Here is a 55,377-nt window from a genome sequence, read left to right as displayed (position 1 = left end):
GAAGGCTCGCCACCAAAAATTGCGGACTGTCCGACGTTACCCCCTACCCGTCACAGCGACGAGGGACACCGCTGAACCAGCAACAGCAGCATCCGGCATCTACGCTCGCCCGCGTGCCCTAATCGGCGAAGCCGACGAACCGCACGAATTCGTCGATGTGCTCGCGGTCGGAGCGCACGGCATTCGCGGCAAACGAATCGTCGGGATAGCCCATCGCGACGCAGGTCATGATGACCTCGTCCTCGGGAATCGCCGCGACCTCGCGCACGATGTCGCTGCGCATGATGCCTTGCCCGTTGATGACGGAGCCGAGCCCGCGGTCCCAGGCCGCCAGCACGATGCCGTAGCAGAGCGCGCCGAGATCGAAATGGCAGACCGCGCCGGGATCGAGCACGCGGTCATAGGTCAGCACCAGCGAGACCGGCGCGTCGAACTGACGAAAGCCGCGCAGCACCCAGTCCTGCCGCATCGGCTTGTCGTCGCGCGCGATACCCATCGCGCCGAACAGCTTCTTGGCGATGTCGACCTGACGGGTGCGGTGCACGCCCTGGTATTCGCCGTGGCTGACGATGTCGCGCTTGACCTTGGCGCCGCCGACCATCTCCTCCATGTTGCGGCGGCGCACCTCCTCGAGGGGCCTGCCGGTGAGCACGTGCACATGCCAGGGTTGGGTGTTCATCGACGACGGCGCGCGCTTGGCGCTCTCGATGATCGCCTCGATCACCGCGCGCGGCACCGGCTCGTTCTTGAAACCGCGCACGCTGCGGCGCGACTGGACCAGCGTTTCGAATTCCACCTCAAGGCCTCCCTGCCCGTTCATTCGCCGGCATGGCAATCGTGGTGCGGGCCGGTTGCCGATGCTATCAGCCAAATCTATGCTAACGGCCAACCAAGACCAAGAACCCCCTTGAGGATCCGCCAATGCCCGCACCGCTCGATCCCGTCGTCGCCCAGATCATTCCGCTGCTGCCGCTGCGCGATCCCGCGACGATGACGCCACAGAGCGCCCGCGAATCCTTGCGCGCACTTGCTGCCGCGCGCGCCGCCGTGCCTCCGCCATCGGTCGATGCCGTGCGGGATATCAAGGTGAAGGGCGGCGCCGGGCCGCTCGATGCCCGCGTCTATTGCATCGGCAGCGACCCCGCGCCCACCGTGGTGTTCTTCCACGGCGGCGGCTGGGTTGCAGGCGATCTCGAGACCCACGACAGGCAGGCGCGGAATCTCGCGATCGAGACCGGCGCCGTCGTCGTCTCCGTTGACTATCGCCGCCCGCCGGAGACGCGCTTTCCCGGCGCCTTCGAGGACGCGTTTGCTGCCGCAAGCGACATCTTCAACCGCGTCACGGAATTTGGCGGCGATCCCAAACGCCTCGGCGTTGCCGGCGATAGCGCCGGAGGCAATCTTGCGGCCACGACCGCGATCGCCTCTCGCGATGCCGGCATCAAGCTCGCCGCGCAATTGCTGGTCTATCCCGTCACCGATGCCGTCGGCCTCTATGCGGACGCGCGCGAGAACGCACGCTTCCCCTCACGCACGGAAAATGCCGACGGCTATTTCCTCACGCGCGCCACCATGGAGTGGTTTTGCGGTCATTATTTCGCGGATCCCGCGGATGCCTCCGACTGGCGGGTGTCGCCGCTGCGGGCGGCATCGCTCAAAGGCCTCGCGCCCGCGATCGTGACCACCGCCTGGTTCGATCCGCTGCGCGACGAAGGCGCTGCCTATGCGAAAGCGCTGGAGGCCGCCGGCGTGCACGTGAGGCATCATGAGGGCGCCGGCCTGATCCACGGCTATTTCGGCATGGGCGACGCCTCCGAGGTCGCCCGCGCCGAGGCGGAGCGTGCGCGCGCCGATTTCAAGGCGTTGCTGGCGCGCGGAGTTTGATCGCATTGCAACCGCGGCGAGCTCGATCGTCGGAAAAATTGTGCCGCACGCAGATGCCCTGCTTGATTGCGCCATGATTCCGGGCTCCAATCCGCACGCCATTTTGGTTTAGGGAGACACCCAATGATGAAACGGATTTTCCTGGCTGCGATCGTCGCCACCTTTGCAGCGGGCTCGGCCCTTGCGGACGACACCTGCGAGAGCAAGGCGGTCGGCAAGGACGGCAAGGCTCTCGCCGGTGCGGCCAAGGCCTCATTCATGAAGAAGTGCAAGCAAGAGGCCTGCGCGCCCAAGGCCGTCGGCTCCGACGGCAAGCCGCTGGCCGGCGCCGCCAAGAACAGCTTTATGAAGAAGTGCGAGATGGGCGCGTAGGCGCTCCCGTAGTCCTGCCTCTTTCGCGAGCAATCAGCGAACGAACTCCGTCATGGCCAGGCAAGAGCGCGAAGTGCGTCTTCGCGCTAGATGTCCCGGCCATGACGAAATTGCCGTCCCCCGCACGCGCCGAACGCGCAATTCAAATACATCGCCACCCTAGACAGAACGCCTCGGCTGACGGATCATGCAGCGCTGAGCGAAACCGGGGCGCATCGACGAGGCTTCTAGAAAAAGGGTGGTCGAGATGTGGCAGTTTCGAGTGCGTGAACACATGATGGCAACCATGGGCGTGCTCTTTGCATTGCTCATCAGTCTTGACGTCGCGAATGCGAGGGGCCCCGGTCTGCCCAACGTCATGGTTCTCGCAACCGGCGGCACGATCGCCGGCAGCGGAGCGAGCAGCACCACCGTGGTCGGCTATACCGCAGCCACCGTGGGCATCGAGACCCTGCTGAACGCCGTCCCCGAGCTCAAGACGGTGGCCAATGTCAAAGGCGAGCAGGTTTTTCAGATCGCCAGCGAGAACATGAACAATGACTACTGGCTGAAGCTCGCAAAGCGCGTCAACACGCTCCTCGCGCAGGACGACGTGGACGGAATCGTGATCACGCACGGAACCGACACGATCGAGGAAACCAGCTATTTCCTCGATCTGGTGGTCAAGAGCAGGAAACCCGTCGTGGTCGTCGGCGCGATGCGGCCGTCGACGGCGATCAGCGCGGATGGTCCGATCAACCTCTTCAATGCAGTGATCCTCGCAGGCAGCGAGGAAGCCGTCGGCAAGGGCGTGCTCGTTGCGCTCAACGATCAGATCAACGCGGCGCGCGACGTTACCAAGAACAACACTTCGACGGCCGACACCTTCCGCACACCTGAGCTCGGCTTTCTCGGCTACATGCAGGGCAACAAGCCGTACTTCTATCGTCAATCGACCCGCCGGCACACTGCGGACTCCGAATTTGACGTCTCAAACCTCGATACCCTGCCGCAAGTCGATATCGTCTACGGCTATGCCAACATGAACCGCGTCGCGATCGACGCGTTTGTCGCCGCCGGGGCCAAGGGGATCGTGCATGCCGGCGTGGGCGACGGCAGCCTGGCCCGACCCGCGGTCGAGCCGGCGCTCGATGAGGCGCGGAAGAAGGGCGTCGTGATCGTCAGGAGCAGCCGCGTCGGCAACGGCATCGTCGCGCGCAACGGCGAGGCCAAGGACGACGAGCACGATTTCGTCGTCTCCGATACGCTCAATCCGCAGAAGGCGCGCATCCTGCTGATGCTGGCGCTGACCAAGACGTCAGACACCAAGGAGATCCAGCGGATGTTCTATACGTATTAGAGCATCTGAAGGGCCATCCGCCCTACTCCCGCTTGAAGCGATAATCGAACGCAGCGCCGAACGGCTTGATCAATCCAACCGTCGGCGCCGGAAAATGGATCGGCAGGATCAGCGTGTCGGTGTCGGCGACGGACGCGAAGAACTTCCGCCGTGACACCGCCGATTGCTTGGCATCCCAATCGGGCTTCGACGACCACTCCGGCTCGCGGCACTGGATCTGGTGATGCATGAGATCGCCGGCGACCACCGCGCGCTGGCCTTTCGAGAAAATGTTGACGCAACAGTGACAGGGCGAATGCCCCGGCGTCGGCATCAGCGTGACGGTATCATCCAGTGCATAGTCGTCATCGACCAGCAGCGCCTGCCCCGCCTCAACGATCGGCAGGCAATTGTCGCGAAACACGGTCCCTGGCGGATTGCTTCCCTTTGCATTCTCGGCTTCCCAGGCCGCGTACTCCCCTTTGTGAAAGACGTATTTCGCGTTCGGAAACGTCGGCACCCAGCGGCCGTCGCGCAAGCTCGTGTTCCAGCCGGTGTGATCGATATGCAGATGCGTGCAGAACACGTAGTCGATCCGCTCGAAGCCGATGCCGATCGCGAACAATTCGTTGCGCCAGCGCTGCTTGCCGGGAAAGTCGAACGGCGGCGGATGGCCCTTGTCCTCGCCGGTGCAGGTGTCGACCAGAATGGTGTAGCGCGGCGTGCGAACCACAAAGGTCTGATAGGTGATGACCATCATGCCGCGCGCTGCGTCGAACACCTCGGGCTCCATCGTCGGCAGATGGCGCTTGAACACGGCGTCGTCATATCCAGGGAAAAAATCCTGCGGCCGCCGCCACGGCCCTTCCCGCTCGATCACCGCGTCGATGGTGATGTCGCCGATCCTCAGCTGCTTCACGCGCCCTCCCGAATTTTTCTCGAGCGTAACGAACGGGTTCGCAGCCTTCAAGAGCCGTGAGCGCAAGGCCGGCATTGTCAAGTTCCCTTCCTGCGCGCGGCAGCGGCGTTGGACTCTGGCGAGCCCCCCTGAGCGACGCACATGCGTCGCTCAAGCGTCACACGCGCGTCGTCGGCAGCACTCGATACTCCACGTGTCATTGCAGGTGAAACGCGCACGGATTGCGCGACAAAACACGGGGCAGCACGTGGACAACAAGAAGCTTCTTTCCCTGATCTCATTGCTTTCGCTCGCGGCATCGCTGGCTTGCACGGCTCTGCCTGTACACGCCGAGGAGGACGGCAACGGCCGCGACCGCAGCTCGGAGGCCTCGCGTGATCACGATCACGGCCATCACCGACATCGCTCGCCGCCAGTGGTCCTCATCTCGCTCGACGGCGCCAAGCCCGATTTCATTCAGCAATTCATCGCGGAAGGCGTGCTGCCGCGCGACGGCGGGCTGGCGCGGCTCAGCCGCCATGGTGCGATCGCTTCGCAGAACATCACCGCCTCGCCCTCGCTCACCGCCGTCTCGCATATCGAAATCGCCACCGGCTCGACCGCCGTCCACAACGACATCCCCTCCAACACCTTCCAGGCCATCGTCGGAGCCAGCACGTCGAGCCTCAGCGGCTTCGCCGCACCGATCGGCGGCTATCGCGAGAGCCCGCTCGGCCCCACGTCACGGCCGACCGCTTCGCCGCTGTGGGTCCAACTGCGCCAGCAGGGCAAGAAGGTCGTGACCGCGACCTGGCCCGGCGGCGACGGGGCCGATATCTCGATCAACGGCAGCGTCGTGCAGCCGGCGCAGCCGACCCACGTCACGGACTACACCGTGCCGTTCGGGACCTTCGGCGGCCTCGGCGCCCAGGGTTTTTCGCTGACCCGGACAGATTTCGCGCCTGATGCGGCGGTGGCTGCGGCACTGCAGGCAGCCGGCCGCTTCTCGTTCAGCCCGGTGCTGGCGACATCGAACCCGATCGAGACGTTCTCCTGCGCGTCGGTCTCGACCGCGACCTGCTCCAGCAATGCGGCGACGCTCGACCTCAAATACGCCATCCGCATTGCCGCGCTCGACACCACCAACGACAACGTCGTGAACTACGACACGCTGGTGTTCTTCGACGCAACGCGCGGCATCACGGCGGGCCCGTTCGCGCCGCCCGCGACGGGTCCGGCCTACGTCAAGTTCGGCGGCGAGAACGCGCCGTTCTTCTTCGACGGCAGCGGCGCCAAGGTGGGCGCGGCCTATTTCGTTTCGCAGCTCGCGCCTGATCTCTCGGTGGTGCGCTTGGCCCGTTACAGCGCCAACTACATTCCGCGCAACGCGCCTGTTCTCGCCGATGTCGACGACATCAACAACAGTATCGGCTTCTGGCGCCCGCAGGCCGACTTCCGTATCACCGAGCGGCTGAGCCCCGGCTTCACCAATTTCCCCGACGTCGAGATCGAGGCGATGTTCGAGGACATGGTGAAGACGTTCGTGCGCTACCAGGCCGAGATCGGCGAACGTGCGATCCAGAACCATCCCGACGCCGACCTCGTGATGATCTATATCGAGCAGCCCGACGGCTCCGAGCACCAGTTCCTGCTCACCGATCCCCGCCAGGGCACCAACCCCAGGGATCCGAACTCGATCGGCGCTGGCCAGGATCCCGCCAAGGTCGCCCGCTACGCCTCCTATATCCGCTTCGCCTATCAGACCGCGGACAAGGCGGTGAAACGGATCATGGAAGCGGCCGGCCCCGACAGCAACGTCATCGTCGTCTCGGACCACGGTTTTGCGCCGTTTCATACCTCGGTCAGCATGACCAACATTTTGAAGAACGCCGGCATCGACACCAGCAAGGTGGCGATCCGCACCTCAGGCCCTGCCGCCAACATCTACGTCAATCTCCAGCAGCGCGAACAAGGCGGCACTGTCGATCCCGCGACCTATCAGGCGCTACTGGCGCAGATCACCGCGGCCGTGCAGAACGCCGTCGATCCGAACCCGAAGTTCAACGGCTCGCTGGACAACGGGAAGATCTTCACCGTGGTCGAGACGCGTCCGGCGCAATGCGAAGCCGGGCTCGGACAATGCACCAGCAAGACCATCGGCCAGGACTTTGGCGATGTGTTCGCGCTGATGGCGCCGGGCTACAATTTCGACGGCGTCCAAAGCCCCGGCGTCGCCCGCCTCGGCGATGCGCCGTTCAACGCGGCCACATCAGCGCTGTCGATGCCGAATTTCTACGGCGCCCACGGCCACGATCCCAGGCTGCCGGTGATGAGCGCCACCTTCATCGCCGCCGGCCCGCAGATCCGCGACAATACGACGATCCGGCGCATGCACAATCTCGACGTCGCCCCGACCATCATGCAGATCCTCGGCGTCAGGCCGCATGGGGTCGATGGCGAGGTGCTGCGCGAGATTTTGAAGTAACGATTGAACGCAACACCGACGGGCGCCGATCGGCGCCCGTCCGTTCAGCGCGTGCATTAGTTGCAAGTCTATCGATGCGCGGACGATATCCATTTCAATCCGGTCAAGCGCGGCCTTGTCGCATCACCGGCTGACTGGGCATATTCGTCACTGCATCGTTACGTTCGAGAGGGCTTCTGCCGCGCGATTGGGGCGGTGTCGGCGACATCGCCGGTCAGTCCGGCGAACGCAGAGGCTGACCCGGACTGCGCTGCGCTCCATCCGGGCTACGAACTCCATAGGATCTCTCTTGTCGCGGATGGAGCGTGGCGCAAGCTAAGGCCGGCTCAGCACTACGACCGCAGCCCCGGCGCCTCCTGCCCGGTGCGCGCGACGTATTCCGTGTAGCCGCCGCCATATTGGTGGATGCCGTCCGGCGTCAGTTCCAGCACGCGGTTCGACAGCGTAGCGAGGAAATGGCGGTCATGCGAGACGAACAGCATGGTGCCTTCGAAATCCGACAGCGCGTTGATCAGCATTTCCTTGGTGGCGAGATCGAGATGGTTGGTCGGCTCGTCCAGCACCAGGAAATTCGGCGGATCGAACAGCATCTTGGCCATCACGAGGCGCGCCTTCTCGCCGCCTGACAGCACGCGGCAGCGCTTCTCGACGTCGTCGCCGGAGAAGCCGAAGCAGCCGGCAAGCGCCCGCAAGGAGCCCTGTCCCGCGGTCGGAAACTGGTCTTCCAGCGACTGGAACACGGTGCGCTCGCCGTCGAGCAGATCCATCGCGTGCTGGGCGAAATAGCCCATCTTGACGCTGCCGCCCAACGCCACGGTGCCGTCATCAGGCTCGCTGGCGCCCGCGACGAGCTTGAGCAGCGTTGACTTGCCGGCGCCGTTGACGCCCATCACGCACCAGCGCTCCTTGCGGCGGATCATGAAATCCAGGCCGTCATAGATGCGCTTGTTGCCATAGCCCTTGTGCACGTTCTTGAGCGCGACGACGTCTTCGCCCGAACGCGGCGCCGTCGGGAAGTCGAAGGCGATACTCTGGCGGCGGCGCGGCGGTTCGACCCGCTCGATCTTGTCGAGCTTCTTCACCCGGCTCTGCACCTGGGCGGCATGCGAGGCACGCGCCTTGAAGCGCTCGATGAACTTGATCTCCTTGGCAAGCATCGCCTGCTGGCGCTCGAATTGCGCCTGCTGCTGCTTCTCGGCCATCGCGCGCTGCTGCTCGTAGAACTCGTAATCACCGGTATAAGTGGTGAGCGCCCCGGAATCGATTTCGATCACCTTCGAGATCACGCGATTGATGAACTCGCGGTCGTGCGAGGTCATCAGCAGCGTGCCCTCGTAGTCGTGCAGGAACTTCTCCAGCCAGATCAGGCTTTCGAGGTCGAGATGGTTGCTCGGCTCGTCGAGCAGCATGACGTCGGGGCGCATCAGCAGGATGCGCGCCAGTGCCACGCGCATCTTCCAGCCACCCGAGAGCTTGCCGACGTCGCCGTCCATCATCTCCTGGCTGAAGCCGAGCCCGGACAGCGCCTCGCGCGCGCGGCCGTCGAGCGCGTAGCCGTCGAGCTCCTCGAAGGCGTGCTGCACTTCGCCATAGCGCGCGATGATCTCGTCCATCTGGTCGGCTTTGTCGGGGTCGGCCATGTCGGCCTCGAGCTGGCGCAGCTCGGCCGCGACCTCGCTGACGGGGCCTGCGCCATTCATCACCTCGGCCACGGCGCTGCGGCCACTCATCTCGCCGACGTCCTGGTTGAAATAGCCGATCGTGATGCCGCGATCGGTCGAGACCTGCCCTTCGTCGGGCAGCTCCTCGCCGGCAATCATCCGGAACAAAGTGGTCTTGCCGGCACCATTCGGGCCGACGAGGCCGATCTTCTCGCCCTTGTTGAGGGCGGCGGAGGCTTCAATGAAGAGGATCTGGTGGCCGGCTTGCTTGCTGACGTTGTCGAGGCGGATCATGGGTCTTTTGGGGGAATTTTGCGTTGCAGCGTAATAGGCCATGCCGGCCCCCAGGGGAAGCCCGGCGGGGTACGGGTTTCGCCCCTTCCTGACAAATCCTTAGCGATTTTCCGTCACAACCGCTGATAGCGCCGGCCAGCGACTGCGATGGCCGGCCGTCGACCCGACGTTTGGAATGCTCCTGGGGGAATACCGATGAAAGTTCGTTTTGGCCTGGCCATGGCCACAGCACTGATGCTCGGCGGCGGTGCCGCAACTGCGCAGACCCTGCCCGACTACATGGCGCCGATATCCGGCAAGCCGAATGCCGCCTCCGGCGATGTCGCCACCAGGGATGTGCTCGCGCTGAACACGGCGATGTTCGAGCTCTATGGCGACTCTGCAAAGGTGTTCCAGAAGAACATCCTCGACAAGCACCCCGTGATCCTCGGCCTGTTCTCCGGAGCCGGCGGACGGTTGATCCTCTACCGGCCGGGCCGGCCGCCGCTCGACGCGCCGCAGGTGCCGGTCGTCTACCAGTTGCTGAAATCGATCGGCCACAGCACCATGGCACTGGCCGCAATCGTCGGCCCTTATGTCGACAATCCGGACAACAAATCCTGGCGCGGCGCGATGCTGGCCTTCCGCAGCCGGATGCAATCGGCGCTGGACAGCCTCGACGCCACGCCGATGCAGGCCGACTGGCGCGACAACAACCGCACCATCCTGAAGAACAACATCGCCTTCATGGACGAATGCCTCGCGAGCGGCGCCATTCCGTTCGCAAAGCTGGAGGCCTTCGGCAAGCAGCAGGCCCCATTCCTCGCCAGGAACGTGGCGTGGGCGGCCCAGACCCAGGTCGCGCACTGGATGGGCGTGCTGGCCGATTGGAAGGCGCAGCTCGGTCCCGATTGGGAGAAGACCTATGCCGCCAGCAACACCATCTACGTCACGCGGCAGAACAACGTGATCTTCAGCGTGCTCGCGCAGTTCTTCGGCCCCGAGGCCATCAACACGCGTTTGCTCCTGATCGAAACGGTTTCATTCACGACGACGCCGGCTGACATGCTGGAATCGCTGACGCGGATCATCGCCGACCGCTCGGTCGGCGCGCTGTTCTTCGGCAATTATCACCTGATGGATTATGAACTCATGGGAGGCGATGCGCGCGCGGCAATCATCGCCGAGACCGAGAAGCGCGGCATGAAGCCGTTCCTGCCGCTGCTGGTTCCGTTCGGCTCGAAGCAATGGCCGACCTTGGTCACCCCGGGCCCCGGCCCCGCGACGATCGCCGATCTCAAGTGACGCCTTGAGCTGAATCGTGCGCTGGATGAGAGGCGGCTGCGTTCGCAGCGGCCGCCTTCACCTCTCGTAAACGGCCCTACTGTTTTACTCCAGCTGCGCCGAATCATGGCAGCTTGACGCCAGCGTAGGTGCGTATCCATGGAAGCGATCGCGTCCGCGATTCAGTCAGCATCGCGAGCCGGTAACGACCTTGAACAAGGGTGAGATCATGCGGCCCTCGCGACGCGAGTTCGTGAAGTTGATGTCCGCGGGCGGCATTTCGGTCAGCCTGTCGCATCTTGCGGCGGCTGCGAACGCGCCCTTCGCCGCGCACGAGACGCTGCCTGGACGCGGCAATTTCAATCCCGCGACCAAGGGCGCCGGCCGGGTCGATGGCGTCGCCAAGGTCACCGGCGCAAAACTCTACGCCTCCGACTTCCGCGCCAGCGACATGCCGGGCTGGCCGCAGACCACCTCGCACGCGATCCTGGTGCGCGCCAACGACGCCACGCATGTCTACACCGGTCTCGACCTCGCCCGCCTCAGCGGCGCGCTCAAGCCCTCCGCCATCGTCACAGCGGCAGATCTCGACCGCATCGGCATTGAGGTGCCGGAATTCTATGCCGGCGATTTGTTCTGCCCGCCCGGCAAGACGCCGCTTTATCTCGGCCAACCCGTCGCGCTCCTGATCTTCGAAAAGTTCGACGCCTTCGACCAGGCGCGGCTCGCGCTCCGCGACGGCACCTTCGTCAAATCAGGCGAAGAGACGGGGCCGGTGATCGCAGCCGATTACGGCGCCTATCGCTTCACCCGTGTCGCGGGCCCCTCGCCCGACGAGCCCGACATCTATTCGCCGATCCAGGCCGGCTGGGTCTCGCCCAAGAAAGTTCAGAACGCCGCGCTGCCGGTGTGGTCGCCGCTCGCCAAGGAGATGCCGGCCGACTACGTCAAGGCCGCGAAGCTTGGCGACCAGATCCGCGCCGAGCTTGCCTCCGAGGATGCCTCGCTGCTGGTGCTCGACCGCGAGTTCGAGACGCAGTCGGTCGATCCGATGTTCCTGGAGCCGGAATGCGGCCTGGCCTGGTACAGCGGCAAAGGCGGCAATCTCGAGCTGGTGCTCGGCGTGCAGTCTCCTTACGAGGCCGCGGAGTCGCTGGCGCATCTGCTGGCCAAGGCACATGCGCCCTACAAGCCCTCGCACATCAACGCGCAATTCGCCCATGTCGGCGGCGGCTTTGGTGGCCGCGATCACACGCCGTTCATCCTCTATGTCGCGCTCGCGGCAATCTGCTTTCCCGGCAAACCGGCGCGGCTCGCGCATGACCGCTACCAGCAATTCCAGGGCGGCATCAAACGCCACCCGATCAAGATGCGCTCGCGCATCGGCATCGACCGCAAGACCGGCCTGATCAAGGCTTTCGCCGCCGATCACGTCCTCGACGGCGGCGGGCTCGCCAACTTCTCCGCCAACGTCGCCGTCGTCGCCGCAACAGGCGCGATCGGCATCTACGACATCCCCAAGGTCGACGTCACCACGGTAGCGATGCACTCGCGCGGCGTCACCGCAGGCTCGATGCGCGGCTACGGCACGCTCCAAACCATGACCGCGCTCGAAGCGCTGATCGACGAAGCCGCCGGCGAGCTCCAGCTCGACCCGATTGAATTCCGCCGCCGCAACGCCTTGAAGCAGAACGGCCGGACCATGACCGGCAATCCCTACATCGTCTCGGTGCGTACGCCCGAGATCCTCGATCGTCTGGAAAAGCATCCGATCTGGCAGCAGCGCGCGCAGCTCAGGCACACTTCGGGCGACCGCCTGGTCGGCACGGGTGTGGCCTGCGTGACCAAGGACTACGGCTCCGGCGCGGACTGCTCGCTCGGCCGCGTCGAGCTCGGCGCCGACGGCAAGATCGCGATCTTCTGCGACCATGTCGAGATGGGCAACGGGATCGGCACGGCGCTGGCGAACCGCGTTGCCGCCGATCTCGGCGCCATCGCCGATGAGGTCTCGGTCGCGCGGGTCGACAGCTACGACGTGCTCGGCCTCGTCACCTCGGGCGATCCCTACACGATGGACCAGAAGACCCAGGACGCGGCGGCAAGGAATCCGCGCTGGGTCCCTTCGATCTCCTCGGCGACGTCGGCTTCGATCGGCGCCCATGTCGGCACGCACTCCGCAACCGAAGCCGCCCGCGTGATCTTCCGCTTCGGCCTGTGGCCCGCCGCACTGGAGCTGTGGCGCATCCCCAAGACGGATCCGCGAGCCAAGCAATCGGCGAATGCGAACTGGCAGAACGGCCAACTCACCATGCCCGGCCTGGAGCCATTGCCATTGGCGAGGCTTGCCGCAACCGCGCATGCGCGCGGCTTCGTCACCGGTGCAGTCGCACACAGTTTCTCGCGCTGGGCCTGGTCGCGGGCACGCTTTCCCCTGTTTGGCGAGCAATACCTCGCTGAGATCGACGCGCTCGCGATCCGCCGTGGCAACAACAAATTCGAGCGGATCAATCGCGCCAGCGTCAAGTTTCCACCGACCGATAACAACCGCATCGGCACCGCCTACACCTCGATGTGCGGCACGCTCGTCCGCGTCGAGATCGAGAGGGCGACGGGCAATTTGCGCATCGCCAAGGCCTACAGCGTATTCGAATGCGGCACCGCGCTGGTCCCTGAAGTGGTGATGGGCCAGTCCCATGGCGGCTTCGCCATGGGCGTCGGCTACGCGCTCTTGGAAACGCTGCCGCCGTTCGAGGGCGGTCCAGGCAATGGCGAATGGAATCTCGGCCGCTATCTGATCGCGCGGGGCTCCGACCTGCCCTTGCGCGATCTCGAGATCGAGATGCTGAAGCCTCTGACAGGGAACGAAGCGCCCAAGGGCATGGCGGAGGTCGTGATGATCCCGATCGTGCCGGCGCTGATCAATGCCATCCACGACGCCACCGGCCACCGCTTCCGCGCCTTGCCGGTCACGGCCAATCTCCTGAAGGGAGTGCTTGCGTGACGACCCTCAGCCTCACCATCAACGGCCGGAAGCATGGCCCGATGGACGTCCGCGACGATCTCTCGATGAACGATTTCCTGCGCGAGATGCTCGGCATGACCGGCACCAAGTTCGGCTGCGGCGCCGCGCAATGCCTGAGCTGCGCCATCATCGTCGACGAGCCCGATGGCACCAGCTACACCAGCCCGACCTGCATCGCGCCGGCCGTCAATTTCGACGGCAAGTCGATCCGCACCGTCGAAGGCCACGCCAAGGAAAATCAGCTCTCGGCCCTGCAGCAGGCCTTCATCGATCACTTCGCCTTCCAGTGCGGCTATTGCACCGCCGGCTTCCTCAATGAGGGCCAGGTGCTGCTCGAACGTCTGTCGCGCTCGCCGGTTGCCCGCGAGGCGCTGGAGCAGACCATTGCGGACGCCCTCGACGGGCATCTCTGCCGCTGCACCGGCTACATCAAATATCACGAGGCGGTGCGCGACGTGATCCTCGCCGATTCCAGCCGCTATCTCATCGCCAGCAAATGAGTGCGCCAGTGATGATGACCGCGCGCGTCAAGATCATGGTCGTGATGGCGGCGCTGACGAGCAGCCTGTGCGCCGGTTACGCCGCCTCCGATACGACCAGCCACGGCCTCGCCTCGCCGGAGAGCTTTGCCGGCATCACCGACACCGAGAAGCGCTCGGCCGCGATCTTCACCGAGCTCGGCAAGGTGCTGACGCATCCGCGCTGCACCAACTGCCACCCGGCCGGCGACAGCCCGCGCCAGGGCGACAATCCGCGCCTCCATCAGCCGCCGGTGACGCGCGGCGCCGATGGCCATGGCGTTGAAGCGATGCGATGCCACACCTGCCACCAGAAGGCCAATTTCGAGCCCGGCCGCATTCCCGGTCATCCCGAATGGCACCTCGCCCCGCGCGAGATGGCCTGGGAGGGCAAGACGATCGGCGAGATCTGCGAGCAGATCCGGGATCCCGCGCGCAATGGCGGCCGCAAGGTGGAAGATCTCATCGACCACATCGGCAAGGACACGCTGGTCGGCTGGGCCTGGAAACCCGGCTTCGGCCGCTCGCCCGTCCCGGGCACCCAAGCCCAGGCCGGCGCATTGGTCAAAGCCTGGGTGGAGACCGGAGCGGCCTGCCCTGCGCCGTGACGGGCGCCGGGACGAATTGTCATCGACGACGTGCGACCGAGGGCGGGCTATTGATCCGCGCACCACTGTAGCCAATCCGATCGCAACCGGAGAGAATGACGGTCCTGGCGCATGACGAACGAGACGGTGATGGACTCACCACAAGTCGGACCCTTGAGCTCATGCCGACTGTTCCTGAATTGCTCCCTGCTCCGCTCATCGCTTCAAACACGGACATCCCGTGCGGACCAATTGTCATGAGCACCGGATTGCCGTCGCTCGATATGGCCTGCACGACGAACGAACGGGCGACCACCTTCACATCGGTGAAGCCCGCCTTCTCCAGATCGTGGCGGATTTTCTCGATTGCGTCTGCATCATGTGTTTGGCCGCCGTTCGGGGAAGTGTCCGCCGGACTGCCTTGGTCGTTCTTGCTCGATGCTGCGTCCATCTGCGAGCCGTTGACGGGAGCGGACGTTTACGCAAGCACGGGCGAGCCGAGGAATGCCAGCAATGTTGCCATGGCAAGAGTTGGTTTCACGAGCGTTCTCCTTGGTTGACGCGTAATCGTCGTGCAGCGCCGATCGTTCCTAGGGATTTTGTGGCACGATCTGCTCGGCTCCGCATGGGGCGTGTGCGTGCAAATGCGCCGGTCCGTGTGCCGACCAGAAGGCCGGCTGCGAAAGCGCCGAGTGCGCCGACCGCTAGCGGCACAATACGTGCCATGGGTCCATCGACGACCAGCGCATGATCGTCCGCCTCCGCGCCGAAACGCCCGCGCGTGCGGTGCAGAGACCTCACTGAGCTCATCAGATTGTCGGCGCGGTCTTGCCCCACCGGCTCCGCCGTCTCCTGCGCCGAGAACGCTGCTTTGGCCAGATAGTGATCGAGCCAAGCCGGAAGCACGGCATTGCCCAGGATGACCTTGAGCGTGCTCAGTCCGATCCAGGATTCGCGGCGAGGACGGCGGACAGCTTGATAGACGGCATTCGCGATCACCTCGGGCTGCACCACCGGCGCGACCGGACGCGGCTGCCGCGGCATGTGGGTCCGGGCCCAATCGAATTGCGGCGTGTTGACCGCCGGCAGCTCCATCATGGTGAGCTGGATGCGGCTCCGGTCGTGGATCAGCTCGGTGCGCAGGGAATCGGTGAAGCCGCGGATGGCATGCTTGGCGCCGCAATAAGCCGATTGCAGCGGGATGCCGCGATAGGCAAGCGCCGACCCGATCTGGATGACGTGGCCGCAATCGGCCGGACGCATGTGACGCAGCGCCGCCATCGTGCCGTGCACGAAGCCGAGATAGGTCACCTCGGTGACGCGGCGAAACTCCTCGGCACTCATTTTCCACACCGGCGAGAACACGGTGACCATGGCATCGTTGATCCAGACATCGATCGTTCCGAAGTCCCTGACGACGCGGTCCGCCGCTGCGAACATCGCCTCCGCATCGGCAACATCGGCCGGCAAGGCCAGCCCCGATCCACCCATCTGGTCGACCTCGCGCCGGGTCGCCTCCAGCGCCTCGGCGTCGCGCGCGATCAGCCCGATGCGCCAGCCGCCGCGGGCGAAGCGATGCGCAATGGCGCGCCCCACCCCGGCCGAAGCTCCGGTGATGACGACGACCCCGCCTGAATGAAACGGAACCACGCTCATAATCTCTGCACCTCGATTGAACACCGATGAATGGATGGCCGTGCTGAACCGGCCTCGAGCTCCCCTCGCCGTGCCAGAGCGCGAATGCGGTCCGCGGTCCGGCAGGCGATCGCCTGGATCGTCAGCGACGGATTGGCGCCGCCGACCGTCGGGAACACCGAGCCGTCGCAGATCCACAGATTCGGAATGTCCCAGCTGCGACAATCCGCATCGACGACGCTGGAGCGGGCATCGCTGCCCATCCGCGCCGTTCCGTTGAGATGGCAGGTGTCGTCGTCCTGGATCCAGATATCGGTTGCATTCACCGCCTCCAGCGCGCGCCTCATGAACTTGAGGGAGTGATCGATCAGACGCTTGTCGTTGTCGCACCAGGAATAGGTGATGCGGGGAATGCGCAGCCCGTACTGATCGACCTCTTCGGACAGGGTCACCCGATTGGATTCCTGCGGCAGCATCTCGCCGACGATCTTGAGACCGACCACGTGATTATAGTCTTTCATGGCCTCGACCAGGCTGTTCCCCCACAGACCGCGCGCGTTGAACAGCGTGTTGGCCCAGAGCTGCGGTAACGGGCCCTGGCTCATGTAGGAATAGCCGCCGAAGAAATCCTTGCCCCTGTCTTCGTAGTTCCAGTGCTCGGTGATGGCGAGCGAGGGCGGCCCCTTGTAGGAACGAACTTCCTGCTCCAGCCGTCCCCACACCGCCTGATTGGACTGCGTCATCAGGTTCTTTCCGACCAGACCCGAGCTGTTGGCAAGGCCGTTGGGAAAGCGAGCCGTCGCGGAGTTGAGCAGAAGCCGTGGCGTCTCGATCGCGTAGCCTGCGACGACCACGTTGCGCGCACGCTGGAAACGCCACCTGCCGTCCCGATGATAATGAACGCCGGACACGAGGCCGGAGGACTCGACCTCGACGCGACCGACCATCGCAAGGTCGCGGATTTCCGCACCCGCGGCGATCGCGCGCGGAATCCATGTGACCAGCGCGCTCTGCTTGGCATTGGTCGAACAGCCCGTGACGCAGAAACCGCGATAGACGCAGGGACGGGCAAGTCCGCGCGGCGCCGACAGCGTCGCGAGCGGCGTCTCGGTCCATTTGATTCCCAGCGCCTCGCAGCCTTTCGCCAACGCCCGCGCCGCGCCGTTCAACGGGTGCGCACGATACGGATATCGCGGGCGCGGCGGGCCCCAGGGATAGGTCACGGGACCCGCTATTTTCAGGGCCTGCTCGATCTCGGCGTAGTAGCTCCACATCTCGTGCCAATCGAGCGGCCAGTCGGCGCCATAGCCGAGCATGCTGCGTGACTTGAACCATTCGGGCCGAAAGCGCAGCGAGACCATCGCGAAGTGCACCGTCGAGCCGCCCACAGCTTTGCCACTGTTGTTGCTGCCGAGCTGGAGCGGATTGTCGCCGTCGACGATGCGGTCATCGGTCCAATAGAGTTTGGTCTGCTCGGATTCGTCGGACGCAAAATCCTCCAATGGCCTGAAATAGGGACCCGCGTCGAACGCGACGACGGAGAAGCCGTATTCGGCGAGCTTGCAGGCGAGCGTGCCGCCGCCCGCCCCCGTTCCGACGATGGCGAAATCGACCGGCTCGCTCTCGCGATATTGCCGCATCGGGACCCAGCCGCCCGGACGGAAGACGTCCGGTGCCCGACCATCGCACGCCCGCGGCGCATGGAGGGGATCATCGGACACCGCGGTTGCTCCGGCGTGCAGTTGCATCATTGCCGTCCTTTGCCTCGGCAGCTTCCCAGGGATCGCGCTCGTCGAGATCGAGGCGCACATAGCCCCGTGGGCTTGCAGGGCCGCCCCAGCCGATCTCGCTCCAGGCGGTCGGGTGAGCGTAATAGGCAAGCACGATGTCGCGCCCCAGGCGATGTTTGAAGAATACCTCGCAGCGCAAGCCGCCCCATTCCGCCGCTTTCAATTCACCGGATTGGGCGGCGCGCAGCAGCTTGTCCTGCAACGCCTCCGGCAACTCGGCAAAGCGCTTGTCGTACGCTGCGGCGGACTCGGCGTTCAGCGCCTTCAGGCCGCGACGCCACGCCTCACCGTCTCTGGGCACACCGGGCCTGCGAAACCCGTCCATGATCTGCTCGGCCAGCTTGCGATCGACCAGTGCGGCGATCGGCACCGGCGGACGAACTGCCGGCTGGGGGACGATGCGGTCCGCGATCGCCACGACGGTCTCGTATTCGTCACGCGTAAAGAAGCGCGGCTCGGGCGCAATCGACAGCCGCCGTGTGATGACGTCGCGCGTCTTGTCGTTCCAGGATGGTCCCGACCATTTGGCAAGAACGTCATATCCGGGATAGCGGTCGCGGCGTTCATGCATCGGGATGCGCCTTCATGAGACCAAGGGCCGCCAGACCCGCAAGCGCGAGGCCGGCGAAGCTCGGCGGCGCGGGAAGCGGCGGTCCGTTCAAGATGTTCTGGCTCCAGTTGCGCCAGCCCCCCATGTTTCGCGACACGCCGTAGGCATGGAAGCCGACACCGGCGAAGCCCATGCCGGTCAGCAGCCGCATCCACCAGCGGGTGAACCGATGCGTCCTGCCCGGTCCGCCGCCGGCCGCGGACATCAGCAGCGCCGCGCCAATCGGCGGCAGCGTGACCGGCAGAAGCATGAATGGGTTGTGGTAGGCGCCCCGGAAATGCAGCAGGCCGGCCTCGCCGGTGGTGCCGAGCAGGCCCGCACCGGTGACTGCGGCGATCGCGCGTCCTGCCGGTAGCCTGAAAATGCGCGGGCGCGTTCGATGTGCTTCACGCACGCGTTCCGAACAGAAGCCGAGCAGGCCGGACAACAGGATCGCCATGGGGGCGCCGATCGGCGCGCCATAAAACACATTCTGCCAGCTGAAGCCGCCCACGCGCTTGCCGACGTTGTAGAGATGGAATCCCGAGCCGACCAGTCCGGTCGCGGCCGCAAGCAGGTAGGTCGCATCGCGCGCCTTGTGCGCCAGCGGACGCATGTCGGCGGTGCCGTGCAGGCTCGTTGCCAGCGTGAGCGCCGAAACCAGGAGCGGCGTGTACATGGCCTTGTTCTTGAACGAGCCACGGTAGTGCTCGACGCTGGAATCGGCCAGCACCGAGGCCGCAAGCGTTCCCGCGGCCCGGTTGAGCCTTCGCGCGGCTTTCACCGTTTCCGGGTTGCTGGAGCGATTGCGCCCCGGCGCGGCGAGGCGCCATCGCGGGGGGCGCACGCGTGCCGAACTGCTCGACAGCAGTGAAGCCAGTGCCAGGCCCGATGCAGCGATCCCGGCCATTGCAATCAGATCGCGTTCGGCGGGCCGGTTCATGCGGCCTCCGACACAGCATAGGCGGCGGCATCGGTCCGCCTGAAGACCAACCCATGTCCCGGCGCCGTCAGATCGGGCGCAATCCGGCCCTCGCGCGGCCGCGGCGCGCCGTCAAAGAACATGTGCTCGATGCGGACATGATCGTGAAACCATTCGAGATGGCGCATGCGGGGTGCCGCGCAGGCGACTGCCAGATGCAGTGCCGGCGCACAATGACCGGAGAGATCGACGTGAAAGGCCTCGCATAGTGCCGCGATTTCCAGAAAGCCGGTGTAGCCGCCGCACCGCGTCGCGTCGGCCTGCTGCACATCGGTGGCGCAGCTCTCGAGCATGCCGTGCACGTAATCGAGCGTGTAAGCGTATTCACCCGCGGCCACGTCCATCCCGAGGGGTGCATGCTGCCTCACCATGGCAAGTCCAGGCAGGTCGTCGGACGACACGGGCTCTTCAAACCACCTGACGTCCTGCTCGGCGAAGTCGTGCGCGAGTCGGATCGCTTGCCTTGGATTGTAGGCGCCGTTGGCATCGACGAACAGGGCTGCACCGCCGATCGCGCGCTTGGCCACCGCGACGCGATGCGGGTCTCGGTCGGGCTCGGAGCCGACCTTCATCTTGACGTAGGCGCAGCCCTCCCTCGCAACCCAGCCGCCAAGCTGTTCTTCCAGTTCGGCATCGGAATAGGTCGTAAACCCGCCGCTGCCATAGATTGGAATGGAGGTACGCCGCACACCGAGAAGGACGACGAGCGGCAGGTCGAGCAGACGCGCCTTGAGGTCATACAGGGCTGCATCGACGGCGGAAATGGCCGTCGCCGCGAGGCCCTCACGTCCGAGATTGCGGACCGCCCGCTGCATGGCCTCGAAACAGGCCTGGGGCGCCATGGCGTCCCTGCCCGTGATCACAGCGGCCAGCTTATCCCGGATCAGCCCGACGAGGCAGGCGCTCGCATAGGTGTATCCCAGCCCGACCCGACCGCCACCCTCGACCTCGACGAGCACCATCGTCGTCGAATTCCAGGCGATGGTGCCGTCTGCCTCGGGACGATCGGTCGGCACGGTGTATGCCTTCGCTCGCACGCTCCGGATCGGGACCTCGCACTGCATCAGTCTTTCCCGGGTAGAACGCTCGTCAACAGCTCCTTCGCGCTGTTCTTCAACACGCTTCCGAGCTCGGGCTCGCTGGGGATCATGCTGACGAAGTTCTTGGCGTCCTTCAGCGTGATGTGCGGCGGCAGCGGCGGCACGTTGGGATCCGTATAGGCCTCGAGGATCACCGGGCGGTCCGCCGCGAGCGCCTCGTCCCATGCCGCGCCGACCCGGTCGGGATTGTCGACGAAGATACCTTTCAGTCCGAGCAGCTCGGCATAACGGTGATAAGGGAAATCAGGAATGCTTTGGGTCGACTCGGTCTTGCCCGCGCCGAGCTGGATGCGCTCCTCCCATGTCACCTGATTGAGATCGCGATTGTTGAGCACCAGCACGATCAGCCGCGGATTCGACCACCGCGTCCAATACTTGGAAATGGTGATCATGACGTTGAGCCCGTTCATCTGCATCGCACCGTCGCCCATGCAGGCGATCACGGTGCGATCGGGATAGGCCATCTTTCCCGCCAGCGCGTAAGGCGTGCCGGCGCCGAGCGAGGCAAGCCCACCGGACAGCGACGCCTTCATGCCGCGCCTCATTTTGAGGTCCCGCGCATACCAGTTCGCCACCGAGCCGGAATCGGCGGTGATGATGGCGTTGTCAGGCAGCCGCGGCGACAACTCCCAGAACACCCGCTGCGGATTGAGCGGTTTCGCGGAATTCATCGCCCGCTCCTTCAGCGTGTCCCACCAATCGGCCATGCCCTTCTCGATGTCACGCCGCCAGGATGACTCCTTCTTTTGCGTGAGCAGCGGCAACAGCGCGCGCAACGTGGTTGCACTGTCGCCGACCATGTTCACTTCCATCGGATAGCGCAGGCTGAGGCGGCTGCCGTCGATGTCGATCTGCACGCCGCGCGCCGCCCCCGGCTTTGGCAGGAACTCGCTGTACGGAAAAGCGGAGCCCACCATCAGGAACGTGTCGCAGTTCTTCATCAGGTCCCAGCTCGGCCGCGTTCCCAGCAGGCCGATCGAGCCGGTGACGAACGGCAGGTCGTCAGGCACGGCCGCTTTGCCGAGCAGCGCCTTGGCCACCCCGGCCTGGAGGCGCTGAGCCACTCCGATCACCTCGTCGGTTGCATCGAGCGAGCCGGCGCCGACGAGCATGGCAACCTTGCTCCCTGCATTGAGGACATCGGCGGCGGCTCGAAGCGCGGCCTGGTCCGGCAGCTTCGCCGGTCCGGCATAGCCGATGCCGGTATGGGTGGCGCCGTGCGCCAGCGGCGGATCCTTGTAGTCCAGCTCCTGCAGATCGTTGGGCAGAATCACGCAGGTGACGGCACGCTTGGTGTGGGCGATGCGGACCGCCCGGTCGATCAGATGGCGGACCTGCTCGGGAACGCTCGCCATTGCGACATATTCGGTCACGCCCTGAAACAAGGTCTGGAGATCGACCTCCTGCTGATAGCTCGCCCCAATCGCGCTTCGTGCCTGCTGACCGACAAGAGCGACCACCGGAACGTGGTCCATCTTGGCGTCATAGAGCCCGTTGAGGAGGTGAATCGCGCCGGGACCCGAGGTGGCATAGCAAAGGCCGACTTCGCCGGTGAACTTGGCATGCGCCGAGGCCATGAAGGCTGCCATCTCCTCATGGCGAACCTGCACGTATTCCACCCTGTCTTTGGCCCTTTCCAGAGCGACATCGAGGCCGCCGACACCGTCACCGGGATAACCATAGACGCGCTTCAAACCCCATTCGGACAGGCGATGCCAAACATATTCGCTAACATTCATCGGAAACGTCCCGTGTGTCGTTCATGACGATGGGCGGCTGGACATGGAATCCAAACAGGACAGAACGCCGAACGTTGCAGGATTAATGAATGTTTAGGTCGAGCGGGCCCGATTGCCGGCCGAAGATGCGGACCAGCGAACCCCGCTCCCTGCGCGGCGCGACGGGATCGATTGGAAACCTGGGCGAAGCGGAACATCGTTTGCTTCACCCCACGCCTACCGCCGAAGCGTGCGAATGTTCCTATGAAGCGGATTGGAGAAAGGTCGAATTTGCGAGAAGCGCTCTGCAAACTTCACCGCGGTGCAAGCACCGCATGATCGACCGCCTGAGCAGCACTCGACGGCGCGGACGAACGAGACCAGCGCTCCCGAACTCCGATATGCTGCTAGCGGGAATCAGGGAAGCAGGGGCGCAATTTTCCAATGAGGCAGATCATCTTCTCAATGATCGCTGTTTTCTCGTTCGCATCTGCACATGCCGAGATAGTCAAGATACCTTGGCATGCCTCGGCGCAATCTTCTCCTTGGATTCCCGGCAACGACTACATCGACGGCTGGTCGAAGAATTTTATGGATGGCACCGTCGAGGAAAAGCGCAAGGTAAAGGCCGAGGGCGAGCTGCAGGCCGACATGATGCGCCCGCAAGGAGCCAAGGGTTCGATCCCGTTCGTGATCATGCTGCACGGCTGCGACGGGTTCGGCCGGGTCGAGAAGGCGTGGGGACGCGACTACGGCGGCAGATTGGTCGGAGCGGGCTATGGAGTCCTGCTGCTTGACAGCTTCGGCAGCCGGGGCTTGGGACCCGACGGTGTCTGCGCCGATCCCAGCCAGCTGACCTGGGCGCGGCGCAGAGCCGACGATGCGTATGCCGCTCTGGATTGGCTCATCGGGCAGAAGATCGCCGACCCCAAGCAGGTTTACGTCCTCGGCCGGAGCAACGGTGCGACCACGACCTTGATCATCATGAATCGTGCGATCGGCGATCTCCACGAGCACATGTTCGCGGGCGGCTTCGCGATGCAGCCATCCTGCTATTTGATGAAGAACATCGAGTTCTACGCGCCGGTTCACCTCTTCCTGGCAGAGAAGGACGAGGCCACCAGTCCCGTCCTCTGCGGCCAGATGGCCGAAAGCAAGCGTTCGATCCCCGTGACGTCGGTGCTGTGGAAGGGAGCCAACCACAGCTTCGAAGACCACGAGCCGATCCACGTCTTCCATGGCTACCACATCGGATACAATGCCGCGGCTGCGGAAGGCACCATCAAGGCGATCGTCAGTATCTTGAACGAGGCCGGGAAGGCGAAGAACTGAGCACACAGAAGTGTACGATCTGGCCGTGTCCACCTTGCCGTCGCGCCATCGACACGCCACGCAGCTGGATCCAAAATCGATACTTGCAAGCGTCTCGGTTCGGGATTGAAATCACGCCGCCGCAAGGCGAGTGAGTCATTTCAGATTGGAGATTGCCATGAAGTACATCTCAAGCTGGAAGTTGCCGCCGAACTTGATCGATTCCGCCATCGAAAAATTCTTGAAGACAGGGGGCGCGCCACCCGACGGCGTGAAGATGCTGGGCCGCTGGCACGGAATGAACGGGACAGGCTTTGCAATTTCGGAAAGCAATGACCCGAAGGCCATGTACCAATGGTATGCCCAATGGGCCAATGTGATGGAAATCACTGTTACCCCTTGCGTCGAAGATGCCGAAGCCGGTCCCATCCTGGCTGCCCTGGCAAAGCAGTGACGAGCTCGGAGCGAGCCGACATACAACCGGCCGCTCCGTTCAAGCCCGCGGCTTCGTAGCGACGCACGATGCGTGTCAGTTGAGCTGTCGGATTGGACAGTATCGCTTCCGCTTCGCGCAGGAGCGGCCTTCGCCCCATAGGCGACTCTGGCATTGAGCCGATTTGCTCCGGACGCTATCTTTCGATGACATCGGTCCGTTCGGGCTGATGGGCGGGTGGATTATCAGGCTTACGGACTGCCGCCTGCCATTTGGAAATTGGAATACTTTAGCCATAGGCCCCGCCTCCGGACGCATTTCAAAGTCGGCCGGGCGAATGTTCGTTGGACGTCATTTTCCCTCCGTTCTTCCCATTGACTCGGAGGCGGGTCTTTTCTGTCAAACACTTTAGAAAAAGCCATTCGTCATGTCTTTTTTCAGAAGCCGGGCCTGGTGCGCGGCAGGTGACGACCATTCAAGCGCAAGGCGAGTCTGCCGCAACATTTTGGTTGCCGCACTCTTGGTCGCCAGCGTCATCGCCTTCGCAAGCACCGCGTCCGCCCAATGCGCAGCCCGCGATGTCCTGCAGAACCAGCTAAAGCTCAAGACGCGCTCGGCTCCAGCATCCCAACAGCCCGTCATGTCCGCTCGCGACGTTGCGACATGGAAGACGATTACAATAGGCACGTTCACCGACTCTCTTGCGCTGCGCAACGAGCTCGATAGCAGGGGCTGCAGCGTCGGCGGTCAGGCCGCCGAAATCCTTGCTCGGCCGACGTTCACGATTAGCTCTCGCAAGACAAATGTGGAGCTCGTCGATCTATCCCCAGCCCAGCTCGGGTTCTCGTCCGACACCGTGACCTTGGCCGATGTTTACGCTCGCGCCCAGCAGCTCGGTTTTGAACTTGCCGCGGCCGAAGTCGGCCCGCAATTGCGTCTCCAATATTTCGACCAGCCTGTCGGCGAATTTCTCGTCATCGGCATGGAGCCGATCAAGACGTGGAGCGGCGAACCTATCATCCTGAATGTGGCAAATGGCGGCGCCGGATTGATCCTGATCGGCCAGGACGGTCGAGCCGAAGCGGATGTGTCCGTGACATCGCGTTTCATTTTCGTTCGATCCCATCAGCCGGCAGCTAGCCGCGAACCCATTGGATCAGTCGCAGCATTTCTGCCGCCGTGAACGAGCTCGAGCCTCAGAATGTCATCCGTTTGCGTGACAAGTGAGCCCACCCTGCACGCCCTGCCCTAAGGCCGACGGCGGACAGGTGGTGCCGGAGGCAAGTCCCGCTGCCAGATCGTCCCATTGTCAAACTGGATCAGAATTCCATCCGGTGAATAGACCGCACTTAGATTGAGCGCATCGACCCAAATCCGGTTAGCCGGCGAATACCAATCGGGCCAAGCCCGGGATGGCATGCCGGCTTCGGTCAACAGATTCAGTTCGGTCCCATTCTGGGTGACATAGGCCGGAAGGTCGCCCCGGCACATCTGAATACACTTGTAGACGCCCGTGAGGTTGATGGTCTGGGCCGAGGCCCCCGAGCCCATGATCGCTGCTGCCAAAGCAGCAACGAGCGAAAGACGGTTGATGATCATGATCTTGCCCCTGGACATACTCTATTGTTTCTTGTTTCTGTTTTTGCTGGCGCCTCTCAGTGGCGACGCCGATGCCAGCGTACTCGCCGTGTCGGTCATCTGAATGCAGGTGAGCAGATCGACGTAGCTTTGGATTCCGCCTGAGGTGGCTTCACCTTCGCAACCGTCGCGGACGGCAGGCTTCGTCGACGACCAGACCGTGGCTAGTTGTTGTTGCGCCGTGGTCTCATCCCGCATGCAATCGGCAAAGCTCTGCGCCAGCGCCAATCCCATGGCCTTGTCCGTCTCGGATGTTGCCTTGCAAAGAGCTTCGACCTTTAGCTCCGGGATGCGATCGGATACTTCTGTCAACGAAGAGCTCGCAAGCAGCGCAAGCGAAAATAGAGCGGTGTTCATGTCTGTCTCCGTTCCTAATACTGCCCCGGCTGCGCCGGCGGGCTCGGCCAGTCGGATTTGAGATTGTTCGGATCGGCACGATCGAAAAGGTCTTGCCGCAACACGCCCCCGCGCACAGGGGCAGCGGCCGGACGTGCCGGTCCGGTCATGCGTCCCTTGATGCCGATCGTCCGAACGTCCTTGCCAGCTGCAGCAGCAGGCGAGACGAGACTGATCTGCACAATCGCGAACAAGGTGAGGCAGCGAACAAGTCGCGTGGCTCGCCTCAGGTGCGGCGCTAGGGCCATTGCTCCCTCCATCAGTAGCAGGGGGGATAGGGATAGTATCCGCAGCGGGGCGCATAGGAGCCGTACGCGCCATAAGCTGCCGCTGCGCCCACGGTTGCAGCCGCTCCCGCATAGTAGGCGCCACGCCATGCGGTGCGGCGCCCAACGCCTGCGAAAGACATCGGAGTGAAGGGACGTCCGATAATGTCAATGAAGACCGACGCGGCCCCATCGGCCCCCTTGATGTCGCCTTCAAGAATATCGACGTCGAACGCCAGGTTTTCACCTTCGAGCTTGGGGTTCTTTAAAACAACCACCGCATCGCGCACTCCGTTGCCGTCCTTTTGAAACGCCGACACGGTCGCGTTCGGCGGATCCTTCTGAAAGTTGTCCGTACCGGATGCCCAGTCCTCGACGATGCGGCCGGTGAGGTCATGACCGGCGGCACGCACCGGTCGATCCGCGAAAACGATCGCATTCGGCGAGACTCCGACAAGCATGAGCTTACCGTTTTGCAGCGTCGCGCCTTTCGCATTGAGCACGAACAACGACGGCACAACTTCAGGCTTGACGGCGCCAATAGTCTTCTGCAGCGGCACGTGTGGCGGGGCTGCCGTTTGGGCGGTCGCAGTAACCGCCGTGGCGAGCGCAAGGACAGTCAGGACGAAGACGTGCGATGCAATGCGATACATTTCATATCTCCGGCATGGTCGATAAACGTCTTGTTGCAAGAAGGCCACGCGCCTCCAGAGCCGGCCTTGATTCAGGTCAACACCAGCCAGCGGCCGGAGATCGCCGCACTACACTCGTCTCGGCTATCTGATTGTTTTGAGGTGCCGCCTTGTTCGAACGGACTCTCAATAGCTTACGGACTTCCCCTGCCCCCGCGACAATGGCTCACACGTGTCACCACGGCGCGCGCCAGCTCAAAGATGTTGTTCAAGAGAATAGCTGCAGCAGCCATGGCCGCCGCTGTCTCTTCTTGGGCGAATGTCTACTTCCTTGTCGCTCCTCAGCAGGAAGTTGCCAGCGGCATCCATAGGGCCACATGTCCTGCAGGCATCCGGTCTCAGCGTCGGTCTTCTGCCGGCTGCTATCCTCCAAACGATCGCTCCCAGGAGCAGCCCCATGGTCCGCCGAGTGTTCTTGCCTAGCGACGAACAAAAATGTCGCAACGACGGCGAGGGCAAGGACCGCGGCAGCAACGGGATGATTCAATCTGTGAACGAGCATGATATCTCGCGCCGATCACACAAATGACCTTCAAGAAAGCTTGCCTGCTTTTCGTTTTCTCCGGTTGATCTGACTCAATGTTCAAAGGCTTACAGCAGACCCCACGAAGGCCTCCCAATCGCCAGACTGAGAGATGCACGCAAGCAGCGGCACGCGGGAGATCTATCCTGTGAACTCGTGCAAATGAAATATATTTCTTCCTTCGGCTGCGGTCGGTGGTATCATGGGAAAGTGCTTCAGCGAGGAGTGGCGCCATGCACCGTTATGTCGCTCGTGCCAATGTTGACCACTACATCGGGCTATTGAATGGAAGTGAGTTCACGCCTCACAACCGAAGCGCGATCATCAAGATGCTCGTTGCTGAGGAGGACCAACTCAGTCACGATTTGGAGCACCTTGAGTTTGCGGAGAGCCGAGCAGCAAACGGACGCGACCGGGTGAACCATGTCAGGAACTTGCGCGAGCGCTTTTCCTTCGGCACAGCAGAGCGCGAACAAGCAGACCGGCTCCTCGCAAACGTCGAGAACCTCCAAACCCTGCTGGAGGATTTTTGCCATCGCTTGCGCGAGAGGATCAACTCGCGCGGGATTTAGCAGCCCAAACTGCTGTCGGCCCGGCTTCAGCTAAAACCGCCCTACTTGGTAATCATCCGCTTCAGCGGCGACGTCGGCATCGGAGGAGCCGGAGAGACGACGAACGTCACCCAGGCATTCCAACCCTCGGGACGATTTTCGGCAGCGAATTCCTTGTAAGCTTTCAGGTTGAGGTAGCCTTGCATCTCGCCGACCGGGAAAATGAACCCGACCTGCGGACCTGCGGCCGCGACCTGCGACCGGAAGCAGCCGACGCGATCGCCAGATCCAGTGTCGCAACCGAGCTGCTTGTAGACATAGCCGACCAGACCGACCTGGACCTGCTTGCTGAGGAATTGCGAGGCACCCCAGTCGAAGTGCATGTCGACGCCGCTTTGGTACTGCGTGTCGGGGTTCTTGAAATTGTAGGTGAAGCCGAGGACGCCGGACAGTTCATGTCCGGTCTGCGGATTGAAATAGGTATAGCCGCCGCCCGCGTCGATCGCCCCATGTCCGATCCCGATATTGGCGAGCCGGGTCGACTGGTAAGTCCCGACCGGAATATCGCCCGTGATGTAAGTCATGTAGTTGTTGACGCCGGCATTCCAGCGCAGCGCGAATTGCGGGATCACGTCACCGAAGCCGGTGATGGAGTCGCTGATGGAATCAGCACGCGCGAAAGGAATCGATCCGCCACCCGGCAGAGCGAGTGTGCCCGTCACCGATCCATTGAGCGAAGTCGTGTTGGCTCCATAGATTCCGATCAGGCTGGCGGAAGCCTGACCGCCCAGAACGGGCGTTGCAAAGACGTAGGTCGCATTCAGCAGGCCAAGATCTACGTTCGCATTGACGTTTGCGCTCACCGTGGCCGTCAAATTCGCGGGGATGCGGCCGATTTGAATCTCGCGTGCACGTGCCACCTCGGCGCCGGCTGATACCGAGGTGTGATAGTAGATCGCTGCGGCGGTCCAGCCAGGTTGCTGCGGTGTGGCAGCAAGGCTGCCGAATGTACCCGGTATCCAGAAGCTGATGCCGGACTCGTCAGCCCGTGCATTCTGCGCCTCGCCGAATGTGCCGAGCAGCAGGATCAGCGCCGCCATGACGCTGGTGACTCTCACGCGTCGCGCACCGGACATCGTCTCTTGCTTCCCTGCGTGCAACATGATGCCCCCAAAAATTGTTCGATTGAAAAGCTGCATTTGCTTGGGTCGAGAACATTTCCGCAGGCTAGCATCGCAGCTTTGATTTGAATCAACCAGTCGTCCACCCATGAGGATTGTACGCTGCGACGCGCGCGGTGCCGTCCACCAAGCGTGACGTGCAAGGAAGCAATCGCACTCGTTTCAATCGGTTACCACCTCGCGTAGGCATGCCGCGCGATTTGGCGCGCCGCTGTGTTCCTCCCGCAACGTCGAGATTTTTTTAGAACGAGCAGCGGCGGCGCGGTGCCATTGCACCAAGATCGGCATCGCCAAAAGATCGCTGCCGAATTCCGATAGTCCTTGCTCGTCGTTCATTTCGTTCCAGCCTTTGACGTGGGTCAAGGCTCTGCCCGGCTCTCGAAACGAAGCTGACGCTTTCAAACCCGCATCATCGGGAGGGCTTCGTAATGCGCATTTTAAGAGCCATGGCTGCACTGCTCGCGGCAACGACGATTGCAGCGCCCACAATCGCCCAGCAAGCCGCACCGCCGCCGGGTTCGCCGGCCGCCACCATCACGATTCCCGGCAACCAGTTGCCTCCGCCACCGCAGAAGTTCGGCGGCAAGATCGAGCGCGACGCGCGGAACTCGACGCCATTTTGGCCATCTCGCGTGGTCCCGCCCAAGGGGGCACCGAATGTTCTGCTCATCATCACGGATGACGCCGGCTACGGGGTGCCGAGCACGTTCGGCGGCGTAATTCCGACTCCGGCGCTCGATCGCATCGCACAGAATGGCTTGCGCTACACCAACTTCCACTCGACCGCACTATGTTCGCCGACGCGCGCGGCGCTGATCACCGGACGCAATCATCACTCCGTCGGTTACGGCGTGATCGCCGAGCAGGCCACCGGCTATCCGGGCTACGACAGTATCATCACCAAGGACAAGGCCACGATCGGTCGCATCCTGACCGACAACGGCTATCACACCGCCTGGTTCGGCAAGAACCACAACACGCCCGAGTATCAGGCGAGCCAGGCCGGTCCGTTCGACCAATGGCCGACCGGCATGGGGTTTGAGTACTTCTACGGCTTCATGGGCGGCGACACCAATCAATGGGAGCCCGGCAACCTCGTCCGCAACACCACGCCGATCCATCCCTATGTCGGTAAGCCCGGCTGGAATCTGATGACCGCCATGGCAGACGAGGCGATCGACTACGTCAACCGCATGAACGCGCTGTCGCCGGATGCGCCATTCTTCATCAAATTTGCGCCCGGTGCGACGCATGCCCCGCACCATCCGACACCGGAGTGGGTGAAGAAGATTAGCGACATGCACCTGTTCGACCAAGGCTGGAACAAGCTGCGGGACACCATCTTCGAGAATCAGAAGAAGCTCGGCGTCATCCCACAGAATGCGAAGATGACGCCGTGGCCCAAGGACTTGATCAAGGAATGGGACCAGCTTTCGGCTGATGAGAAGAAGCTGTTCATCCGCCAGGCGGACGTGTTTGCCGCCTTCGTCGCCTATGCTGACAGCGAGATCGGCCGGGTGATCCAGTCGATCGACGACCTCGGCAAGCTCGACAACACGTTGATCATCTATATCGAGGGTGACAACGGCACCAGCGCCGAAGGGCAACCGAACGGCACGCCTAACGAAGTGGCGATGTTCAATCAGGTCAATCCCGGCGTCGAGGATCAGCTCAAGTATTTCTACGACGTCTGGGGCACCGATCGCACCTACAACCACATGTCGATCGGCTGGGCCTGGGCCTTCGACACGCCGTTCTCCTGGACCAAGCAGATCGTGTCGCATTTCGGCGGCACGCGCCAGGGCATGGCGGTCTCTTGGCCGGCCGTGATCAAGGACAAGGGCAGCATCCGAACGCAGTTCCATCACGTCATCGACGTCGTGCCGACTATTCTCGAGGCGGCGCAGATCAAGCAGCCGGACATCGTGGACGGCATCAAGCAGAGCCCGATCGAGGGCGTCAGCATGATGTATACGTTTGACGCGAAGAACGCGAACGCTCCGTCGACGCATAAGACGCAGTATTTCGAGATGTTCGCCGACCGTGCGATCTACAATGACGGCTGGATCGCTTCTACTAAGGTGCTACGGCCGCCGTGGGTTTCAGTGGCCAAGCTACCGGGTCCGTTCGACTACCCCTGGGAGCTTTTTGACCTTCGTAACGACTGGACCCAGGCCGAGGACGTCGCCGCCAAGTATCCCGACAAGCTGAAGGAGATGCAGGCTCTGTTCATGAAGGAGGCCGAGAAATATCAGGTGCTGCCGCTGGATTCGTCGGTGGTCACGCGCATGATCACGCCGCGTCCCAGCCTGAGCGCCGGCCGCACCTCGTTCACGTGGACGCGGCCGCTGACCGGCACACCGAACGGCGACGCGCCGAGCCTGCTCAATACCTCCTACAACTTCAAGGTCGATGTCGATATTCCCCAAGGTGGCGCCGAGGGCATGCTGATCACCCAAGGCGGCCGCTTTGGCGGCTACGGCTTCTACGTCCTGAAGAACAAGCCCGTCTTTCTCTGGAATCTGGTCGATCTGAAGCGCGTGCGCTGGGAGGGCCCCGAACTCACGCCTGGCAAACACGTGATCGAGTTTGACTTCAAATACGACGGGCTCGGCGCAGGGACGATCGCCTTCGGCGAATTCAGCGGCGTCGGTGCCGGAGGGACTGGCGTCCTGAAGGTTGACGACAATGTGGCGGCAACGGAGAAGTTGGAGCATACGCTGCCGATCGCGCTTCAATGGGATGAGAGTCTGGACATCGGCTCGGACACCGGCACGCCGGTCGACGACAATGACTACAGTACGCCGTTCAGCTTCACCGGCAAGCTCAACAGAATCACGCTGAACATCGACCGGCCGAAACTGAGCCCGGAGGACATCAAGCGGCTGCAGGAGGCCACCCGTGCGGCCGGTGATGGTCCGTCGGCCGAGGCCGGAAATGCGGCTTCGGACGAACCACAAGTCGGCACTGTCGGCTTGAGCCTCGTCGACAAGATCCGGTTGCGAATCGACAAGCGCGAGGGCTGCCGCAAGCAGGCCGAGGCAAAGGATCTCGGCGTCGTGGACCGGATCAAGTTCATCCGGGAATGCGTCCAGCAATAGTCCCGACGCAGGCTCGCCGGGAAGCCAATCGGCTTTCCGGCGGTCGCATACATGATGTCGCGATCGGAGAACCCTCATGAAGTACGTTGTATCCATTCTCTTTTCGGTGCTTGCACCGATTGCCGCTCTGGCTTCCGGCAGCGCTTTTGCGCAGGATGCGGCAGAGACGGTGCAAGCAGTGCTCGCCGCACAGATCCGCTCGCAGGGGTTTGTGTGCGACAAGGCGCTCGGTGCAACGCAAGACACGAAGCGCTCCAGGCCGGACCATGCGGTTTGGGTGCTCAAATGCAGCAATGCAAACTACCGGGTGAGCCGCGCGCCAGACATGGCCGCCAAGATTGAACCACTGCGGTGAGGATGCGCGACGACTCCAATTGGCGGTGACATGCAGAGCGCCACGGATCTGATTCCCATCACACCCTCGATCGACCAACTTAGCCGCATCATAGCCAATGTTGCCGCGCCCGCATTCCTGCTCGGCGCGGTCGCCGCTTTCATCTCCGTCTTGATCTCCAGGATCAACCGAGTGATTGACCGATCCCAATTCGTTCATGGCATTCCCGCAAACGACTCGGCAAGGGCATTCCTGAAATCCGATCTACCGCGACTCCGGACAAGGGCGAGGCTTCTCAACAGATCGTTGTTCTGTTCCGTGGTTGCGGCGATCCTGACCGCCCTCATTATTATCGTTGCATTCGTCAGCGCACTCCTGCAGGTCGCACACGAATACGGCGTGGCGATCCTGTTCATGGCGGCCATGCTGATGTTCAGCGCCGCCCTCGTCGATCTGGCGCGCGAAACCAGAATCGCGCTTCACGACAACGACCTTCACGTATAAGCCTAGCGGCGGAGCGGCTGAACCGGTGAGCGGATGTCAAGAGGCTCGCGAAAGAACAGCAAGCGTAACAAGGTCCATGAGGCGCGAGCGACCGAAGTGGTGCAGTCCGCGCCACCGTCACGACCCGCCTCAAATAGCGTCATGGCGCGCCTGGCCATCGGCGCGGCTGTGTTTGTTGCCGCGATCGCAATTGGGCTCCTCTGGTTCGAGGCGACAAAAGACCCGGTGCGACCCACCATGCCCGTCGACTTGGGCTTCGTCGGGAGCGAATCCTGCGCCGGCTGCCATCAAGCCGAGACGAGGATGTGGCAAACGTCGCAGCATCGCCATGCAATGGATCATGCCACCGAGCAGTCCGTGCGCGGCGATTTCAATGATGCGACGTTCGACTATGCCGGTACGCGTTCGCGCTTCTTCCGAAGAGACAACAAATACCTGGTCGAGACCGACGGACCCGACGGCAAGCTTGCCGTTTTCGAGGTCAAATACACGTTTGGCGTCGAGCCGCTGCAGCAATACCTGATCGAATTTCCGGACGGACGTGTTCAAGCACTCTCAATGGCGTGGGACACGCGACCAAAAGACCGGGGCGGCCAGCGCTGGTTCCACCTTTATCCCGATGCAGTCATCACTAACAGCGATCCTTTGCACTGGACCAAGCTGAATCAAAACTGGAATTTCATGTGCGCCGAGTGTCATTCGACCGGCGTGTACAAGAACTACGATGCCATCAACAACCACTTCGCGACGACCTTTGCGGAGATCAGCGTCGGCTGCGAGGGGTGTCACGGACAAGGTTCGCGCCATCTTGCCTGGGCACATCGGAAGCCCTCCTCGCGCGGTCCCGACAATGGTTTGCTCGTCAGATTCGATGAACGATCGGGCATCACGTGGTCAAGCGAGGCCGGCACGTTGATGCCGAAGCGCAGCGCGCCTCCCGCAAGCCTGCGCAAGGAGGTCGAGACCTGCGGGCGCTGCCATGCCCGCCGCGGCCAGCTTTCGGAAGACTGGACGCCGGGACGGCCGCTCTCGGAGACCCATCGCGTGTCCCTGCTCGATCGACAGCTCTTTCATGCCGATGGCCAGATGCGGGACGACGAAGAGATTTACAACTACGCTCCGTTCAAGCAGAGCAAGATGTTCGCGATGGGCGTGACCTGCAGCGACTGTCACGATCCGCACAGCGCCAACCTGAAGGCGCCCGGCGACGGCGTCTGCGCGCAGTGCCATACGCCCGCCAAGTATGAAGCCGATGCGCACCGCCACCACGCGGGTGTACCCCCACCACCGGCCTGTGTATCCTGCCACATGCCCGAACGCCGCTACATGGTGGTCGACCGGCGTCACGACCATGGTTTCCGCATCCCTCGTCCCGATCTCTCCGTGGAAACAGGCGCACCGAATGCATGCAACGACTGCCATCGCGACAAGCCCGCAGCTTGGGCGGCCCGCCAGGTCGAGACGTGGTTCGGACCGGAGCGGCATGGCTATCAGACCTATGCCCGTGCTTTTCATGCCGCCTGGAACGAGGCCGTCGACACGCAAACCCTGTTGGCCGCCGTCGCCGCGTCAGGCGATATCCCCGGCCTCGTCCGCGCCAGTGCGCTCGCTGAATTGCCCGCTCCCGATCTCAATCTGATCCGCCGCGCGCTCTCAGATCCCGATCCGCTCGTCAGGCTGGGAGCGCTCGACGGACTGGAAGGGGTACCAACCGAACAACTCTGGGCGCTTGCCTCCTCACAATTGAGCGATCCGCTACGAGGTGTCCGAATTCGCGCCGCCGAGCTTCTTGCGGCCGTACCCTTATCTCAACGGGGTGCCGTCGATCGCGACAGGTTCGAGCAGGCCGCCGCCGAATTCGTGGCGGTGCAGCAGCTGAACGCCGATCGGCCCGACGCGCATACCGCACTCGGCAGCTTCCTTGCGCGACAGGCCAATGCCACCGCGGCGGAGGCCGAATACCGGGCGGCCCTCCAGCTTGCCCCCTCGTTTGCGGCGGCCGCCATCAATCTGTCCGATCTATATCGGCAGTTCGGACGCGACAGCGATGGCGAGCGGGTCTTGCGGGAGGCTCTTGCCGGAGCAGCGAACGACGCTTCGCTTCATTACGCGCTCGGCCTGACCCTCGTTCGCGAGAAACGCAATGAGGCGGCACTCCAGGAATTCGGCCAGGCGGCCTCCCTCGACCCCAGTCAGGCGCGCTACGCATACGTATATGCCATCGGACTGCATTCGGCCGGCCAACGCGACGAAGCACTTGCGGTTCTGAGGAACAGCTTGGAAATGCATCCTAATGACCGAGACGCGCTTTCTGCAGCCATCACCCTGAGTCGGGACAAGGGAGATGCCGCAGCCGCGTTGGGCTATGCCGAACGACTTTCGCGCTTGATGCCCGGCAATCGCGAAATCGATGCCCTGATAAAGCAGCTCCGGCAGTAGCGGCGATTAGGGGCTCATGAAGTGGCACGACCCGATCCCCACCACAGTGCCATCATGCTCCTGTTTTGCCCGACGAGTCAAATTCTCTTCGTAAAATCCGCAACGACGGCATCAGAGCCCTTGCCGCCTTGAATTTCAACCACTTGGCTACTGTGCATGGGGTTGTTTTCGGCATTTGGCTTGGCCGACATGCGTCACGCATCAGTGCCGCTTGAAATACTGCACCTCGCGCTCGTGCTTCTCGGCCGCCGCGCGGCTCTTGAATGTGCCGAGATTGCGGCGCTTGCCGGTCTTGGGATTCACCTTGCGCGAATAGAGCCGGTATTCGCCGGATGCGAGCTTGCGGATCATGGTTGCGCCTCCTGTCGGGTTTTGCAGGTCAACCCGCTTCGTGCGCGGAGCGTTCCGTCACGGCTTGTCGGTCAAGGCTTTGGCCTGCGGCGCGAACTGCTGGTTGGCGAAAGGCTGCGGATCAGAGGGAACCTTCATGACGACGAAGCTGCGTCCCATCGAGCGGTGGCATGAATTGCAGCCCTCGGTCAGATCACCCACGGCTTTTGAGAATTTGCGGCCGTCCTTCGTTGCGATCGCGTCCGACGTCGCCTGCAGCGACGGCTCCAGCGTCGTGACGTTGCTGATGGGAATGCCGGAATAGAGCAAGGCGGCTTCGACCAGGCTCGCCTTGAGCTGGCGCAGCTCGTAGGCGGCAAGGTCCCAGTTCTGTGCCTTGCCGGCCAGAGAGAGCTTCTGATGGTGCGTCTGCGCGGCGCTCATGATGTCGCCGAGCCGCGGCACGTATTGGTCCGCCGAGGGTGATTTGAGATCCTGCGCCGCCACTGTCGTGGCCGCTCCCAGGCCGGCCAACACGAATATCCAATGCCGCAGTTTCATCGCACGTCTCCATTCCAATGGAGACGCAATCTAGGCCCGTCCGGCCGGGCCACCTTGCGCTCGATCAAGACCGGCGTCGCAGCCCCGCTAGACTAGAAGCACAGCGTGGTGACGAGCTTGCCCTGCTTGTCCTTGATCGCGTAGGGGCAGCGCAGCCGCTCCAGTGCCTTCTTGGCGTCCTCGTCGCCGAGCGCGGCGGCGCGCTCGTAATAGGCCTTGGCGGCGTCCTTGTCCTTCGGGCCGCCGCGGCCTTCCTGGGCAAAGGCGCCCATTCGCTCCAGCGCGCCCGGATGGTTTTGCGCCGCTGCCTTCTCGAACAGCGCGCGCGCTGCGATGTCGTCTTTCTCGCCACCGCTGCCGTTGGAAAGCATCAGGCCGAGCTGGTACTGCGCCTCCGCATTGGTTTCCGCGGCCTTGCCGAGCAGCATGCGCGCCTGCGCAGGACGGGCCGGCGCGCCGCCGCCGGCGCTGCCAAGAGCGGCGAGGTTGGCGACCGCACGGGGATTGCCCGCCTGCGCCGCCTTCTCGAATAATTTGCGCGCCCGGGCTTCGTCCCTGGCGCCGCCCGAGCCGGTGCCGTAGGCGACGCCGAGCTCGACCATCGCCGCACTGGAGCCCTTGTCGGCCGCCTTGCGCCAGGCGGCGATCGCTTCCGCCGTCTGCCGGTTGGCCGCATAGGCTCGTCCGAGCGCGAACATCGCCCGCCGCGACGAGGCCGCCGCCGGCCTGCAGAACTTGATCGCGGTTGCGATATCAGCGGCTGCGATCTCAGGCACGCCCTTCACGTCGGCCGGCTTGTCCGGATCGCTTGGATCGGCGGCGACGCACAGCACGAGGTCGGCCGATTGCGCATGCGCTGCAACAGGCGAGGTGAGTGCGAGGAAAATGGCACAGAGGTAAGTCCGCATGAACATCACGTTGCGTCCGCGTCCCGGCGATTTCAAGGCTCGAGTCCCGACTGCCGCAGCACCGGCACGACTTCCGGAGATGCCAGATAGCGCAGCAGCCGGTCGGCAGCTTCGGCCTGCTTCGCGTTCACCATGCGGCCGGCGGAGAACACCGCCGGGGTCTGCAAGTCGCGCGGCACTGGGCCGATCACCTCGGTGCCGCCAACCTGCTTCAGCTCGCTGATCTGCTGCACAGCGAGGTCGGCCTCGCCGCTGACGAGCCGCTCTGCGGTAAACCCCTGCTCGACGATGGTGGCCTTGGGATTGATCTCGGCCGCGATGCCCATCCGCACGATCAGCTGGGCGAAGTACACCCCGCTCGCACCGAGCCGCGAATAGGCAACGGATCGCGCCGCGAGCAACGCTTGGCGCAGCGCGGCCTCGGTTGCGATATCTGGATGCGGCTGCCCTGCCCGCACCGCAAGGCCAACATAGGAGCGCGCGAGGTCTGCCGCGGTGTCTGCGATCACGCGGCCCTCGCCGATCATTTCGTCGAGCCCCTCGCGCGTGAGGATCACGAGATCGGCGGCTTCGCCCGCACGCAAGCGCTTGAGCAGTGCCAGGGTCGGGGCGAACTCCGCATCGACGCGAATGCCCGTTGCAGCCTCGAAGGCGGCGGCGAGGCTGCGCATCGCGCCCATCAGGCCGAGCGTCGAGAGCATGCGAATTTTTTCCATGGGCGATTTCCCGTCGCGATCAGGCGCGATGCATCAGCTGGAGCGTGGCGGTCAGCCGCAGGCTGCGTTTGCCAGAAAGCGCCGTTGCTTCCAGCACGGCCCGTTCGCCATCATAGCTGCCGGAGAAGCCGATGCCGACCTGGTGGCCGCCGAAGATCGGATCGTCCTTGGCGGGCGTGTGCTCCTGATTGAGGATCTGTCCCTTCCAGCGACCGTTCGCGGCGGTGTAGCTGCCGAGATAGTAGAACGAGGCATCGCCCCCGAGGATGCGGCCTTCCTTGAGCAGCATCACGCCGGTCAGCCCGCCATCGACGCCGTCGAGCATGCGCAGGCGGAGCGAGTAAAGGCCGTCAATGATGCCGTCTTCCCCGACGCCGCCGGGGATCGGCACCTCGTCCTCCATGATCGGCGTCATCACCGACCGGAACGGGACCCCCGGCAGCTCTTTCAGTTCGCCCTTGAAGCGGTAGAGATCGCCGTCGGCAAAACCCTTCGCGATCAAGGTCGCATCGTCGGTACCTGCCATGGCGCGGTAGTTCGGATCGGCGTTGTGGCGGACGGTCTTGATGACGATGTCGACGCCGTCGGCGGTCTTGGCGTAGGTGCCGATATGGGCGAACGCCGAATTGCCGCCGAGCATCTTGCCATTGCCGGCATGCATCACGCTTCGGCCGACGGCGTCGCCGAGTTGAAATCGCACCTTGTAGAAGCCTTCAAACACCAGCCGTCCCCGGCCCGCGCGCATCCTGTGGGTACTCTATCCCGATTTCGACCGGGAAGGACAGGCGTCAGGCCGATGCAAAAAATCCGCCGGAGCCTTGCAGCTCCGGCGGATTTGAAAGCCAACCCGGGCCAGCCCCAGCCCGGGCCGGGAGGATCTTAGGCCGCGGCCTTCTTGTCGGTCGGCACGGACGCGATCGTCTTCAGGATCTGCGAAGCGATCTGGTATGGGTCGCCCTGCGAGTTCGGACGGCGGTCTTCCAGATAGCCCTTGTAGCCGTTGTTGACGAAGGAGTGCGGAACGCGGATCGACGCACCACGATCAGCCACGCCGTAGCTGAACTTGTTCCACGGCGCAGTCTCGTGCTTGCCGGTCAGACGCTTGTCATTGTCCGGGCCGTAGACAGCGATGTGGTCCATCAGGTTCTTGTCGAAGGCGGCCATCAGCGCCTCGAAATACTCCTTGCCGCCCACGGTACGCATATACTCGGTGGAGAAGTTGGCGTGCATGCCCGAGCCGTTCCAGTCGGTGTCGCCGAGCGGCTTGCAGTGGAACTCGATGTCGATGCCGTACTTTTCGGTAAGGCGCAGCATCAGGTAGCGGGCCATCCACATCTGATCGGCAGCAGTCTTGGAGCCCTTGCCGAAGATCTGGAATTCCCACTGGCCCTTCGCGACTTCCGCGTTGATGCCTTCATGGTTGATGCCGGCAGCGAGGCACAGGTCAAGATGCTCTTCAACGATCTTGCGGGCGACGTCGCCCACGAACTTGTAGCCGACGCCGGTGTAGTACGGGCCCTGCGGTGCGGGATAACCGTACTCGGGGAAGCCGAGCGGACGGCCGTCCTTGTAGAAGAAGTATTCCTGCTCGAAGCCGAACCAGGCGCCGGCGTCGTCGAGGATGGTGGCGCGCTTGTTCGACGGATGCGGGGTCTTGCCATCGGGCATCATGACTTCGCACATCACGAGCACGCCGTTGGTGCGGGCACCGTCCGGGAAGACGGCAACCGGCTTCAGGACACAATCGGAGCTGTGGCCCTCGGCCTGCTGCGTGGAGGAGCCGTCGAAGCCCCAAAGCGGAAGCTGCTCGAGCGTCGGGAACGACGCGAATTCCTTGATCTGAGTTTTGCCGCGCAAGTTCGGAGTCGGCGTATATCCGTCGAGCCAGATGTACTCGAGCTTATACTTGGTCATTGAGCCTCTCTGTAGATGATGCGAAAGGTGGGGTTGAGAGCCCCGCACGTTTGTACCCGGCCATCATCGGCCGGCGCTTTATAAGCATTTTGCGTGCCAAAAGGCGGCAGCGCGGAAGCTTTTCCACCGCTGCGGGGGCAAGGCCGCTGATCGAAAAACCTCAACAGCGACGTGCGTCATAGAAGCGCACCTTTCTGTGAAGCTGCACTGCAAAAATCCCGCGGAAATCGCCTGATTCCGGAGCAGGCAGCCTCCTCCGGGATGTTGCCGATGAAACGCGCATCAACGTCCGGCAACTTTCGCAAAGCTGCCGGCCTCTGCCTAGCAACCTTTGGAATGGCCCAAGCGTTAGTCAGCGACCCGGTGCCTTAGGGAATGCAGAACACCGACTGCCTACGAGTTAGGCGGAAACTGATTTTCTTTTCAGCACTTTCCAATCCGGGATGCGCGGCCGATATGGGGATTCCAGTAACCACAATCGAACGAGTCGGGCGCACCATGGAGGCCAATGCGCTTCGACCAAGGAGCAATCGTAATGATGAACAATGGTCTGAGTCACGGATCGGCAACGATCTACCAATTCCCCGTCGGGGGCCGCGCGGCTCTCGGCGGACGCCGCTATGGCGAGACCCGCCTTCCCGCCGATCACGCTTCGCTTCCCGCGGACGTCTCGATTTGCAGCGATAGCTGGTATCATCAGGACGCGGTCGACGAAGCAAAGCCCAAATGGGAGCGCTGATGCCAGTGTCCGGTTTGAGGCCGCCGCGCTTCTTCAGGCGCGGGTGGATATGCAAAAAGGGTCGAAACAACGAGGTTTCGACCCTTTTTGATTCCCGATTGCGTGGTCAGATCAACGCGCAGGCGGTGGCCGGCCGCTTCAGATGCTTGATTGTGGTGCCCCCGCTTTTGCCGATGACCAAAGTAATCCCCGCCCCCGAATACCGCGTGCCGGAAACCGTCAGCCGCCTGGCGAGCGTCACCGGCTCGCCGTCGATCTGGAGGAAGGCGCGGGTGTCGTAGTCATAGAACCCCACAATGAATTGCGTACCATCAAGACAATGGTAGTTCCGGAATGTCTGCGCATTGGCCTGCCGCGCGCCAGTCATTCCAGCCAGCATTGCTATTCCCACAACAATGGCCTTGTGCCGGTCCATAATCGCCCCCTGTAATAGGCTTCAAGGACGCCCCCAGTGCGTCCAGCGGAACCATAACCCAAGCTGAGCCCATGCAAGACTCTTCCCTAAAGGACTTCCCTGCCCGTCATCTCGCTTTGCAAGGCGCCAGCAACTTTCGCGATCTCGGCGGCTACACCACGCATGAGGGCCGCACCACGCGCTGGCGCCACATCTTCCGCTCCAATCATCTCGGCCAGCTCACCGCCTCGGACGTCGAGGTCATCCGCGCGCTCGGCGTCAAAAGCGCGTTCGACTTCCGCGGCGTCGAGGAGCGCGCGGCGGGCGTCTGCGTTGTGAACGAGATCACCGTGCATTCGCTGCCGATCGAGCCGACGGTGGTCGCCGCACTGCGCGCCGAACTCGCCAAGGGCGCACTGACTGGACCGGTCGCGCTTGAACTCATGCGTGAGTCCTACCGCAACTATGTCCGTGACTACACGCACAGTTTTCGTGCACTGTTCAGCCATCTCCTGGAAGACAGCGCGCCGCTCGTGATCCACTGCACCGCCGGCAAGGACCGCACCGGTTTTGCGAGCGCCCTGATCCTGCATGCGCTGGGCGTGCCCGAGAGCGTGATTGCGGAGGACTATCTGCTGACCAATCGTCACTACAAGCGCGACGTCTCGAGCGTCTCCGATCTGCCCGCCGACGTCCTCGACGCGATCGGCTCGGTCGAGGTGTCCTATCTCGATGCCGCCTTCGACGCGGTCAGACAGGACTATGGCGATATCGAAATCTATTTGCGCGACGGCCTCAAGCTGGGAGCCGTCGAGCGGATGGCGCTGAAGGAGCGCTATCTGCAATCATAGGCGGCCGCGCCCGGGAGATCGATGATGCAAGGCAAGGTTCTGATCGTGACCGGCGCGTTCGGCGCGCTTGGCAAGGTGGTCTCCGACATCGCGCTGTCGCGCGGCGCGCGGGTCGCCGGCATCGATCACGCGCCCGGTCAAATGCCTGCGACGTCCGAGCGGATCGAGATCGGCGGCGTCGACCTGTCCGATGCGGTGCGGGCGAAGGTGGCGGTCGAGGCCACCGTCAAGCATTTCGGCAGGCTGGATGCCGTGGTCAATATCGCCGGCGGATTTGCCTTCGAGACCATCGCCGACGGCGATATCAAGACGTGGCAGCGCATGCATGCGCTGAACCTGCTGACGGCCCTTAATACTTCGCACGCCGCGTTACCGTATCTTGCAGCTTCGAAGGCAGGCCGCATCGTCAATATCGGCGCGATGGGCGCGCTCCAGGCCGGCGCCGGCATGGGACCCTATGCGGCGTCGAAGGCGGCCGTGCACCGTCTCACCGAGGCACTGGCCAGCGAATGGAAGGGCAAGGTCACCGTCAACGCAGTGCTGCCGTCGATCATCGATACCAAGGCCAATCGCGCCGACATGCCGAAAGCGGACTTCAGCAAATGGGTGACGCCGCAGGAGCTTGCCGAGGTGATCTTGTTCCTCGTTAGCGACGCCGCGAGCGGCGTCACCGGTGCGCTGGTTCCGGTGAGCGGACGGGTGTGATCAATCCGGCACCAATAACCGCAGATTGCCCTTGAAACGGATGCTCTGCTTGCCGGCGAGCGCGATGCCCTCGCCATAGGCGGTCTCATCGGTGTAGGTGCCGCTGAAGCCGATGGTCACGACCTTGCGGCCCCACACCGGGCGCTCGTCGAACGAGGGCGAATGCTCCTCATTGGTCAGCTCGCCCTTCCACTTACCGTCGCCGGACGTATAGCTGCCGTAAGCGAAGAAAAAAGAATCGCCGCCGCGCATGGTGCCGTCACGCAGCACCATGACGCCTTGATTGCCGCCCTGGACGCTATCCAGGAATTCAATCCGGATATGATAGAGCCCGTTCCTGATCGCCATAGCCGCAAGCGCCCTGTTCCCCACGCAGAGATATAGCTGGCTTGGCCGCGTGCGGGCAAATGGCGATCAGCCCAGAGTCCAATCCGGGCTAGACTGACCGCGACTGATTCTCCGATCGGAAACTCGCCTTGGAAACCGCGCTCTATCTCCCCGTCAAACGATTCCTTGAAGGCCTCGGCTTCGACGTCAAGGGCGAGATCCGTGGCTGCGATCTTGTCGGCCTGAGCGCCGGAGATCCGCCCGTGGTGGTGATCGGCGAGCTCAAGCTTGCCTTCAATCTCGAACTGATCCTGCAGGCGGTCGATCGAGCACCGGCCGGCGACGAAGTCTGGATCGCGGCAAAGATATCGGCACGCGGCAAGGGCCGCGAGAGCGACGCACGCTATCGCAATCTCTGCCGTCGCCTCGGCTTTGGCATGTTGGGCGTGACTGACAACGGCCAGGTCGAGGTGCTGGTGAAGCCACCGACGGCCGCGCCCCGCCGCGAGCCCAAGACTCGCTCGCGGCTCGTGGCCGAGCACCAGCGCCGCCAAGGCGATCCCGTGCTCGGTGGCAGCACCCGCGCGCCGATCATGACGGCCTATCGGCAGCAGGCGTTGGCCTGCGCATCAGAACTCGCTGCTGGCCCCCGGCGCGTGCGCGATCTGCGCCAACGCTGTCCCGATGCCGGCAAGATCTTGCTTAATAATGTTTATGGCTGGTTCGAACGCGCTGACCGGGGAATCTACGGGCTTACCGAGGCAGGACAAGCGGCGCTGAAGCGTTGGCCGCAGCAACGGAATGAGGTCGGTGCCGGTGCCGCGCCACCGACATGACACCTGACCGGTGCATAGCTGAGATGCCACACCAAATTCATATTGCAATGCAACATTAAGCGCACTAGGTATCCCGGCATCAAAACGAGGCCGTTATGAGCGCAGACTGGAATACCAAATATGGCACGCGGCGCGTCCGCCACGATCCGCCCACCCTGGAGGAGGCTATCTTCGCCGCCGTCGGCATCACTGACGACCAGGAGCAGCAGGCCGAGATCGCTGCCGCGCTGATGGGGATGCCGCTCGAAATCGTTCAGGCCGAGGTCAAGAAACAGGCTCGCACTAACAGCCGCATCACCGCCACGCGCGTGATCGCCGGCGAACAGGGCGCGCAGCGCTCGGTCGTGGTCGAACGCCGCGTCGTTCGCCGCTTCGGCAACGACAAGCGCACCGGAACCTGAACGATCGGTTCTTTGGATCAACAAAAAGCGGACCGGCCTCACGCCGGTCCGCTTTTTGATTCAGGCCTATGGGCTCAGGCCGCGCGATTGCCGTACATGCTGGAGATCAGCTTCCAGCAGGTGGAGTTGAAGCTGAGAAGCGCGCGGCCGGCCCTGAACGGCGCCGCTGCGAGATCGGCAAGCTCGTCCTCGGCCGTCTTGGTCAGGTCGATCGTGCCGGTGGATTCGCCATGGCGAAATTGCAGATGCGCGCCGAACTTCCTGGCGAGCGCGCGCATTGCGTGATTCTCCGCGCCCGTGGTGATGCGCAGGCTCTTGTAGCCCTTCCAACGCGCTTCCGCGATCAGCCGGCTGAACAGCACCGTGCCGACGTTCTGACGGCGTGAGGGGGCTTCTACGCTAAAGGCAACTTCGGGGAGCGAATCGCCCTCTGGCGGATGGAGCTCGGCCGCACCACGGACCACGCCGTCGACGATGTACGCAACGATCACAGTGCCGTCTTCGGCGCAGCGGGCTGCGTAACGCTCGATGAAACTATCGTCGAGAAAACCGTTGAAACGATCGTGCCGGCTTTCGGCATCGAGTCTCAGCAGGTGATCGCGCAGCAACGGCAATTCTTCCTGCTGGATCAGGGTCCGCACATAGCCCGGGGCGGTGCGGACGGTCTTTTCAAGTACCACGTCAAAACTCCTCTTGGTGTCCCTCGAGGAGGCGTTCGAATCCCTAGGCCCCCAATATTGTGCATCGCAGCAAGATTTTCAAGGCGAGAACCCGTGCAAGTTTGAGGCAGCGCAAACGACTAATTCGTTAACAAAATCAAGCCCTCCGTAGTCTTACAGGACTAGCTGCGTCTGGGTCACCACCGCGACCAGCTTGCCGTCGTCGGTTTCAAGCCGGGTGGTCCAGACTTGAGTGCGGCGCCCCCGGTGGACTGGGGTGGCAGTGGCGATGACGGTGGTTCCCTCCTTGGCCCCACCGATGAAATTGGTCTTGCTTTCCAGCGTCGTCGTGCCCTTGGCATCCTCCGGCAGGTTGATCACGGTCGCCGCCGCGCCGACGGAATCGGCGAACGCCATTACCGCGCCGCCATGGACGGTGTGATGCAGGGTGCAAAGATCGGGCCTGACCGTCATCCGCGCGACCACGCGATCCTTCCCGGCCTCGACGAACTCGACGCCCTTGAGCTCGGCGAACGGCATCTTCATCGCTTTAAGTTTCTCGAGCGGCGTCATCAGATATCCCTCCCAATTCTTTATGACCTCAGCGTGAATGGCTTCGCGCGGCAAAGCAATGACGTCGGAGGTAATGGCTGGGCGGATCGGGATGCCACCGTGGCGGTGTTGCGGGGCAGGCACGGTAACGCGCCCCCAGCTCTCGTGTCCCGGACGCGCTGCAACGCTCTTGCGTTGCTGCGCTGAGCCGGGATCCATCTCACAACGGACCCGATCTGCAAGATGGGCCCGGCTCTGCGGCGCACCGCTGAAGAAGCGCTGCGCTGCGTCCGGGGCACGGCTCGCAGCTTCACGTCACTGCGTTCACGACCTGATATTCCGGTCGGCGCCAGACCTCCCCTGCAATCACTTCCTCAACGATCTCGGCTGCCCGTACTATTTCCCTTTCGCCAATATAGAGCGGCGTGATGCCAAACCTCATGATATCAGGCGCGCGGAAATCGCCGATGAGGCCGCGGGCGATCAGGGCCTGCATGGCGGCATAGCCTCCCTCGAAGGCGAAGGAGACTTGTGAGCCGCGGCGTTCGTGCGCGCGGGGGGTAACCAGCCTCAGCGACAGGCAGCGGCGCTCCACCTCCGCAATCAGCAGATCGCCGAGGGTCAGTGAACGGGCGCGGACTTCCTCGATATCAACGCGATCCCAGATATCGAGTGACGCCTCGAGCGCCGCCATCGCCAGCACTGGCGGCGTGCCGACGCGCATGCGCTCGACGCCGCCAGCGGCCGCATAGGCAAGCTCGAATGCGAAGGGCTTTGCATGGCCCATCCATCCGGACAATGCAGCGCGCGCGTCGTCGGCATGGCGCGGTGAGACGTAGAGGAAGGCCGGCGCGCCCGGGCCGGCGTTGAGATATTTGTAGGTGCAGCCGGCGGCGAAATCGACGCCACAGTCTGCGAGATCAACCGGCAGCGCGCCGGCCGAATGGGCGAGATCCCAGACGGTCATGATCCCCAGCGCATGGGCCTTCGCGGTCAATTTCGCCATGTCATGGCGGCGGCCGGTGCGGTAGTCCACCTCGGTGATGTAAAGCACAGCAATCTCTTCCGACAGCGCGCCCTCGATCTCCTCCGGCGCCACCAGGCGCAATCGATGGCCGCGCCCGAGCGTCGCGATCAGGCCCTCGGCCATATAAAGATCGGTCGGGAAATTGCCGGTGTCCGACAAAACGACCTTGCGCGCGGCGTTCATATCGAGCGCCGCGGCGAGCGCCTGATAGACCTTGAGCGACAGCGTATCGCCGACCATCACGGAGCCGGCCTCCGCGCCGACCAGGCGCGCGATGCGATCGCCGACGTGGCGCGGCTGGGCATACCAGCCTGCACTGTTCCAGGCGCGGATCAGTTCGTTGCCCCACTCGGTCGTAATAACGCGGTTAACCCGCTCGGCAACGCCTAGCGGCAGCGCACCGAGCGAATTGCCGTCGAGATAGATCACACCCTCGGGCAAATGAAACAGCGCTTTGGTGTCATCGTAGACGCGAAGCCTGGTCATGAATATCTCTACAAAATGGTACGGACGCGCCAGAGTTCGGGGAAAAGCTCGACTTCCAGCATGCGCTTGAGGTAGCTGACGCCACCAGTACCGCCGGTCCCGCGCTTGAAGCCGATGACGCGCTCGACCGTCGTCACGTGGTTGAAGCGCCAGCGCCGGAAATAATCCTCGAAATCGACCAGCTTTTCGGCGAGCTCGTACAGCATCCAGTGCGTCTCCGGTGCCTCGTAGACGATCCGCCAGGCCTGCAGCACACCTTCGCTGAAGCTGTGGGTCTCGCGGATATCGCGCCCCAGCACCGCGGCCGGCATCTTGAGCCCGTGTCGATCGGCGAGCCGCAGCACCTCGTCATAGAGGCTGGGCGTCGCGAGCTCGGCCTCGAGCAACCTGGTCGTTTCCACATCGTGCGCGTGCGGCTTCAGCATGGCGTGGTTGCGGTTGCCAAGCAGATACTCGATCAGCCTGTACTGGCGCGACTGGAAGCCCGAGGACTGGCCGAGCTGAGAGCGGAAGCGCGTATATTCGCTCGGCGTCATCGTGCGCAGCACGTCCCAGGCGTTGTTAAGCTGCTCGAAGATGCGCGACATCCGCGCCAGCATTTTCATCGCGGGCTGCACCTCGTCCCTGGCGATGGCGCGCCGCGCGGCGCTGAGCTCGTGGATGGCAAGGCGCATCCAGAGCTCGGTGGTCTGATGCTGGATGATAAACAGCATCTCGTCATGCGCCTCCGAGAGCGGATGCTGCGCGCCAAGGATCGCATCGAGCGCCAGATAGTCGCCATAGGACATGCGCCGGGCGAAATCGGTCTCGGCGCCTTCGCTTGTGGGATCGTAATCGCTGGATGTCATAACAGGACCTCTCGATCGATCATCCCTGCCCTCGTCAGTCGAGGCCGATCAGGCGCGCGGTGATCTGCGACGAGGGATCCTTGAGCGCGTCGATCACGGTAAAATGGTTCTGCCCGGGATCGACGACCAAGCGCGTCGGCACGTCGAAGCCGGTCCAGACATTGGCCAGCAGGTCGGACTGGCGGATGAATTCCGGCCGCTCGCTGCCGCCGACCCACGCCGTCACAGGCGAATGTCCGCGCGGCAGACGCAGGGCCACGCTTTCGAGGCTCGCCTCCTCCATGGTCATGCGCAGCGTCTCGTTCATCTTGGTCTTCAGCAGCGGCCGCAGGTCGTGCAGGCCGCTGATCGAAAGCGCGCCGGCGATGCGGTCGAAAACGGAAGGTTCGAGCCGGCTGTCGTCGCACAGCATGCGGGTGACGAGATGGCCGCCGGCGGAGTGCCCGGCGAGCCGGATCGGGCCCGCAACGAGCGAAGCGGCCTTCGCTATCGCGGCTGATATCTCCGCGGTGATATCGGAGATGCGCGCGGCAGGTGTCAGCGTGTAGCTCGGCAGGCAAACCGTCCAGCCGTGGTGCCGCGCGCCTTCGGCAAGATCGGTCCAGGTCGATTTGTCGAAACGCATCCAGTAGCCGCCATGGACGAACACGACGAGGCCCTTGCTATCGCCATCGGGCAGGATCAGGTCGAAACCCTGACGCTCGCCAGAGCCATAGGCGATGTCAGGGCGAAAGCCCTTCAGGGCGGCACGGTAGGCTGCCGCCCGCTCCGCCCATTGCGCCGGCATCTTGTCCGACCCCGGGATATGGGCCGAGTTGGCGTAAGCGTCATCCCAATCGCGCATTGTGTCTCCCTGGGACTCGTTCCGCGCACTGAGCAGCAGTCTGCCACCGGTCAGGGCGGCATCCTAGTCTTTATTTTAAGCTTAAAGGATTTGACAAACCCTGTTTCGGGCAGCGGTCGCTCCGGCCGAGATGCCGTCGGGTGGGCAACACGAAGCGTGCCCACGATTTTGGTCACGTCGGAGAAAACTCGTGGGCACGGCGCAAGAGCGCCTTTGCCCCGCCCTACGGCTCCTCGCGATGACGGCGCAGGCCTACGCCTTCTCCACCCCGCACCATTCCGCAATGAACAGCGCCATCGCCTTGGTGGTCTTCTTCAGCGAGTCCAGATCGACATATTCGTTGAAGCCGTGCATCTCGCCACCGCTGGCGCCGAAGCACAGGCTCGGGATGCCGTAGTTGAGGCCATAGAAGCGGGTGTCGGTGAGCGCGGTGAAGACGAGGTCCTCGACTGCGCCGCCATAGACCTTGTTGAAGGCCTTGCCGAAGACGGTTTCCGGCGCGCCGGCATCGGTCAGTTCATAACCTTCCGACAGGAATCCAGACCATTGCACCTCCGGCGGATTATTGGCAAGGAAGCGATGGTTGCGCGAGGCAGCCGCAACGCAGGCCAGAATTTCCTTCTGGTGATCGGCGACGGACCAGCCCGGCAGGATGGCGATGCGGCAATCGACGTCGCACCAGGCCGGCACACTGGAAGCCCAATCGCCGCCCTTGATGATGCCGGGGTTGAAGTTGATTGGGTGGTTGAGTGTCTTGAAGTAACGGTCGGCCTTGGCGCGCTCGTTCCACTCGATCTCGAGCTTCTGCAAAGCATGAATGAGGTGATACGCCGCCATGATCGCATTGGATCCTGAGCCGGCAAACGCGACGTGTGTCGGATGGCCTTTCACGCGCAGCCGAAACCAGATCACGCCGACTTGTGAGCGCACCATCTTGCCGGCGGTCGGCTCGGGGATGAAGCAGACATCGGCACGATAGCCGCGCTGGAGCGTCGAGAGCGCGCCGACACCGGTGCTCTCCTCCTCGATCACCGACTGGAAGTGAATCCGCGCCGTCGGCTTGAGGCCAGCGGCCTTGATCGCATCAAGTGCATAGAGCGCGCCAATGGTGCCCGACTTCATGTCGCAGGCGCCGCGGCCGAACATCTTGCCGTCCTTGATGACGGGCGAGAATGGCGGCGTATCCCACAATTCCAAAGGACCTGCCGGCACCACGTCGCAGTGGCCCTGGAGGATCAGCGATTTGCCGGCCTCTGTCATGGGACGGTATGTGCCGACCACGGTGCGTGCCTTGGAGAAATCGTGCTCGATCGGCCCGAAACCACGCAGATCCCTGAGATCATCGACATTAATATGCCAGTCGTCGACCTCGTAGCCGCGCGCACGCAGGAGGTCGCCAATCATGTCCTGGCACGGTCCCTCGGCCCCGCGGGTCGAGGGAATCGCGACGAAATCACGGGTGGTCGCAAGCTGGGCTTCGAAGCCGGCCTCGACGACGTCAAGAATCCTCTGCTGCGTGTCGGCATTCATCAGGCAACTCCGGGCATCCAAATGATCAAGGGTGCGCGCAAGCTAGCCGATTTCAGCCGTTCGGGTACTCCACAAAATAAGCATCCCGCAATGCATCCTCGAGCAGTCGGCCCTCCGAATAGCCATCCAGCGTCGCCGGCCGCTTCACGCCCTCAAGCAGGCGAGGGCACGGCTCCGGCGCCCCGAGGACGGTGCGGACCGGAATGCGTTCGGCATAGACAGGCAGTTCGTAGTCCTCCTCGTCGTCGGCGACACCCTTGGCACGGATTTTTGCGGAGGCTTCCTCGATCTCCATCGCGATGAAGGAGGTCGCCTTGATTTCCTGGGTGTTGCTCGGCCGCAGGGTGGCTGTGCGGCCCGGGAAGAAGCGGTCGACCATCGCGACCACCGCACGTTCTTTCTCCACGGGGTCGGTGACGAGATAGGCGGTGCCGAACGCCATCACGGCGCGGTAATCGGCGGAGTGGTTGAAGCCGCAGCGCGCCAGCACGAGGCTGTCGAGATGGGCGACCGTCAGGCAGACGCGCTCGCCTTTGGTCTGGTTGCGCAACATGCGGCTCGCGCTGGAGCCGTGCCAATAGAGCCTGGTCCCCTCGCGCCAGAAGAAGGTCGGCGTGCAATAGGGCTGGCCGTCGATCACATAGGAGACATGGCATAGCATCGAGGAATCCAGGATGCGGTGAACGGTAGCGTGATCGTAGAAGCCACGGTCGTGCCGCCGCTTGACATGGTTGCGCGCTGAGGTCGGATAGGAAATTTGGCTCACGGCCGCTCCTGTCGGGACTGGAAGAAATCCGGAGCAGTTGTAGCGGCGCATTTGGTCTGCGATTGTGCCAATTCCATGCAAAAAATTCCGACCAATTCCACCTCGCCGGCCAAAACCGAACTGCCGCTGAATTTCACCGGCCCGCACATCACCGCCGGCGCCTCCTCGGCGCACCGGCTGTATCAGGCGCTGTGCGAGATCATCGTCTCTGGCGTTGTCAAACCCGGCGAGCCGCTGCCGCCGTCGCGCTCGCTGGCCAGGCAGACAGGCTTTCGGCGCAACGCCGTCGTCACGGCCTATGAACGTCTGATCGCCGACGGATTTGCAGAGGCCACCATCGGCTCTGGCACCTTCGTTGCTGCGAACATTCCAGCACGCGCCGCCGCACCGAAGAGGCCGAAGGTAACCATTGAAACGCCCAGGCAAGGCGCGCTCTCGCTCGGCTGCACCCATATGGACGCGCGCGCAGTGCAGCGCTTTCGCGCATTCGTCGGCCGGCGCATGCGCGCGTTCGGCGCCGAGCATCTGCACTACGGCGACCCGCGCGGCAGCCGCGAGTTGCGTGTCGCGATTGCCGATCATCTGCTGTCAGCACGAGGGCTGCGCTGCGACCCCGATCAGATCATGCTCACGTCAGGCACGCTGCATACGCTGCGCATTGTGCTCGGCACGATCCTGAAGGCTAAGGATGAGGTCTGGTGCGAGGACCCCGGCTATCCCATCGCGCGCAAGACCATCGCGCAATGCGGCTATCGCACCGTGCCCATTCCCGTCGATGCACACGGCCTCTACGTCGGCCGGGGCCGCACGGTCGCTCCGGCTGCGCGCGCAGCCTATGTGACGCCATCGCACCAATTCCCGCTCGGTGTGCAGATGTCGATGTCGCGCCGGCTTGAATTGCTCGACTGGGCGAGGCAGGCCGGGGCCTTCGTGTTCGAGGACGATTACGACAGCGAGTTTCGCTATGACGGCGCGCCGCTGATGTCGCTGGCCGGCATCGATCGCCTCCAGCGCGTGATCTACATGGGCACCTTCGCCAAGACGCTGTTTCCGGGCCTGCGCATCGGCTATTGCGCCCTGCCCGAGCGTCTGATCGGCGACGTCACGGCCGCGCGCGCCGCGCTGGATCGCTTTCCCGGCACGCTGCTGGAAGGCGCGGTCGCCGACATGCTCAATTCCGGCGCCTTCGCGGCGAATTTGAAGCGCGTACGAAAGCTCTATCGTGAGGCGCGCGATGCGCTGGCGGAGACACTGGAAGCGGCGTCGGATGGTGCGCTGTCGGTTCCGATGCCGTCACAGGGCCTGCACCTCGTGGCGCAGTTCGATCCGTCGGTTGCCCCGGCGGTTGCAGCCGAGGCGAAAGAGGCCGCAGGCGCGGAAGGCTGGCTGCTTGCGGACACCTATGCGCGGACGCGGCCGCTGCCCGGTTTCGTGCTGGGATTTTCCGGACACCCGGTTCCGCGACTGGTCGCTGCCGCGGAACGGCTGGCGCGGGAAGCGCGCGCCGCCTTGCGCAACAAGGGCAGATCCGCCCGACGGGCGTGACGAAAGGTTGACTATCGGAATCGCTGTTCGGTCCTTAGCATCACGGCAATCGATTCCGGGATTCCTTTTCATGTCACATGTCACGACATTCGGCCGCGCAACCTGCCTGGCGCTCCTGATCTTCTCCATGCTTGCTCCGGCGGCCTACGCAACGACCGTCGGACGTGAGCAGGATATCGTCGATCTCAAGCTCGGCCAGCGCGTGCAGGTGGATGACGGAACCTGCCCGGCCGGGCAGGTCAAGGAAGTGCGCGGTTCGAAGATGACCGACAAGGGCGTCGTGCGAACGGCCACATGCGTGGCGCGGTTCGGCCCGAAGTCGAGATGACTGCTTAAGACTTCGCCGGATCGAACATGCACTGCAAGGTCGGCTTGGCGATCTTGGTGAAGGTCGCGCCGATTTCGCCTTGCTTTGCCGCCGGCACCCAATCGGTTTCGATGGTGGGCACACCGGTCTCGCTGATGCCGCGCAGCAGAGCCTCGCGCAGGTCCCGATCCTCGACGACGGCCGCGGCATGATCATGCAGACAACCGCAGACCTCTTCCGGATGCTCCCAGCGCCCGAGCATGCGCGGCGCGCATTGCCGCACGAATTCGGTACGTGGATCCGGCAACCGGCTGGGTGCGCGAACTTGCGCCTGAACGGAGTTGATCGTCAGAACGGACAGGAACGCTGCGGCGCAGAAACGAAGATACATGGTGGCCTTGCCGGCTGATTTTCTTGTTGGTGATCAGAAGTGCCCCGCGAGGACAATGGGCTGCGACGACGCCGTCGTGACCGGCGAGCCGCTGTACTGGAAGGTCCCAATTCCGGGGAGATTCCCGTCCGGCGAACCGGCGAGCGAGGAGCCAGCGAGCACAAAGCCGAAAGCAAGGATGAAGCTGAGCGCGCGCATGGATATGTCTTTCGAATTGGGGGGCCGGCGGTGCGCCGTCGTCGTTGTGATGCTGATAACCATCAGCGGTTTCGTGCGTGATGCGCTCAAAGCCGAAAATGGTTTCGTTCCCGGTGAGAATTGTTTCGTCGGCCGCGACACGACGAAACAATTCCGGGAAAACTTCAATCATTTCAGATGGGACGCCTGACTCTTTGCACCTGCTTGAGAACGACATTCAGGCTGGTTGAAGCCGCGCGGTCACATCCACGACGTCAGCGCTTCACATGCATTTTACGGTTTTCTGCTGAAGAAAATCGCAAAAGGCCGGGATCGATCGCCCGCGACCGAAGCCTTGGAAATCGAAAGGCCCGTCATCAACGGGGCACATACAGATAGAGGGATGGCCATCATGATGGCGCAAGATCGCGCAACGGTGCGCGACGCGGCGCGGCCTGCGGACCGTGCCGATCGACACGTCAACCACCGTACCGGCTCGCCCGGCGCGATGGCGCTGCAAGCAGGACGCGGCTACGAGGCTGCGCCGCAGGCGTTCGTGCGGCTGAGCGGCTCACACCTCGTGAAACCGCGCATCAGCCGCGATCACGTCACTGAGTAAAGAAGTCTCCGCACTTCTGAATGTTCGCGTCAGCCGGCCCCCAGGGCATGATCGGCACCGTCGAGGTCGAGTTCTTCGGTGATCCCTCGATCAGCTTGTCGGAATACACCATATAGACCAGCACATTGCGCTTGACGTCGCAGCCGCGCACGATCTGCATTTTCTTGAAGAAGATCGAGCGCCGCTTGCGGAACATGTCGTCGCCCTGCTCCATCTTGTCCTTGAACTTGATCGGACCGATCTGACGGCAGGCGAGCGAGATGTCCGAAACCTCCTCTGCAAGACCCAGCCAGCCCTTGAAGCCACCCTTCTCCGGCACCGTGAAATGACAGGCCACGCCCTCGACCTCGGGATCGTCGAGCCCATAGGTCGCGAGCTTGTCGTTTGGGCTCATCCATTTGAACACGGTGGAGCGGCGGAAAATCAGATCCGGCTCGTCGGCGGCCAGCGCGGAGGTCGCAGGCGCAACCAACAGCAATAAAAATAAAATGAGGTCTTTCAAATAGATGCCGAAAAGACCGAGGAAACGAGGTGACATGAAGTTCTCCAGTAACAAGTCCTGGCAATGTAGGCATGGCGCGGCCGATCAGGAAGGTGACGAAAGCCGGCCGCGGCCTCCGTTTACCGCTCTGTGAGGCTTTTTTGCTACGTCCTGGACAAATGTAGCTGATGGCAGAACCGCCATGGTGGTGAACGCGTATCCCCTCTGCGAGACTAACGTCTGATTTGGATTGTGGATTCGAGGAATGAATAGCGTGAACGGATCCCGTTTTGCTGCAGCGCCGGCACGGCTGTGGCAGGTCGCAATTTTGGCTGCGGCAGGTGCCATGGGGACGGCGAACCAGGCGGAAGCCGCTTTTTACTATTGGACGGATTATTCCGACGGGTCCTATGGACGGCAGGAGCGGTATCCTGAGGAGCCGCGACAGAAACCGCAAAAGCGCAGTTCGGCAACCGTCAAGAACAAGAAAGCGGCTGTCGTCGAGAAGGAGACCGGCGCGAAGCCGCAAGGCCCCCTCGTCATTGTCGTCTCGATCGATCGTCAGAAGGTGACGATCTACGACGCCAACGGCGTGTTCGCGGAATCGCCAGTATCGACCGGCATGAAGGGCCACTCGACGCCGATGGGCGTCTTCAGCGTCATCCAGAAACACAAATTCCACCACTCCAACATCTATAGCGGCGCGCCGATGCCGTACATGCAGCGGATCACCTGGTCCGGCGTCGCCATGCATGCAGGCGTGCTGCCGGGCTATCCGGCCTCGCACGGCTGTATCCGCATGCCGATGGCATTCGCGGTTAAGATGTGGAATTGGACCAAGATGGGCGCGCGCGTGATCGTTGCGCCCGGCCAGATGACGCCGCAAAGCTTCTCGCATCCGATGCTGGCCTCACTGCGCGTCCCGCCGCAGCCGGCCGCCAGCCTCGAGCCGGCGACGGGCGGAGGCGACAAGACGGA

General features: G+C 63.2%; 59 protein-coding genes (1 of these 59 cut by a window edge). 26 read left to right on the top strand and 33 right to left on the bottom strand.

All coding sequences use genetic code 11. The features are described 5' to 3' along the window. Window positions 1–118 precede the first annotated feature (118 nt). Window positions 119–796, bottom strand: a complete 678-nt coding sequence (locus tag XH88_RS04695; protein ID WP_271614228.1) for a nitroreductase — start codon at window positions 794–796, stop codon at window positions 119–121. Between the two features lie 125 nt (window positions 797–921). Between XH88_RS04695 and XH88_RS04690 the strand changes: the two genes are divergently transcribed. The 3 genes from XH88_RS04690 (at window position 922) to XH88_RS04680 (ending at window position 3,595) form a co-directional block, all read left to right on the top strand. Beyond that, window positions 922–1,884, top strand: coding sequence for an alpha/beta hydrolase (locus XH88_RS04690; protein WP_271614227.1), 963 nt, complete (start codon window positions 922–924; stop codon window positions 1,882–1,884). Window positions 1,885–2,007: 123 nt separating this feature from the next. Beyond that, a complete protein-coding gene (locus tag XH88_RS04685) occupies window positions 2,008–2,256 on the top strand; it encodes a hypothetical protein (protein ID WP_271614226.1) in 249 nt (82 codons plus the stop codon). Window positions 2,257–2,503: 247 nt separating this feature from the next. Continuing rightward, on the top strand, window positions 2,504–3,595 hold the full coding sequence (locus tag XH88_RS04680) for a type II asparaginase (protein ID WP_271614225.1): 1,092 nt from the start codon (window positions 2,504–2,506) through the stop codon (window positions 3,593–3,595). 22 nt (window positions 3,596–3,617) lie between these two features. On the opposite strand, the gene XH88_RS04675 is transcribed toward XH88_RS04680, so the two are convergent. Beyond that, window positions 3,618–4,493, bottom strand: coding sequence for an MBL fold metallo-hydrolase (locus XH88_RS04675; RefSeq protein WP_271614224.1), 876 nt, complete (start codon window positions 4,491–4,493; stop codon window positions 3,618–3,620). Window positions 4,494–4,740: 247 nt separating this feature from the next. Here XH88_RS04675 and XH88_RS04670 point away from each other — a divergent pair, with 247 nt between their 5' ends. Beyond that, the gene (locus XH88_RS04670; protein WP_271614223.1) at window positions 4,741–6,957 is read left to right on the top strand and encodes an alkaline phosphatase family protein; all 2,217 of its coding nucleotides are present in this window, start codon (window positions 4,741–4,743) and stop codon (window positions 6,955–6,957) included. Window positions 6,958–7,289: 332 nt separating this feature from the next. On the opposite strand, the gene XH88_RS04660 is transcribed toward XH88_RS04670, so the two are convergent. Further along, window positions 7,290–8,912, bottom strand: a complete 1,623-nt coding sequence (locus tag XH88_RS04660; RefSeq protein WP_271614222.1) for an ABC-F family ATP-binding cassette domain-containing protein — start codon at window positions 8,910–8,912, stop codon at window positions 7,290–7,292. Window positions 8,913–9,107: 195 nt separating this feature from the next. On the opposite strand from XH88_RS04660, the gene XH88_RS04655 reads away from it, so the two are divergent. The 4 genes from XH88_RS04655 (at window position 9,108) to XH88_RS04640 (ending at window position 14,323) form a co-directional block, all read left to right on the top strand. Beyond that, window positions 9,108–10,196, top strand: a complete 1,089-nt coding sequence (locus XH88_RS04655; RefSeq protein WP_271614221.1) for a hypothetical protein — start codon at window positions 9,108–9,110, stop codon at window positions 10,194–10,196. Between the two features lie 208 nt (window positions 10,197–10,404). Then, complete coding sequence (locus tag XH88_RS04650) at window positions 10,405–13,176, top strand: xanthine dehydrogenase family protein molybdopterin-binding subunit (protein ID WP_271614220.1); 2,772 nt, start codon at window positions 10,405–10,407, stop codon at window positions 13,174–13,176. Continuing rightward, the gene (locus tag XH88_RS04645) at window positions 13,173–13,697 is read left to right on the top strand and encodes a (2Fe-2S)-binding protein (RefSeq protein ID WP_271614219.1); all 525 of its coding nucleotides are present in this window, start codon (window positions 13,173–13,175) and stop codon (window positions 13,695–13,697) included. Before XH88_RS04650 ends, XH88_RS04645 begins: the two co-directional genes overlap by 4 nt. A gap of 11 nt (window positions 13,698–13,708) precedes the next feature. Then, window positions 13,709–14,323, top strand: coding sequence for an Isoquinoline 1-oxidoreductase subunit (locus XH88_RS04640; RefSeq protein ID WP_442868412.1), 615 nt, complete (start codon window positions 13,709–13,711; stop codon window positions 14,321–14,323). Between the two features lie 19 nt (window positions 14,324–14,342). Here the strand turns inward: XH88_RS04640 and XH88_RS04635 are convergent, their stop codons facing one another. From XH88_RS04635 to XH88_RS04605, 7 genes are all read right to left on the bottom strand, one after another. Further along, window positions 14,343–14,753: a hypothetical protein gene (locus XH88_RS04635; protein WP_271614217.1), complete on the bottom strand. Its 411-nt coding sequence runs from the start codon at window positions 14,751–14,753 to the stop codon at window positions 14,343–14,345. An 86-nt stretch (window positions 14,754–14,839) separates the two neighbouring features. After that, a complete protein-coding gene (locus XH88_RS04630) occupies window positions 14,840–15,952 on the bottom strand; it encodes an SDR family oxidoreductase (protein WP_271614216.1) in 1,113 nt (370 codons plus the stop codon). Between the two features lie 2 nt (window positions 15,953–15,954). Then, window positions 15,955–17,658: a GMC family oxidoreductase gene (locus tag XH88_RS04625; protein WP_271614215.1), complete on the bottom strand. Its 1,704-nt coding sequence runs from the start codon at window positions 17,656–17,658 to the stop codon at window positions 15,955–15,957. Beyond that, window positions 17,648–18,298 (bottom strand): gluconate 2-dehydrogenase subunit 3 family protein, encoded by a 651-nt coding sequence (locus XH88_RS04620; RefSeq protein WP_271614214.1) that lies wholly within the window; start codon window positions 18,296–18,298, stop codon window positions 17,648–17,650. The genes XH88_RS04625 and XH88_RS04620 overlap by 11 nt, the downstream gene beginning before the upstream one ends. Further along, entirely contained in the window at window positions 18,291–19,259 is a 969-nt protein-coding gene (locus tag XH88_RS04615; RefSeq protein ID WP_271614213.1) for a hypothetical protein, read from the bottom strand. The genes XH88_RS04620 and XH88_RS04615 overlap by 8 nt, the downstream gene beginning before the upstream one ends. Further along, on the bottom strand, window positions 19,256–20,362 hold the full coding sequence (locus tag XH88_RS04610; protein WP_271614212.1) for an enolase C-terminal domain-like protein: 1,107 nt from the start codon (window positions 20,360–20,362) through the stop codon (window positions 19,256–19,258). Before XH88_RS04610 ends, XH88_RS04615 begins: the two co-directional genes overlap by 4 nt. Then, entirely contained in the window at window positions 20,362–22,137 is a 1,776-nt protein-coding gene (locus XH88_RS04605; RefSeq protein WP_271614211.1) for a thiamine pyrophosphate-requiring protein, read from the bottom strand. Before XH88_RS04605 ends, XH88_RS04610 begins: the two co-directional genes overlap by 1 nt. Before the next feature lie 570 nt (window positions 22,138–22,707). On the opposite strand from XH88_RS04605, the gene XH88_RS04600 reads away from it, so the two are divergent. The 3 genes from XH88_RS04600 to XH88_RS04590 all read left to right on the top strand — a co-directional run bounded on the left by XH88_RS04600 (window position 22,708) and on the right by XH88_RS04590 (window position 25,043). Continuing rightward, window positions 22,708–23,448, top strand: coding sequence for a dienelactone hydrolase family protein (locus XH88_RS04600; RefSeq protein ID WP_271614210.1), 741 nt, complete (start codon window positions 22,708–22,710; stop codon window positions 23,446–23,448). Window positions 23,449–23,605: 157 nt separating this feature from the next. After that, window positions 23,606–23,881 carry a DUF3303 domain-containing protein gene (locus tag XH88_RS04595; RefSeq protein WP_035704313.1) on the top strand — a complete coding sequence of 92 codons (276 nt, stop codon included), beginning with the start codon at window positions 23,606–23,608 and terminating at the stop codon, window positions 23,879–23,881. Between the two features lie 619 nt (window positions 23,882–24,500). Next, on the top strand, window positions 24,501–25,043 hold the full coding sequence (locus tag XH88_RS04590) for a hypothetical protein (RefSeq protein WP_333909229.1): 543 nt from the start codon (window positions 24,501–24,503) through the stop codon (window positions 25,041–25,043). A gap of 65 nt (window positions 25,044–25,108) precedes the next feature. On the opposite strand, the gene XH88_RS04585 is transcribed toward XH88_RS04590, so the two are convergent. The 4 genes from XH88_RS04585 to XH88_RS04570 are packed head-to-tail and all read right to left on the bottom strand — an operon-like array spanning window position 25,109 to window position 26,813. Next, window positions 25,109–25,459, bottom strand: a complete 351-nt coding sequence (locus tag XH88_RS04585) for a hypothetical protein (protein WP_271614208.1) — start codon at window positions 25,457–25,459, stop codon at window positions 25,109–25,111. A gap of 21 nt (window positions 25,460–25,480) precedes the next feature. Beyond that, the gene (locus XH88_RS04580; RefSeq protein WP_271614207.1) at window positions 25,481–25,855 is read right to left on the bottom strand and encodes a hypothetical protein; all 375 of its coding nucleotides are present in this window, start codon (window positions 25,853–25,855) and stop codon (window positions 25,481–25,483) included. Window positions 25,856–25,869: 14 nt separating this feature from the next. After that, the gene (locus XH88_RS04575) at window positions 25,870–26,142 is read right to left on the bottom strand and encodes a hypothetical protein (protein WP_271614206.1); all 273 of its coding nucleotides are present in this window, start codon (window positions 26,140–26,142) and stop codon (window positions 25,870–25,872) included. Between the two features lie 11 nt (window positions 26,143–26,153). Further along, entirely contained in the window at window positions 26,154–26,813 is a 660-nt protein-coding gene (locus XH88_RS04570; RefSeq protein WP_271614205.1) for a hypothetical protein, read from the bottom strand. A gap of 795 nt (window positions 26,814–27,608) precedes the next feature. Between XH88_RS04570 and XH88_RS04565 the strand changes: the two genes are divergently transcribed. Further along, window positions 27,609–27,947 carry a hypothetical protein gene (locus XH88_RS04565; RefSeq protein WP_271614204.1) on the top strand — a complete coding sequence of 113 codons (339 nt, stop codon included), beginning with the start codon at window positions 27,609–27,611 and terminating at the stop codon, window positions 27,945–27,947. A gap of 41 nt (window positions 27,948–27,988) precedes the next feature. Here the strand turns inward: XH88_RS04565 and XH88_RS04560 are convergent, their stop codons facing one another. Continuing rightward, window positions 27,989–29,026, bottom strand: coding sequence for a SphA family protein (locus XH88_RS04560; RefSeq protein WP_271614365.1), 1,038 nt, complete (start codon window positions 29,024–29,026; stop codon window positions 27,989–27,991). A 243-nt stretch (window positions 29,027–29,269) separates the two neighbouring features. Further along, window positions 29,270–29,470 carry a hypothetical protein gene (locus XH88_RS04555; RefSeq protein WP_271614203.1) on the bottom strand — a complete coding sequence of 67 codons (201 nt, stop codon included), beginning with the start codon at window positions 29,468–29,470 and terminating at the stop codon, window positions 29,270–29,272. 65 nt (window positions 29,471–29,535) lie between these two features. Here XH88_RS04555 and XH88_RS04550 point away from each other — a divergent pair, with 65 nt between their 5' ends. The 4 genes from XH88_RS04550 (at window position 29,536) to XH88_RS04535 (ending at window position 35,485) form a co-directional block, all read left to right on the top strand. Next, entirely contained in the window at window positions 29,536–32,208 is a 2,673-nt protein-coding gene (locus tag XH88_RS04550) for an arylsulfatase (protein WP_271614202.1), read from the top strand. Between the two features lie 76 nt (window positions 32,209–32,284). Next, window positions 32,285–32,563, top strand: coding sequence for a hypothetical protein (locus XH88_RS04545; protein WP_271614201.1), 279 nt, complete (start codon window positions 32,285–32,287; stop codon window positions 32,561–32,563). A 30-nt stretch (window positions 32,564–32,593) separates the two neighbouring features. Next, window positions 32,594–33,046, top strand: coding sequence for a DUF2721 domain-containing protein (locus tag XH88_RS04540; protein ID WP_271614200.1), 453 nt, complete (start codon window positions 32,594–32,596; stop codon window positions 33,044–33,046). A gap of 33 nt (window positions 33,047–33,079) precedes the next feature. Next, complete coding sequence (locus tag XH88_RS04535) at window positions 33,080–35,485, top strand: tetratricopeptide repeat protein (protein ID WP_271614199.1); 2,406 nt, start codon at window positions 33,080–33,082, stop codon at window positions 35,483–35,485. A 201-nt stretch (window positions 35,486–35,686) separates the two neighbouring features. On the opposite strand, the gene XH88_RS04530 is transcribed toward XH88_RS04535, so the two are convergent. From XH88_RS04530 to XH88_RS04505, 6 genes are all read right to left on the bottom strand, one after another. After that, window positions 35,687–35,836, bottom strand: coding sequence for a hypothetical protein (locus XH88_RS04530; RefSeq protein ID WP_007609497.1), 150 nt, complete (start codon window positions 35,834–35,836; stop codon window positions 35,687–35,689). 57 nt (window positions 35,837–35,893) lie between these two features. Then, window positions 35,894–36,376 (bottom strand): hypothetical protein, encoded by a 483-nt coding sequence (locus XH88_RS04525; protein ID WP_271614198.1) that lies wholly within the window; start codon window positions 36,374–36,376, stop codon window positions 35,894–35,896. Between the two features lie 92 nt (window positions 36,377–36,468). Further along, window positions 36,469–37,284: a tetratricopeptide repeat protein gene (locus tag XH88_RS04520; protein WP_271614364.1), complete on the bottom strand. Its 816-nt coding sequence runs from the start codon at window positions 37,282–37,284 to the stop codon at window positions 36,469–36,471. A 32-nt stretch (window positions 37,285–37,316) separates the two neighbouring features. After that, the gene (locus XH88_RS04515; protein ID WP_271614197.1) at window positions 37,317–38,000 is read right to left on the bottom strand and encodes a substrate-binding domain-containing protein; all 684 of its coding nucleotides are present in this window, start codon (window positions 37,998–38,000) and stop codon (window positions 37,317–37,319) included. A gap of 19 nt (window positions 38,001–38,019) precedes the next feature. Continuing rightward, a complete protein-coding gene (locus tag XH88_RS04510; protein ID WP_271614363.1) occupies window positions 38,020–38,721 on the bottom strand; it encodes a GrlR family regulatory protein in 702 nt (233 codons plus the stop codon). A 158-nt stretch (window positions 38,722–38,879) separates the two neighbouring features. After that, window positions 38,880–39,914, bottom strand: coding sequence for a glutamine synthetase beta-grasp domain-containing protein (locus XH88_RS04505; RefSeq protein WP_271614196.1), 1,035 nt, complete (start codon window positions 39,912–39,914; stop codon window positions 38,880–38,882). Between the two features lie 535 nt (window positions 39,915–40,449). Here XH88_RS04505 and XH88_RS04500 point away from each other — a divergent pair. After that, window positions 40,450–40,653, top strand: a complete 204-nt coding sequence (locus XH88_RS04500; protein ID WP_271614195.1) for a DUF2735 domain-containing protein — start codon at window positions 40,450–40,452, stop codon at window positions 40,651–40,653. A 106-nt stretch (window positions 40,654–40,759) separates the two neighbouring features. Here the strand turns inward: XH88_RS04500 and XH88_RS04495 are convergent, their stop codons facing one another. Continuing rightward, window positions 40,760–41,068 carry an MliC family protein gene (locus XH88_RS04495; RefSeq protein ID WP_271614194.1) on the bottom strand — a complete coding sequence of 103 codons (309 nt, stop codon included), beginning with the start codon at window positions 41,066–41,068 and terminating at the stop codon, window positions 40,760–40,762. Window positions 41,069–41,139: 71 nt separating this feature from the next. Between XH88_RS04495 and XH88_RS04490 the strand changes: the two genes are divergently transcribed. Both XH88_RS04490 and XH88_RS04485 read left to right on the top strand, forming a co-directional pair. Further along, window positions 41,140–41,898 carry a tyrosine-protein phosphatase gene (locus XH88_RS04490; RefSeq protein WP_271614193.1) on the top strand — a complete coding sequence of 253 codons (759 nt, stop codon included), beginning with the start codon at window positions 41,140–41,142 and terminating at the stop codon, window positions 41,896–41,898. Between the two features lie 24 nt (window positions 41,899–41,922). Next, window positions 41,923–42,603 (top strand): SDR family oxidoreductase, encoded by a 681-nt coding sequence (locus tag XH88_RS04485; protein ID WP_271614192.1) that lies wholly within the window; start codon window positions 41,923–41,925, stop codon window positions 42,601–42,603. Here the strand turns inward: XH88_RS04485 and XH88_RS04480 are convergent, their stop codons facing one another. After that, window positions 42,604–42,951 carry a GrlR family regulatory protein gene (locus XH88_RS04480; RefSeq protein ID WP_271614191.1) on the bottom strand — a complete coding sequence of 116 codons (348 nt, stop codon included), beginning with the start codon at window positions 42,949–42,951 and terminating at the stop codon, window positions 42,604–42,606. A 128-nt stretch (window positions 42,952–43,079) separates the two neighbouring features. On the opposite strand from XH88_RS04480, the gene XH88_RS04475 reads away from it, so the two are divergent. Both XH88_RS04475 and XH88_RS04470 read left to right on the top strand, forming a co-directional pair. Then, window positions 43,080–43,766, top strand: a complete 687-nt coding sequence (locus XH88_RS04475; RefSeq protein WP_271614190.1) for a DUF2161 domain-containing phosphodiesterase — start codon at window positions 43,080–43,082, stop codon at window positions 43,764–43,766. Window positions 43,767–43,861: 95 nt separating this feature from the next. Further along, window positions 43,862–44,167, top strand: coding sequence for a hypothetical protein (locus XH88_RS04470; RefSeq protein ID WP_271614189.1), 306 nt, complete (start codon window positions 43,862–43,864; stop codon window positions 44,165–44,167). Between the two features lie 74 nt (window positions 44,168–44,241). On the opposite strand, the gene XH88_RS04465 is transcribed toward XH88_RS04470, so the two are convergent. From XH88_RS04465 to XH88_RS04435, 7 genes are all read right to left on the bottom strand, one after another. Beyond that, complete coding sequence (locus tag XH88_RS04465; RefSeq protein ID WP_271614188.1) at window positions 44,242–44,847, bottom strand: GNAT family N-acetyltransferase; 606 nt, start codon at window positions 44,845–44,847, stop codon at window positions 44,242–44,244. A 153-nt stretch (window positions 44,848–45,000) separates the two neighbouring features. Next, window positions 45,001–45,399, bottom strand: coding sequence for a PaaI family thioesterase (locus XH88_RS04460; protein ID WP_271614187.1), 399 nt, complete (start codon window positions 45,397–45,399; stop codon window positions 45,001–45,003). A 289-nt stretch (window positions 45,400–45,688) separates the two neighbouring features. Next, window positions 45,689–46,891, bottom strand: coding sequence for a kynureninase (kynU, locus tag XH88_RS04455; RefSeq protein ID WP_271614186.1), 1,203 nt, complete (start codon window positions 46,889–46,891; stop codon window positions 45,689–45,691). An 8-nt stretch (window positions 46,892–46,899) separates the two neighbouring features. Then, window positions 46,900–47,739: a tryptophan 2,3-dioxygenase gene (gene kynA / locus XH88_RS04450; RefSeq protein WP_271614185.1), complete on the bottom strand. Its 840-nt coding sequence runs from the start codon at window positions 47,737–47,739 to the stop codon at window positions 46,900–46,902. Window positions 47,740–47,773: 34 nt separating this feature from the next. After that, window positions 47,774–48,583 carry an alpha/beta hydrolase gene (locus XH88_RS04445; RefSeq protein WP_271614184.1) on the bottom strand — a complete coding sequence of 270 codons (810 nt, stop codon included), beginning with the start codon at window positions 48,581–48,583 and terminating at the stop codon, window positions 47,774–47,776. Window positions 48,584–48,835: 252 nt separating this feature from the next. Then, window positions 48,836–50,113, bottom strand: a complete 1,278-nt coding sequence (locus XH88_RS04440; RefSeq protein WP_271614183.1) for an ArgE/DapE family deacylase — start codon at window positions 50,111–50,113, stop codon at window positions 48,836–48,838. Between the two features lie 52 nt (window positions 50,114–50,165). Next, complete coding sequence (locus tag XH88_RS04435) at window positions 50,166–50,930, bottom strand: pyridoxamine 5'-phosphate oxidase family protein (RefSeq protein ID WP_271614182.1); 765 nt, start codon at window positions 50,928–50,930, stop codon at window positions 50,166–50,168. 24 nt (window positions 50,931–50,954) lie between these two features. Here XH88_RS04435 and pdxR point away from each other — a divergent pair, with 24 nt between their 5' ends. Further along, window positions 50,955–52,424: a MocR-like pyridoxine biosynthesis transcription factor PdxR gene (pdxR, locus tag XH88_RS04430; protein ID WP_271614181.1), complete on the top strand. Its 1,470-nt coding sequence runs from the start codon at window positions 50,955–50,957 to the stop codon at window positions 52,422–52,424. 70 nt (window positions 52,425–52,494) lie between these two features. Then, window positions 52,495–52,752, top strand: a complete 258-nt coding sequence (locus XH88_RS04425; protein ID WP_271614180.1) for a DUF6719 family protein — start codon at window positions 52,495–52,497, stop codon at window positions 52,750–52,752. Window positions 52,753–52,756: 4 nt separating this feature from the next. Here XH88_RS04425 and XH88_RS04420 read toward each other — a convergent pair whose 3' ends face one another. Further along, a complete protein-coding gene (locus XH88_RS04420) occupies window positions 52,757–53,122 on the bottom strand; it encodes a hypothetical protein (protein ID WP_209961678.1) in 366 nt (121 codons plus the stop codon). On the opposite strand from XH88_RS04420, the gene XH88_RS04415 reads away from it, so the two are divergent. After that, window positions 53,121–53,510, top strand: coding sequence for a hypothetical protein (locus XH88_RS04415; protein ID WP_271614179.1), 390 nt, complete (start codon window positions 53,121–53,123; stop codon window positions 53,508–53,510). The two genes, XH88_RS04420 and XH88_RS04415, sit on opposite strands and share 2 nt — an antisense overlap. 36 nt (window positions 53,511–53,546) lie before the next feature. Then, window positions 53,547–53,918, top strand: a complete 372-nt coding sequence (locus XH88_RS04410; protein WP_271614178.1) for a hypothetical protein — start codon at window positions 53,547–53,549, stop codon at window positions 53,916–53,918. Here the strand turns inward: XH88_RS04410 and XH88_RS04405 are convergent. Beyond that, window positions 53,908–54,456: a CreA family protein gene (locus XH88_RS04405; RefSeq protein WP_271614177.1), complete on the bottom strand. Its 549-nt coding sequence runs from the start codon at window positions 54,454–54,456 to the stop codon at window positions 53,908–53,910. The genes XH88_RS04410 and XH88_RS04405 overlap by 11 nt on opposite strands. A 208-nt stretch (window positions 54,457–54,664) precedes the next feature. Between XH88_RS04405 and XH88_RS04400 the strand changes: the two genes are divergently transcribed. Further along, window positions 54,665–55,377, top strand: partial view of a L,D-transpeptidase family protein gene (locus XH88_RS04400; RefSeq protein ID WP_271614176.1) — the 5' portion only. The gene runs 949 nt beyond the window's last position; the window shows 713 of its 1,662 coding nt (coding positions 1–713); the start codon lies at window positions 54,665–54,667; its stop codon lies beyond the right edge, outside the window.

The organism is Bradyrhizobium sp. CCBAU 51627 (genome assembly GCF_028128765.1).
Taxonomy (GTDB): domain Bacteria; phylum Pseudomonadota; class Alphaproteobacteria; order Rhizobiales; family Xanthobacteraceae; genus Bradyrhizobium.
The sequence above is the reverse complement of the archived record's forward strand: the minus strand, read 5'-3'. Positions and strand labels throughout refer to the sequence as shown.

Excerpts from the sequence above, each read along its gene's own strand:
- XH88_RS04690 (WP_271614227.1), top strand. The coding sequence starts at position 922 with ATGCCCGCACCGCTCGATCCCGTCGTCGCCCAGATCATTCCGCTGCTG.
- XH88_RS04685 (WP_271614226.1), top strand. The coding sequence starts at position 2,008 with ATGATGAAACGGATTTTCCTGGCTGCGATCGTCGCCACCTTTGCAGCG.
- XH88_RS04680 (WP_271614225.1), top strand. The coding sequence starts at position 2,504 with ATGTGGCAGTTTCGAGTGCGTGAACACATGATGGCAACCATGGGCGTG.
- XH88_RS04660 (WP_271614222.1), bottom strand. The coding sequence starts at position 8,912 with ATGATCCGCCTCGACAACGTCAGCAAGCAAGCCGGCCACCAGATCCTC.
- XH88_RS04655 (WP_271614221.1), top strand. The coding sequence starts at position 9,108 with ATGAAAGTTCGTTTTGGCCTGGCCATGGCCACAGCACTGATGCTCGGC.
- XH88_RS04650 (WP_271614220.1), top strand. The coding sequence starts at position 10,405 with ATGCGGCCCTCGCGACGCGAGTTCGTGAAGTTGATGTCCGCGGGCGGC.
- XH88_RS04640 (WP_442868412.1), top strand. The coding sequence starts at position 13,709 with ATGATGACCGCGCGCGTCAAGATCATGGTCGTGATGGCGGCGCTGACG.
- XH88_RS04635 (WP_271614217.1), bottom strand. The coding sequence starts at position 14,753 with ATGGACGCAGCATCGAGCAAGAACGACCAAGGCAGTCCGGCGGACACT.
- XH88_RS04620 (WP_271614214.1), bottom strand. The coding sequence starts at position 18,298 with ATGCATGAACGCCGCGACCGCTATCCCGGATATGACGTTCTTGCCAAA.
- XH88_RS04615 (WP_271614213.1), bottom strand. The coding sequence starts at position 19,259 with ATGAACCGGCCCGCCGAACGCGATCTGATTGCAATGGCCGGGATCGCT.
- XH88_RS04610 (WP_271614212.1), bottom strand. The coding sequence starts at position 20,362 with ATGCAGTGCGAGGTCCCGATCCGGAGCGTGCGAGCGAAGGCATACACC.
- XH88_RS04605 (WP_271614211.1), bottom strand. The coding sequence starts at position 22,137 with ATGAATGTTAGCGAATATGTTTGGCATCGCCTGTCCGAATGGGGTTTG.
- XH88_RS04600 (WP_271614210.1), top strand. The coding sequence starts at position 22,708 with ATGGATGGCACCGTCGAGGAAAAGCGCAAGGTAAAGGCCGAGGGCGAG.
- XH88_RS04595 (WP_035704313.1), top strand. The coding sequence starts at position 23,606 with ATGAAGTACATCTCAAGCTGGAAGTTGCCGCCGAACTTGATCGATTCC.
- XH88_RS04590 (WP_333909229.1), top strand. The coding sequence starts at position 24,501 with ATGTCCGCTCGCGACGTTGCGACATGGAAGACGATTACAATAGGCACG.
- XH88_RS04585 (WP_271614208.1), bottom strand. The coding sequence starts at position 25,459 with ATGATCATCAACCGTCTTTCGCTCGTTGCTGCTTTGGCAGCAGCGATC.
- XH88_RS04580 (WP_271614207.1), bottom strand. The coding sequence starts at position 25,855 with ATGAACACCGCTCTATTTTCGCTTGCGCTGCTTGCGAGCTCTTCGTTG.
- XH88_RS04575 (WP_271614206.1), bottom strand. The coding sequence starts at position 26,142 with ATGGCCCTAGCGCCGCACCTGAGGCGAGCCACGCGACTTGTTCGCTGC.
- XH88_RS04570 (WP_271614205.1), bottom strand. The coding sequence starts at position 26,813 with ATGTATCGCATTGCATCGCACGTCTTCGTCCTGACTGTCCTTGCGCTC.
- XH88_RS04565 (WP_271614204.1), top strand. The coding sequence starts at position 27,609 with ATGCACCGTTATGTCGCTCGTGCCAATGTTGACCACTACATCGGGCTA.
- XH88_RS04560 (WP_271614365.1), bottom strand. The coding sequence starts at position 29,026 with ATGGCGGCGCTGATCCTGCTGCTCGGCACATTCGGCGAGGCGCAGAAT.
- XH88_RS04550 (WP_271614202.1), top strand. The coding sequence starts at position 29,536 with ATGCGCATTTTAAGAGCCATGGCTGCACTGCTCGCGGCAACGACGATT.
- XH88_RS04545 (WP_271614201.1), top strand. The coding sequence starts at position 32,285 with ATGAAGTACGTTGTATCCATTCTCTTTTCGGTGCTTGCACCGATTGCC.
- XH88_RS04540 (WP_271614200.1), top strand. The coding sequence starts at position 32,594 with ATGCAGAGCGCCACGGATCTGATTCCCATCACACCCTCGATCGACCAA.
- XH88_RS04535 (WP_271614199.1), top strand. The coding sequence starts at position 33,080 with ATGTCAAGAGGCTCGCGAAAGAACAGCAAGCGTAACAAGGTCCATGAG.
- XH88_RS04530 (WP_007609497.1), bottom strand. The coding sequence starts at position 35,836 with ATGATCCGCAAGCTCGCATCCGGCGAATACCGGCTCTATTCGCGCAAG.
- XH88_RS04525 (WP_271614198.1), bottom strand. The coding sequence starts at position 36,376 with ATGAAACTGCGGCATTGGATATTCGTGTTGGCCGGCCTGGGAGCGGCC.
- XH88_RS04520 (WP_271614364.1), bottom strand. The coding sequence starts at position 37,284 with ATGCGGACTTACCTCTGTGCCATTTTCCTCGCACTCACCTCGCCTGTT.
- XH88_RS04515 (WP_271614197.1), bottom strand. The coding sequence starts at position 38,000 with ATGGAAAAAATTCGCATGCTCTCGACGCTCGGCCTGATGGGCGCGATG.
- XH88_RS04505 (WP_271614196.1), bottom strand. The coding sequence starts at position 39,914 with ATGACCAAGTATAAGCTCGAGTACATCTGGCTCGACGGATATACGCCG.
- XH88_RS04500 (WP_271614195.1), top strand. The coding sequence starts at position 40,450 with ATGATGAACAATGGTCTGAGTCACGGATCGGCAACGATCTACCAATTC.
- XH88_RS04495 (WP_271614194.1), bottom strand. The coding sequence starts at position 41,068 with ATGGACCGGCACAAGGCCATTGTTGTGGGAATAGCAATGCTGGCTGGA.
- XH88_RS04490 (WP_271614193.1), top strand. The coding sequence starts at position 41,140 with ATGCAAGACTCTTCCCTAAAGGACTTCCCTGCCCGTCATCTCGCTTTG.
- XH88_RS04485 (WP_271614192.1), top strand. The coding sequence starts at position 41,923 with ATGCAAGGCAAGGTTCTGATCGTGACCGGCGCGTTCGGCGCGCTTGGC.
- XH88_RS04480 (WP_271614191.1), bottom strand. The coding sequence starts at position 42,951 with ATGGCGATCAGGAACGGGCTCTATCATATCCGGATTGAATTCCTGGAT.
- XH88_RS04470 (WP_271614189.1), top strand. The coding sequence starts at position 43,862 with ATGAGCGCAGACTGGAATACCAAATATGGCACGCGGCGCGTCCGCCAC.
- XH88_RS04460 (WP_271614187.1), bottom strand. The coding sequence starts at position 45,399 with ATGACGCCGCTCGAGAAACTTAAAGCGATGAAGATGCCGTTCGCCGAG.
- kynU (WP_271614186.1), bottom strand. The coding sequence starts at position 46,891 with ATGACCAGGCTTCGCGTCTACGATGACACCAAAGCGCTGTTTCATTTG.
- kynA (WP_271614185.1), bottom strand. The coding sequence starts at position 47,739 with ATGACATCCAGCGATTACGATCCCACAAGCGAAGGCGCCGAGACCGAT.
- XH88_RS04445 (WP_271614184.1), bottom strand. The coding sequence starts at position 48,583 with ATGCGCGATTGGGATGACGCTTACGCCAACTCGGCCCATATCCCGGGG.
- XH88_RS04440 (WP_271614183.1), bottom strand. The coding sequence starts at position 50,113 with ATGAATGCCGACACGCAGCAGAGGATTCTTGACGTCGTCGAGGCCGGC.
- XH88_RS04435 (WP_271614182.1), bottom strand. The coding sequence starts at position 50,930 with ATGCGCCGCTACAACTGCTCCGGATTTCTTCCAGTCCCGACAGGAGCG.
- pdxR (WP_271614181.1), top strand. The coding sequence starts at position 50,955 with ATGCAAAAAATTCCGACCAATTCCACCTCGCCGGCCAAAACCGAACTG.
- XH88_RS04425 (WP_271614180.1), top strand. The coding sequence starts at position 52,495 with ATGTCACATGTCACGACATTCGGCCGCGCAACCTGCCTGGCGCTCCTG.
- XH88_RS04415 (WP_271614179.1), top strand. The coding sequence starts at position 53,121 with ATGGTGGCCTTGCCGGCTGATTTTCTTGTTGGTGATCAGAAGTGCCCC.
- XH88_RS04420 (WP_209961678.1), bottom strand. The coding sequence starts at position 53,122 with ATGTATCTTCGTTTCTGCGCCGCAGCGTTCCTGTCCGTTCTGACGATC.
- XH88_RS04405 (WP_271614177.1), bottom strand. The coding sequence starts at position 54,456 with ATGTCACCTCGTTTCCTCGGTCTTTTCGGCATCTATTTGAAAGACCTC.